The following is a 57671-nucleotide window of genomic DNA, read 5'->3' on the forward strand; positions in this document are numbered from 1 at the left end:
CCACCCGGCGCCGGTGGTCCGCCCTGCTCGACAAGGTCATCGACACCGTCCGCCACGGCCACGTCCGCGCCACCGGCTGATCTCCTCCGCTCCTCCTCCGTTCCTCCACCCCGCCTGCAGCGCCGCAGGGTCCACCTCGTCACCTCGTTCACAGGAAGCCCCGACATGGCCTCTCTGCTCTACCGGCTCGGCCGGTTCGCCGCCCGGCGGGCGCTGCTCGTCGTCCTCGGCTGGGTCGTGCTCATCGCCCTCGCTGGCGTCGGGTACGGCGTCGGCCACGGCGCGCTGTCCGGCGCGATCACCATCCCCGGGACGGCGACCCAGAAGGTCGCCGACCAGCTGGCGAAGGACCTGCCGCAGCTGGCCGGCGGCGCGGGCACCCTCGTCGCGCACACCGACGACGGCCGGCCCTTCACCGACAGCCAGAAGCAGCAGGTCGCCGCGCTGCTGAAGAAGCTCGAGGCGGTGCCCGGCGTCCGCTCCGCCACCGACCCGTTCGCCACCGCCGCGAACGCGGACGCACAGCGCCAGAAGCTCGAGCAGGGCGCGGCGCAGCTCGCCGCCGGCCGCCAGCAGCTCGACGCGGCCAAGGCGCAGGCGCAGGCGCTGGGCAACCCGCCGGCGGTCCTGCAGCAGATCGCGACGCAGGAGCAGAAGCTCGACGACGCCGCGCAGCAGCTGCAGCAGGGCCAGGCGCTCGCCGGCCTCGCCGACGGGCTCGGCACCGTCTCGCGCGACGGCAGCGCCGCCCTCATCCCCGTCACGCTGCAGCAGAACGCCATGGCGGTGGCGCAGTCGACCAAGGACGAGCTGACCCGCATCGTGACGACCGCCGGCATCGGCGGGGTCACCGTCGACATCGGCAACGACCTGTCGCAGAGCGTCCCCAAGGTCGCCGGGCCCGGCGAGGTCATCGGCCTCGTCGTCGCCGCGATCGTCCTGCTCGTCATGCTCGGCACGCTGCTCGGCGCCGCGCTGCCGCTGGTCTCGGCGCTCGTCGGGGTCGGTGTCGGCGTGCTCGCCGCCCTGTCGCTCTCGGGGGCGGTCGACATGATCTCGGTGACCCCGGTGCTCGGGCTCATGCTCGGCCTCGCCGTCGGCATCGACTACTCGCTCTTCATCCTCAACCGCCACCGCCGTCAGCTGCGCACCGGCATGGACCTGCACGAGTCGATCGGCCTGGCCAACGGCACGTCGGGCAACGCGGTCGTCTTCGCCGGCTCGACGGTCCTCATCGCGCTGCTGGCCCTCAACGTCACCGGCATCCCCTTCCTCGGCCTCATGGGCACGGTCGCGGCGTTCTGCGTCCTCGTCGCGATCCTCGTCGCGACCACCCTCACCCCTGCCCTCATCTCGCTGCTGGGCCACCGGGTCCTGCGGCGGCGCGAGCGGGACGGGGTCGGGCGGCACGAGGCGGTCGCGGTCGACCGGCCGATGAGCACCCGGCGCGCGGTCCTGTCGACCGTCGTCGCCGCGGTGGCGCTCGTCGTCGTCGCGATCCCCGCGCTGTCGCTGCGGCTCGGCCTGCCCGACGGCTCGTCGGAGGCGGTCGGCTCCACCCAGTACGACGCCTACAAGACCATCGAGGCGAAGTTCGGGCCCGGCGTGGACGGGCCGCTGCTCGTCGTCGCGACCCTCGCGCAGCCCGCCTCGGACGGGACCCTGGTCGGCGACCAGCTCGCCGTGGGCCAGGCGGTCAAGCAGCTCGAGGGCGTCCAGGCCGTCGCGCCCATCGGGGCGTCATCGGACAGGACCGTGCTCGCCTTCCAGGTCGTGCCCACGCAGGGCCCGAACGGGGAGGTCACCGCCCAGCTCGTCCAGGACCTGCGCGACCTGCGGCCCACGGTCGGCGGGTCGACCGCGACGATCGGCGTCGCCGGCAACGCCAGCGGCAACATCGACGTGTCGGACAAGCTCGCCTCGGCGCTGCCCGTCTACCTCGCGCTCGTCGTCGGCCTCTCCTTCGTCATCATGATCCTCGTCTTCCGGTCGCTGCTCGTCCCGCTGATCGCGACGCTCGGCTTCGTCCTCTCGCTCTTCGGCGCGCTCGGCGGGATCGTGGCGATCTACCAGTGGGGCTGGCTGTCCACGGTCTTCGGCACCCACGACCCGGGCCCGATCCTCAGCTTCCTGCCGACGCTGGAGATCGGGATCCTCTTCGGCCTGGCCATGGACTACCAGCTGTTCCTCGTCTCGGGGATGCGCGAGGCGTGGGCGCACGGCGCCTCGCCCCGGGTCGCCGTACGGCAGGGGTTCCGCGCGGGCCGGACCGTCGTCACGGCGGCGGCGATCATCATGATCTCCGTCTTCTCGGGCTTCATCTTCAGCGACTCCTCGACGATCCGCCCGATCGGCTTCGGGCTCGCCTTCGGCGTCCTGCTCGACGCCTTCGTCGTGCGGATGCTGCTCGTGCCCGGCGTCATGCACCTGCTCGGCGGCGCCGCCTGGTGGCTGCCGCGCTGGCTGGACCGGATCCTGCCGGACGTCGACGTCGAGGGGGCCTCGCTCGAGCGCAGCCATCCGATGCCGGGCGGCGGCCACGGTGCGGCGGCGGACGCGCGCACGTCCGAGCCCGCGGGCTCACCCGCCTGAGCCGGGACGCCGTACGGCGCCGCCGAGGGGGCGGCCGGAAACCCGGTCGCCCGGTGTCGGTGCCCACGGATAGCGTGGCGGGGCCATGCAGGACTTCCCGCCCACCGTCCGGGCCTACCTCGACCACACCGACGACCCGCCCGAGACGCGGAGCGCGCCGGCCTTCCTGCGGTGGCTCGTGCGCCAGCAGCGGGGCCTGGTCGCGCTCGGGTTCGTCGTCGCGCTGGTGTGGATGGTGCCGCAGGCCCTCGGGCCCTGGGTCGTCGGCCACGCCATCGACGCCGGCATCGCCTCCGGCCACCCCGGCGGCGCCACTCGCTGGGTCGTGCTGCTCGCCGTCGTCACCGTGGTCGGGGCCGCGAGCGGGATCTGCTACCACACGATCATCGTGCGGCAGTGGCTCATCGCGCTCTACGGCACGACGTCGCTCGTCACCCGCAAGACCCTCCAGCTCGGGCACGTCTCGGCCCGCCGCACCCCGACGGGGGAGGTGCTGTCGGTCTCCGGCAGCGACGGCGACCAGTTCGGCGCGTTCCTCGAGGTCGCCTCGCGCGCGGTGAGCCAGCTGGTCGCCTACCTCGTCGTGGCGGGCATCGTCCTCGCGACCTCGGTCAAGCTGGGGCTGCTCGTCCTGCTCGCCGCGCCGCTGCTCGTCCTGCTCGGCGCACCGCTGCTGCGGCCGATGCAGCGCTGGCAGGGCGTCGAGCGGACCCGCTCCAGCGAGCTGACGTCGCAGGCCACCGACATCGTCGCCGGCCTGCGCATCCTGCGCGGCATCGGCGGGGAGGAGACCTTCGGCGACGGGTACGCCCGCCAGTCGCAGGGCGTGCGCGAGGCCGGCGTCCAGGCCGGCCGCTGGCAGGCCGGGGTCGAGGCGGTCGGCGTGCTGCTCTCCGGCTCGTTCGTCGTCGCCCTCATGTGGCTCGGCGTCCGCGAGGTCGTCGCCGGCGGGCTCAGCGTCGGGCAGCTGGTCAGCTTCCTCGGTTACGGGCTCTTCCTCATCCAGCCGATGCGCACCTTCGTCGAGTTCGCGCAGAAGTGGACCCGCACCCTCGTCTCGGCCCACAAGGCCGTCGTCGTCCTCGGCCAGCGACCGCCGTGGCAGGAGCCCGAGCACCCGCAGGCGCTCCCGCGGCTCGCCGAGATCGTCGACGAGTCCTCCGGCGCCGTCGTGCGCCCCGGCCGGCTGACCATGGTCGTCAGCGCCGAGCCCGACGAGTCCGCCGCGCTCGCCGACCGGCTGGGGCGCTACCTCGCGCGTGACGACGACGCCCGCGTCGGCGAGGAGCTGCCCGAGGGCCTCAAGGGCCGGGCCGCCCGTGAGGAGCGCCGGCGCCGCGCCGTGGCGCGCGCCGAGCAGGTGCGCCGCGACGAGGAGCTGGCCCGGCGCCGCTGGGGTGTCACCGTCGGCGGGGTCGACCTGTCGCAGGTGCCCCTCGCCCAGGTGCGCGAGCGGATCCTCGTCAGCGACACCTCGCCCTACACCTTCGCCGGGACGCTGCGCCACGCGCTCGACCCGCACGACCGGCTCACCCGCGAGCAGGCCGAGGAGGCCCTCGTCACCGCCGCCGCCGAGGACGTCTTCGACGCCCTGCCCGGCGGCTGGCAGGGCGAGCTCGAGGAGCGCGGCCGCGGGCTGTCCGGCGGTCAGCGCCAGCGGCTCGTGCTCGCCCGGGCGCTCGCGCTCGACCCCGAGGTCCTCGTCCTCGTCGAGCCGACGTCGGCCGTCGACGCGCACACCGAGGCCCGGATCGCCCAGCGCCTCGGGACCCACCGCGCCGGCCGCACGACCGTCGTCATGACCGCCTCGCCGCTGCTGCTGCACCACGCCGACGAGGTGCTCCTGCTCGAGGGCGGCCGGGCCACCGCGCGCGGTCGGCACGCCGACCTCGTCGCGACCAGCGCCGCCTACCGCTCCGTCGTGACCCGCGGGGAGGACGCCGACCTGCCGCCCGCCGCCGACGGGGCGTCGTACGCCGACGCGGGGGCGCCCGACGGCCCCTCACCCCACCTGACCGACCGCCACCAGCCCGAGGGGGTGACCCGATGAGCACCTCGCTGCTGCCGCCCGACCTCGCCCTGGAGTCCGCGCGGACCTGGGCCGGGGAGGCGAGCGGGCCGGCCCTCCCGCCGGAGCTCGTGCCGCCGACCAGCGCCGGTGTCCCCGAGCGGCTGCGGGCGCTGCGTCGCCGCCACGCCCTGCGCGAGCAGCGGGCCCGCGACTTCGTCGCCGCGACGATGAACCCCGCGCGGGGGCTGCCGATCGCGCCCGCCTCCGCCGTGCTCGGCTTCATCGGCGGGCTGCTGCGCCGACGGCGGGTCGGCGTCGCGGTCGTCGTGGCCGGCAACGCCTTCGCCGCGCTGTGCGGTCTGCTCGTCCCGCGGCTGCTGGGCGGGCTCGTCGACACGACGGTCACCGGGGTCCGCGACGGCACCGGCGACGCCGTGCTCGCCACCGCGACCTCGACCGCGCTCGTCCTCGTCGCGCTCGTCCTCGGACAGGCCGCCCTGACCTTCGTCGGGTCCGCCGGAGCCGCCGTCCTGGGCCAGGGGATGCTCGCCGACGCCCGCGAGTACGTCGTGCGGGCGATCCTGCGGCTGCCGCTGTCCAAGGTCGAGAGCGCCTCGTCCGGCGACCTCGTCACCCGCGTCACCCGCGACGTCGGGGCGATGAGCGACAGCGTCCGGTGGGCGCTGCCGCAGTCGCTCGTCGCCGGGACGACGGTCGTGCTCACCCTCGTGGCGATGCTGGCCAACTCGCTCCTGCTGTCGCTGCCCTCGCTCGTGCTCATCGCCGTCGCGCTGGTGCAGATCGTGCGCTACCTGCGCCGGGCGCCGCGGGCCTACCTCACCGAGGGCGGCACCTACTCGCGGATCAACACCACGCTGACCGAGACCGTCGAGGGCGCCCGCACCGTCGAGGCGCTCGGCATCCAGCGCGCCCGGCTGCGCCGCGGTCAGGACGACCTGGCCGTCTCGGGGCAGGCCGAGCGCTACGGCATGACGCTGCGCAACCTCATGTTCGTCGTCATGGATCTGTCGTTCAGCCTCCCGCGCGTCCTCGTCCTCGTCGTCGGCGCGGTCGGCGTCGTCCAGGGGTGGGCGACGCTCGGCCAGGTGACGACGGCGATCCTCTACGTCGAGGCGCTGTGGGGTCCCTTCGACATGCTCGTGCACACCGTCGACCGGGTGCAGGTCGGCGTCGCCTCGACGACCCGCCTGCTCGGCATCGCGACCGTGCCGCCCGACCGCGAGGAGGGCGAGGAGCGCCCCGAGGGGTCGCGGCTGGTGGGGCAGGACCTGCGCTACGCCTACCGCGAGGGCCACGACGTCCTGCACGGCGTCGACGTCGACCTGCGCACCGGCGAGCGGCTGGCGATCGTCGGGCCGAGCGGGTCGGGCAAGTCGACGCTGGGCCGGCTGCTGTCCGGCATCCACGGCCCGCGCACCGGGTCGGTGACCGTCGGCGGGGTCGCGCTCACCTCGCTGCCGCTCGACGTGCTGCGCTCCGAGGTCGCCCTCGTCACCCAGGAGCACCACGTCTTCATCGGGACGCTGCGCGACAACGTCGGCCTGGCCCGGCCCGACGCGAGCGAGACCGAGGTCCGGCGCGCCCTCGAGGCGGTCGGGGCGGCCGCCTGGGTGGACGGCCTCGAGGCCGGTCTCGAGACCAAGGTCGGCTCCGGGGCGCTCGAGCTGACGCCCGCGCGGGCCCAGCAGGTGGCGCTGGCCCGGCTCGTCCTCGCCGACCCGCACACCATCGTCCTCGACGAGGCGACCTCGCTCATCGACCCCCGCACCGCCCGGACCCTCGAAGGGTCGCTGGGCGCGCTGCTCACCGGGCGCACCGTCGTGGCCATCGCGCACCGGCTGCACACCGCCCACGACGCGGACCGGATCGCCGTCGTCATCGACGGGCGGGTCGCCGAGCTCGGCAGCCACGACGAGCTCGTCGCCCGGGACGGCGAGTACGCCGCCCTATGGAGGGCCTGGACGTCCTGACCGCAGGCCGCTGGGCGTCCGGGCGTCCGGCCGTCCGGGTCGTCGACCCGGGCGACCGGACGGCTCACTCGTTGCTGGTCGTGCCCGACGGGGCGACGGTGAGCGGCTCGTCGTTCTTGATCATCGTGAAGAGGGCCTTGGCCTTCTCGGTGTCCCACTTGACGGCGATGCCCGCGTTGGAGGTCTGGTAGCTCTCGGTCGCGATCGGCACGACGAGCGAGAGGGTGTCGCCGCCGTCGACGCCGCGCAGCGCCTGGAGGATGGCGAGCACGTCGGTCGGGCCGGTGTCCTGGCCGACGTACAGGCCCTTGGCGGAGGCGTCGGCGAACGCCTTCTCCTTCCACGGCACGAGGACCGTCGAGGGGGTCAGTGCCTTGTGCATGATCGCCCCGAGGAACTGCCGCTGGCGGTCGGCGCGGCCGATGTCGCCGCGCGGGTCGGAGTGCCGGGCTCGGACGTAGCCGAGCGCGGTCGGCCCGCTGAGGGTCTGGCAGCCCTTCTTGAGGTCGATGGCGGCGTACTGGTCCTTCATGTCGAACGGGACGCAGACCTCGACGCCGCCGAGGCTGTCGACGACGCCGGCGAACCCGGCGAAGCCGATCTCGAGGTAGCCGTCGACGTGGATCCCGGTGTTCTGCTCGATCGTCGCCTCGAGCAGCTTGGGGCCGCCGAAGGCGAAGGAGGCGTTGATCTTGTTGCTCTTGTAGCCCGGGATCGGGACGTAGGAGTCACGCGGGAAGGAGATGAGCGCGGCCTTCCCGCCGCCGTCGGGGACGTGGACCATGATGATCGAGTCGGTCCGCTGGCCGATGTCGCCGCCCTGGGCGTTGAGCTGCTGCTGCTGGGCCTGGGTCAGGCCCTCGCGGCCGTCGGAGCCGACGAGCAGGTAGTTGCGGCCCGCGGTGTCCGTGGGGCGGTCGCCCGCGGGGGCGTCGGCGACGCGCTGGACGTGGTTCCACGCGTTCCACGGGATCCACGCCTCGACCGCGACGTAGGCGAGCAGGAGCAGGACGACGAGCGCGGTGCCGGTCCGCAGCAGCCGCCGGCGGCGCGTACGACGCCCCCCGGGCCGCCCGTCCCCGCCGCGCCCGCCCGGACCACCGGGGCCCGGACCGCCGGGACCGACCGGGCCGTCGGGGCGACGCTCGGGGGCGGGACCGCGCGAGCGGCGCGGGGCCGGGGCGGCGTACCCCTCGTCCTCGGGGAACAGGGTGCCGGCGGGTGCGCGCCGGGCCGCCCGCTGCGGGGAGCGGACCGCCGACCGCGCGCCCCCGCGGCCGGTGCGGCCGTCGCGGGCGTCGCGCGTGTCGACGGTGAAGGCGTCGCCGCCGGCGGGGGCGGCGCCGGCGGCCTGGCGGGTGTCGACCTCGAAGGGCTGGTCGTCCCAGACCTCGTCGTCGGGGGCCCACCGTCCGGTGGGCAGAGGGCGGGCCTCGTCGGGGGACCGGTCGCGGCTGCTCACGATGGTCGGCTCCTCTCGGGGAGATCCCGGCGGTGCACGCGGCGGGCGGGGCGGGTCGGGCGGACGTCACGCCGGGGGTGGACGAGCGTCCCGGCGAACCGCCATGGTGCCACGACCGCCTCGGAAGGTGCGGTGTCCCGGGCCCGCGTGCCGGGTGCGTCCTGCCGCTCGCCCGGCCGGCAGTAGGGTCGCCGACATGGACAAGGTCGTTCCCGACGCCGCCGCGGCCCTGCAGGGGCTGCGCGACGGCGACACCCTCTCCGTCGGCGGCTTCGGCCTGTGCGGCGTGCCCTCCGTGCTCATCCAGGGGGTCCTCGACTCGGGGGCCCGTGACCTGCAGGTCGTCTCCAACAACTGCGGGGTCGACGACTGGGGCCTGGGGGTCCTGCTGCGCGAGAAGCGGATCCGGCGGGTCATCGCGTCGTACGTGGGGGAGAACAAGGAGTTCGAGCGGCAGTACCTCTCGGGCGAGGTCGAGGTCGAGCTGTGCCCGCAGGGCACGCTGGCCGAGCGGCTGCGCGCCGGAGGCTCGGGCATCCCCGCCTTCTTCACCCCGACCGGCGCGGGCACGCAGGTCGCCGAGGGCGGGATGCCCTGGCGGTACGCCGCCGACGGCTCGGTCGCGCTCGCGTCGCCGCCGAAGGAGACCCGCGAGCTGGAGTGGTTCGGACGGACCCGCACCGTCGTCCTCGAGCACGCGATCGTCGCGGACCTCGGGCTCGTGCGGGCCTGGAAGGGCGACCGGCACGGCAACCTCGTCTTCCACGCCTCGGCCCGCAACTTCAACCCGCCGGCCGCCATGGCCGGACGGGTCACGCTGGCCGAGGTCGAGCACCTCGTCGAGCCGGGCGAGCTCGACCCCGACCAGGTGCACCTGCCCGGGATCTACGTCCAGCGCGTGCTCGCCCTGACTCCCGAGCAGGCGGCCGACAAGCGGATCGAGAAGCGCACCGTCACCCCCGACCCGGCCGCCGGGCCCGCCGACCGACAGGAGGCCTGAGCATGGCCCTCACCCGCCAGGAGATGGCCGCCCGCGCGGCCGCCGAGCTGCAGGACGGCGACTACGTCAACCTCGGGATCGGTCTGCCGACGCTCGTGCCCAACTACGTCCCCGACGACGTCGAGATCGTGTTGCAGTCCGAGAACGGGCTGCTCGGCGTCGGGGCCTACCCGCGCGACGACCAGGTCGACCCCGACCTCATCAACGCGGGCAAGGAGACGGTGACGCTGCGCCGCGGCGCCTCGATCTTCGACTCGGCCACGTCGTTCGGGATGATCCGCTCCGGCAAGGTCGACGCCGCGATCCTCGGCGCCATGCAGGTCTCCGCCACCGGCGACATCGCGAACTGGATGATTCCGGGGAAGATGGTGAAGGGGATGGGAGGGGCGATGGACCTCGTGCACGGCGCGAAGAAGGTCATCGTCCTCATGGAGCACGTCGCCCGCGACGGGTCGCACAAGATCGTCGACGAGTGCTCGCTGCCGCTGACCGGTCAGCGCGTCGTGCAGCGGATCATCACCGACCTCGCCGTCCTCGACGTCACCGCCGACGGGCTCGTCCTGCGCGAGCTCGCGCCCGGTGTCACCGAGGACGAGGTCCGCGAGCGGACCGGACCGGCGCTCACCGTCGACCTGGGCTGAGCACCCCTGCGGCGGAACGGCGCTCAGCCGCGGCGGGCGTCGACGGTGACCCGTTCCACCTGCGCGCGGGCCGACTGGTCGGCCGCACCGCCGCGCACGAGGACGACCGAGCCGCCGGCCGCCCACGCGGCGACGGCGTCGGCCAGCACGTCGGCCAGGTCCGTCCCGCGGAGCAGGACCCGGGGGGTCTCGCCCCACTCGGGGCGCGACCGCGCGACCTGCTCCGCGGTGAGCCGGGTCGCTCCCCGCACGAGGGCCTCGTCGTGGGGGCCGAGGTCGTCGAGGGGGGTCAGCAGGTCGCCGTACGTCGCCAGCTCGCGCGCCTCGTCCATCGCCCCCACGGGGGCGCCCGGGTGGGCCCGGGACAGCATCGGCAGCGACACGAGCACCGCGGGGCCGGGTGCCGCCGCGACGACGTCGACGTCGTCGGAGACGACCACGCCGTCGGCGGCCCCGGACGCCGCGACCGGGTCCCCGTCCGGCAGCTCCACGACCGCCCCGACGCTCCACGCGGCCAGCGCCCAGTAGACCGCCCGCCAGTGCGGCGGCAGGGCGAGCAGGACGGTGTCGCCCGCGCCCACGTCGAGCTCGTCCTGCAGGGCGTTGCCCGCCTTGGCCACCCAGTTGGCCAGCACCCGTGCGGATAGCTCGACCCGCTCGCCGCCGCCGGGGCCGTCGGTGTCGTCGTACGTCGTCAGGCGGGGCGCGGTGGCGTCGGCGCGCAGCAGCGCGGCCAGGACGGCGGCGGGGGTGGTGGGGCGGGCGGCGGTCGGCATCCCCGCAGGCTAGGACGGCGCGCCGGGGTCCGGCGGACGCGGGTGGCCGCGCGACGCCGGGGTTACGCTCGCCGCATGCGCGACACCGGTGGCGTGGACCCCCAGTCGGCCTTCCTCCGCGTGGTGCTCGTCGGCCCCTCGCACCCCGTGCGCGGGCTCGGCGCCCGGCACACCGCGCGGCTCGCGCCGGTGCTGCTCGACGCCGGCCACGACGTCACCCTGCTGACCTGGGGCGGGGAGAGCGCCTCGGCCCGCGACCGCATCACCGGCTGGTGGCGCACGAGCCGGCGGCTGCTCGCGGCGGACGCCGTCGTCGTCGTCCACGGCGGGGCCCGGACGGCACCCGCCACGGCCGCCCTGCTGCGCGGCCTGCGGCTGCGGGGCCGCACCCGGCCGGTCCCGCCGGTCGTCCTCGTCGCCGCCGAGCCGCTGCCGCGCCCGGGCCGGTGGGCCGTCGCCCGGGTCACCGGGTCGCTGGTGCGGCTCAGCGACGCGGTCCTCGTCCACGACGACGGCGGCGTCGTCACCGCCCGCGCCCTCGGGGCCGAGCGGGTCTCGGTGACGCCGTGGCCCGCCCTGCTCACCCTGGCCGTCGGCGCCCGGTCGGTCGCCCCGGTCCCCGTCCCGAGCGTCGGCGGCGCCGGCGTCGCGACCCGGGCCCCCGACCCCGTCGACCGGCCCACCGACCCCGCGGTCGGGGACGACGAGCCGGCGCTGCCCGGCGACTGGGCCCGGTACGTCGGCGCGATCGAGGCGCTCGTGGCCCCCCTCCCGTCCGCGATGGCGGGGCCGCCGCCCGGCGCGTCCGACGACGGGCCGGCCCCCGAGCGCGGGCCGCTCGATGCGACGGCCGCCCGCGCCCGGGCCCTGGTCGGGCGCTGGGCCGCCGCGAGAAGGGCCCGGCGCGCCCAGCAGGTGGTCCGCACGCTCGACGCGCGCGACCTGCCCGAGTGGCTGGCCCCGACCGACGTGCTGCTCGACGCCGACGTCGCCGACGACGCGCGGGCCCTGGCCCGCCGGCTCGGCCTGCCCCGCGCGGACCCCATCGCGACCTGGGCCGCTCTCGGCGCCCTCGCCGCCGTCGTGCGCCTGGTCGACGACGGGCGCCGGACCGCCGTGCTCGTCGACGAGGCCGGGGAGGGCTCGGCGTTCAGCCGGCTCGCCCGGGCCGTCGGCTACGCCCCGGTCGATTTCGGGCGGCCCGCGGGGGACGACGCGGGGGACGAGAGGGACGACGAGAGGGAGGACGACGTCGAGCTCGACCTCGACTCGCTCGACGTCCTCGCCCGGCTGCACCCGGACGGCTGCGACGCCGACGACGTCGACGAGACCGTGGGCCGCGCCGCCTGGGCGCTGCGGCACGGCGGGATCCTCGTCGTCACCGTGCCGCTCGCCGTCCCCGGCGTGCCGGGCGGGATGACCCGCGCCGACCTGCGCGGCGTCGTCGCGCGGGCGGGGGAGTCGGGCCTGGCCCTCGTGGGCGACCTCGACGGCCCGCTGGCCTTCCAGGTCGCGGCCGCCGCCCGCGGTGCCGCCGCCCACCCGCGCGCCGAGCGCGCCTACGGCCTGGCCCGCCTCACCTTCCGCCGGGGCTGACCCGGATCGGATCCGCGGCACTCGGCTCGGGTCACGACCCGAGCCGAGCCCGGCGAATCGGATTCGCGGGGCCTGTCGGTGGAGTGGGCGAGACTGGGCAGGTGGGCGGCAGCGGCACGACGACGGGTCTCGAGCGCCACTGGCGCAGCGAGCGGTCGGTGGCGCTCGGGCAGGTGCTGGCCACCTTCCGGCGCGGGCGCGGGGACCCGACGAGCGAGCTCGGGCCGACCGGGCTCGTGCGGGCGTTCCACGCGCCCACGGGGCCGGCGACCCTGGAGCTGCGCTCGCGGCCGGCGCTCGGGCAGGTCGAGGCCCGCGCCTGGGGCGACGGCGCCGAGTGGGCGCTCGAGACCCTGCCGCGGCTGCTCGGCGACGAGGACGACCCCAGCGGGTTCGTCGGGCACCACCCCCCCGTCGCCGACGCCTGGCGCCGGCACGCGCACTGGCGGGTGCCGCGCAGCGGTCTCGTCCTCGACGCCCTCGTCCCGGCGATCATCGAGCAGAAGGTCACCGGCCAGGAGGCCTTCGGCGGCTACCGGCGCCTCGTGCACCGGTTCGGCGCGCCCGCCCCCGGCCCGTACGCCGACCGCGGCCTGCGGGTGCCGCCGACCCCCCGGCAGTGGGCGGCCATCCCGTCGTGGGAGTGGCTCAAGGCCCAGGTCGACCCCAAGCGGTCGGCCACCATCGTGCGCGCGGTCTCCGTGGCGGGCCGGCTCGAGGCGGTCGCCGCGCTGCCGCCGGAGCAGGCGCGGGCCCGGCTGCGGGTCGTCCCCGGGATCGGCGTGTGGACGGCCGCCGAGGTCGCCCAGCGCGCGCTGGGGGACGCCGACGCGGTGAGCTTCGGCGACTACCACGTCGCGAAGAACATCGGCTGGGCCCTCACCGGCTCGGAGGTCGACGACGACGGCCTGGCCGAGCTCCTCGCGCCGTACGCCGGCCACCGCTACCGCGTGCAGCGGCTGCTCGAGCTGGCCGGCGCGTTCCGGCCGCGGCACGGGCCGCGGATGGCCCCGCGCACGCACCTGCCGCGCTGAGCGGCGCCCGTCGCGCTCGGGCGGTCAGCCGGCGGCGAGGCGGTCGCGGACCGCGACGACGACCCCGGCGGGGTCGCGGGACGTCAGCACGCCCTCGAGCCACTCGCCGTGCAGCGCCACGAGCAGCCGTCCGGTGACGAGCCCCAGCCCGACCGGGTCCTGGTCCGTCAGCACGACGCGGGCGACCGTGCCGCCCGGGCCACCGGCACCCGGTCCCACGTCGGCGCCGGCGTCGGGCGCCTCGAGGAGCGCGAGGGTGACCGCCCGGGCCAGCCGCGGCCCCACGGGCTCGGGTCCCGCCGCGGGCAGCCCGACGCGGCGGGCCGCCTCGCTTCCCGGGGCCGCGCCGAGCGCGGAGCGGACCGCCTCCGCCCGGCCCTGGCCGAACCAGTCCTGCGGGCCGGTCCGGACCAGCGCCCCTGCTCCCGGCGCGTCCTCGTCGGTCACGAGTTCCGGCTCGAGCCCGCGCAGCTGAGCAGCGGGGACCGCGGCCACCTTGCCCTTGACGAGGTCGGCCGCCGCCGCGAGCTCGTCGCCGACGGCCCGGGTGGTCACGGCCAGCGGCCGGCCGTCGGCGTCCACCCCACCGCGTAGGTCGTCGGCGACGAGGACGCCGGCGGCGCCGAGGGCGAAGTCGGTCTGCCCCACCCGCCAGGCGCGCCCGGCGGTGTCGCTCAGCACGACCCCGAGCCGGCGCAGCCCCGTCGCGGTGCGCAGGCCGGCGCGCAGGTCGCGAGCGACGGCGTCCGGGTCGTCCGGCAGGAGCAGCAGGTGGTCGACCCCGCCCGTGTTGGACGCGTCGACCCCCGCGGCGGCCATGACGGGCCCCGCGGCGGCCTTGACGACGCGGGTCACGCCGCGGCCGTCGTCGCCCGACGCCCGCTCGGCGACCACCCACGAGGTCTGCGCCGCGACGACGGACTCCTTGCGCGCCAGCCGGCCCGGCTCGTCGGCCGGGTCGAGGTCGTCGAGCCCGACCGCGAGCCCCAGAGCCTTGGAGGCGACCTTGCTCGAGACGACGAGCACGTCTCCCTCGGCCCACCCGGTGCCGGCCCGCTCGACCGCGGCCAGCAGCAGCGCGACGAGGTCGTCGCCGGCGGCCACCTCCGGCACGCCGGTCAGCGGGGTGAGCACGAGGGGGGTCACGACGGCGTACGGCGTCCTGTCGGTCGGGATGGGGTGGGGCTCAGGCGACGGGGCGACGGTCGGCCAGGCGCCGCCCGAGGTCGACGGCGGCGCCGGCGAGGTCGGCCGCCGCCTGCGGGCTGCTCATGAGCAGCGGGCGGCCCTCGACCGTGAGCCGGGAGGAGCCGGCCCCCCGCAGCGTCGTCCGCGCGGCGGACAGGTCGTCCTCGGCCACGAGCCAGCCGTCGAGGAAGTCGGCGTACAGCCCGGCGACCGCGCCGGCCGACGCGTCGACGCCGATGGCGGCGAGGCACGCGTCGGCGTACCCGCGCACGGGGGAGCCGGAGATGATCGGCGAGACGCCCACGACCGGCGCCCGCGAGCCGCGCAGCGCGTCGCGCACCCCGGGCACCCCGAGGACGATCCCGATCGAGACGACCGGGTTGCTCGGCGGCAGGACGACGAGGTCCGCCTCGCGGATCGCCTCGAGCACACCGGGGGCGGGCACCGCGCCCTCCATCCCGGCGACGACGAACTGCTGTGCCGGGACGGCGGCGTGCATCCGCACCCACCACTCCTGGAAGTGCACGGCCCGCCGACCCTGCTCGTCCTCGACGACGACGTGCGTCTCGACGGGTGTGTCGGTCATCGGCAGCAGCGTCACGCCGCGCTCCGGCAGCCCCCACCGCGCGGCCAGCCGGGCGGTGACCTGCGACAGCGTCTGCCCCTGACCCAGCCACAGCGAGCGCGCCACGTGGGTGCCGAGGTCGCGGTCGCCGAGACCGAACCACTGCGGCTGGACGCCGTACGCCGCCAGCTCCTCCTGCAGGTGGTGGCTCTCGCCGGCGCGGCCCCAGCCCTGGCCCTCGTCGACCCCGCCGCCGAGCGTGTAGAGCACGGAGTCGAGGTCGGGGGAGACCCGCAGCCCGAAGAGCGTGATGTCGTCCCCGGTGTTGCCGACGACGGTGACCTGCGACCCCGCGAGCTCGGGGGTGCGGTCGAGGTGGCCGAGCAGACCCCGGAGGAACCGGGCTCCGCCGACGCCTCCGGCCAGGGCGGTGATGCGCATGGGCCGAGTCTGTCAGCCGTGCCCGGGAGCGGCCCCGCGGGGCGGCCGGGGGCGTCCTGAGCCGCCCCTGAGCCGCCTCTGAGCCGCCCTTGAGACGGCGACGGGAGGGTGGGCGGCGTTATCAGACGGCCGAGGTCGTCGGCAAATATCAGACCTGCGCTTGACACGATGACAATGACACGCGTGTAATTCCCTGCATGTCCTTCGCGCATCGGGCCGAAGCCGGACGAAGTGGGCGGCCCGGGGACGACGCGTGGACACCGGTGCAGGCAGACAACGGGTCGAGGAGGAAGCCGTGCACGAGCTGACGTTGGTGGCTCTCAACCAGGAGCCGGAGGAGGAGATCGGCTGGCAGGAGCGCTCGCTCTGCGCCCAGACCGATCCCGAGGCGTTCTTCCCCGAGAAGGGCGGCTCGACCCGCGAGGCCAAGAAGGTCTGCGTGGGGTGCGAGGTCCGGGCCGAGTGCCTCGAGTACGCCCTGGCGAACGACGAGCGCTTCGGCATCTGGGGCGGGCTGTCCGAGCGCGAGCGCCGCAAGCTGAAGAAGCGGGCGGTCTGAGCGCCCCGGCGCTCCCCTCCGCCACGGACCCGTGACGACGACCGCCCCGCCGCCCGTCACCGCCGCGACCCCGCCCCCGGCCCCCTCGGCCGAGCCGTGGGTCGTGGCGGTGCTCGTGCTGCCCGCCGACGTGCCCGGCCGCGGCGAGCGCGGCGCCGCGACCGACCCGGCGGCGGTGGACGACGTCCTCGACGACACCGTCCGCGCGCTCGCCGACCAGACCCGCCCGGTCGACGAGCTGCTCGTCGTCCCCACCGCCTCGGCCCCGCCCGGGGTGGTCGCGCGCGTGCAGGCCCACCCCGGCCTGCGCCGGGCGGTGGAGCTCGTCCGCGTCCTGCCCGCCGGTCCGGCCGGGGAGAGCGGGCTGGAGGCGCTCGCCCGGGCCACCGGCCCCTCCTGCGACACGCCGGCCGAGACCTCGGACGACCCGCAGGCCGCCCCCGACCCGCAGCCCGAGCCGGGGCCCGGCCCCGGGCCACGCCCGGGCGCCCGCCGCTGGCTGTGGCTGCTGCGGCCCGGCGTCGCCCCCGCCCCCGACGCCCTCGAGCGGCTGCTCGGCACCGTCCGCGCGTCCCGCACGGTCGGTCTCGTGGGCCCCAAGCTCGTCGCGTGGGAGGACCCCCGGCTGCTCGTCGAGCTCGGGCAGCAGGTCACCCGGGCCGGACGACGCCTCGACGCCCCGGCCCTCGGCGAGCCCGACCAGGGCCAGTACGACGACCGCGGCGACGTCCTCGCCGTCGCGCTCGAGGGGGCGCTCGTCGCCGCCGACGTCGTCGCCGACGTCGGTGGGGTCGACCCCGACCTCGGCACGGCCGGCGCCGGGCTCGACCTCGGCTGGCGCGCCCAGCTCGCCGGTCACCGGGTCGTCGTGGCCCCCGCCGCGCGCACCCGCGTGGCCCTGCCCGGCCCGGTCCCCGCGCTCGGCGGCACCGCCGGGGTCCCCGCGGTCGGGCAGACGCCGGCCCCCCGCCCGTACGCCGACCCCCTCGACCCGCTCGACCCGGACCCGGGGTCGCCGCCCCACGCCGACCCGGGGACGGGCGCCGACCACGCCGCCGGTCGAGGCGCCGACGCGGACCCCGACCTCGCGGGCGAGCCCGAGGGCGGCTCGGCCGCCACCCCCCGCTGGCTCGTCGCGCACCGCGCCGCCGGCCGGCGCGCCGCGCGTCGCGTCGCGCTGACCCGCTGCGCCTGGTGGATCGCCCCGGTCCTCGCGGTCTGGGTCGCGGTGAGCGGCCTCGCCTCCGCGCTCGCCCTGCTCGTCCTCAAGCGGCCGCTGCACGCGTGGGTCGAGCTCGGCGACCTCGGTGCGCTGGCCCACCCGGTCGCCGGGGCCCGCGCCCGCTGGCGCGGCCGGCACACCCGGCGCGTGCGCCGGGCCGACCTCGCGCCCGTCTTCGTCGGCTCGCGCGCCGCGCTCGGGCACACCTGGGACAAGGTGCAGGAGGCGGTCACCCTCGAGCGGCCGTGGTTCCTGCGCGGCGGCCGCCCGGCGGCGACGAGCGCCGAGACCGGCCCGGTCGCGGAGGAGGCCGAGGACCTCACCGTCACCGCGGCGTCGCTGCCGCAGCGCGTCCTCACCCACCCGGGCACCGTCGTCGCGGTCCTCGCCGCGGCGGTGTCGCTGCTCACCGTCCGCCGGCTCCTCGGGGCCGGGCTGCTCGACGCCGAGGGCTCGGGCCTGTCCGGCGGCGAGCTGACGCCGGTCTCGACGACCGCCACCGGCCTGTGGCACCTGTGGCGCGACGGCTGGCACGGCGCCGGGCTCGGCACCGCCGCCGACGCCGGCCCGGGGGTCGGGCTGCTCGCCGGGCTGACCTGGCTGGCCCAGTGGCTGCCCGGGGTGGACCAGGGGCGCTCACCGGCCTCGGTCACCATCGCGTGGCTGCTCGTCGCCTCGCTGCCGCTGTCGGCCGTGTCCGCCTACCTCGCCGGGCGCGTCGTCACGAGGCGGGCCGGGCTGCGCGCCCTCGTCGCGCTGGCCTGGGCCGCGAGCCCGGTGCTGGCCCAGTCGCTCACCCAGGGGCGCCTCTTCGCCGCGCTCGCCCACGTCCTGCTGCCGCTCGTGCTCGCCGGCCTGCTCGGGGCCGCCTCGACCCGCACGACGTGGACCGCCGTCTTCGCCACCTGCCTCGGCGCCGCCGCGCTCAGCGCGTTCGTCCCCGTCGACCTCGTCGTCGTCGTGGCCGTCGGCCTGGGGCTGGCCCTCGTCGGGCGCGGCCTCACCGCTCGCCTGCGCGGGCTGGTGCTCGCCGTGGTGCCGCTCGCCCTGCTCGGACCCTGGGCGCTGCGCCTCGCGCAGGACCCGCGGCTGCTGCTCAGCGCACCCGGTCTCCTCGACCTCGGGACCGCCCCCGAGGCGGACCCGTGGCTCGTGGCCCTCGGCCGGGTCGCCGGCGGGGTCGGCCTCGTCCACGCCCTGCTGCTGGCCCCGGTGGGCCTGCTCGCGCTCGTGGGGCTCGCGCGCTCCCCGCGCGGGCGCGGTGCGGCCCTCACCGCGCTGGGCGTCCTCGCCGTCCTCGGCACCGCGGCCGCCCTCGCCGCCCCCCGGGTCGTCGTCGGCCCGGCCCTCGGCGACGACGGCGCACCGGTCCCCGCCACCCCGTGGGCGGGCCCCGGGGCCGACCTGCTCCTCGTCGCGCTGCTCGGCGCCGTCCTCGTCGGCTGGCGCGGCCTGCCCCTGCGGCCGCGCGGCTCGTGGCGCGAGGGGCGCCGGCTGCTCGGGCTGGTCGCCGTCACCGTGACGGCCGCGGGCGTCCTCGCCACGATGGCCCTGCAGGTGCGCGACGGGGTCGGCGACGAGCTCGTCGCGGGCTCCGACGCCCGCCCCGCCGTCGCCGTCGACCAGGCCCGCGGGCCCGCCGCGTCGCGGCTGCTCGTCCTCGACCGCGACACCGCCGGCTCGGGGGTGTCCTGGCAGCTGGTGGGCGACGAGCCCGGCAGCCCCCAGCGCGGGCTGGTCACGCCGCTGGCCACCGACCCCGGCGTCGGCGACCTCGTCGGCGCCGTCGCCTCGGGCACCCTCGACTCCTCGTCCGGCGCCGGCCTCGGCGACCGGCTCGCCGACCTCGGGGTCGGCTTCGTCAGCCTGGGCGGCGACTCCGGCCTCACCCTCACCCGCAGCCTCGACGCGGCCGCCGGCCTGGCCCGGCTCGGCAGCGGCGACGGCCGCACCCTGTGGCGGGTGCTGCCGCGCACCTCCGCCGACCGGGCCGCCGGCGCCCCGCTGGCGCCGTCCCGGGTCCGCGTCGACGACGCCTCCGGCCGGCCGCTGCAGGCGCTCCCGGTGACCGGACCGCACGGCGCGGTCGACGTGGACCTGCCCGCCGGGGCGAGCGGACGCCGGCTCGTCCTCGCGGAGTCGCCCGACTGGACCGCCCACGCGACGGTCACCGTCGACGGGCGGCGGCTCGCCGCGCAGCCCGGCTCGGGGACGCCGTCGTACGTGCTCCCCGCGGACGGCGGGCGCCTCGTCGTCGACCTCCCGCCGACCACGGAGGGCTGGTTCCTCGCGCAGCTGGCCCTGCTGGCCGTCGTGCTGTTCCTCGCCGTGCCCTTCGGCACCCGACGCAGCCGGAGGCTGTCGTGAGCCACCGCTTGACCGGACCCGTGCGGGCCGTCCTCCTCGCCGCCGCCACCGCCGGTCTCGTCGTCGGGGCCGCCCGCGTCCCCGGTGTCGTCCAGGTCGCGCCGCCCGCGGGCACCGCCGCCGCGGCGGCCGCCGCCTCCGCCGCCCCGGCGGGGGCCGCGGGCTCCGCCGCGGGGGCGCTGCGCCCCGTCACCTCCGCCACCCTCGTCTGCGCCGGCCCCGAGACCGAGGGGCTGTCCGCCGTCCCCGCCGACGGCGGGGCGACCACCGTCCTCGCCGCCGCCGCCCCGGCGCGCGCCCTCGGCGGGGTGCGGCCGACCGGGAGCGCCGGCACCCTGCGCCTGCGCACGCCGTCGACGACGGCCGCCACGGCCACCGCGCGGGGCAGCCTGCTGCGCACGACGGTCACCGGCGCGACCCCCGTCGAGGTCGTCGCCGGCGGCGCGCTCGCCCCGGGCGTGGCCGCCGTCCAGACCTGGCTGCGCACCGACTCCGACGCCCGCGGGCTCTCCGCGGCGCCCTGCCAGGCCGCCCGGGCCGAGTCGTGGCTCGTCGCCGGCGGCGGGCAGAGCACCCGCCGGGAGCGCCTCGTCCTGGTCAACCCCGGCGCCAACCCCGTCACCGCGGACGTCGAGGTGCTCGGCGCCGCCGGCGTCCTCGCGACCTCCGGTGGCCAGGACGTCGCCGTCCCCCCGCACGGGCGCACCTCGCTGCTGCTCGACGCGCTCGTCGGGGGCGAGGAGTCCCCGGTGGTGCACGTCACCGCGTCCGGCGGCGTCCTCGGCGCCGTCCTCGCCGACAGCTGGGTCGACGGCGCGGTGCCGCGCGGCGGCGACGACGCCGTCCCGTCGGCCGCCCCCAGCACCCAGCAGGTCATCCCGGCCGCGTCGTTCGCGGGGCCGGCGCACCTGCGGATCGCCGTCCCCGGCGACGCCGAGGCGGTCGTTCAGGCGCGCGTGCTCGCCGCCGACGGCCCGCACCCGCTGCCGGTCAGCCCGGTCGTGCGGGTCAAGGGCCACCACGTCCTCGACATCGACCTCGGCTCGCTCCCGTCGGCCACCGACGCCGTCGAGCTGCGCTCGGACCACCCGGTCGTCGCGGGCCTCATGCTCGAGCGGCGCGGCGCGGCCGCCGGCGACCCGTCGGACCTCGCCTGGGTCACCTCGACCGACCCCGTCACCTCGACGGCGGGGGTCCCGCTGTCGGCCGAGCTCGACGGCGTGCTCACGCTCGTCGCCACCGGCGGTCCGGCGCGGGCCACGGTGACCACGGTCGACGCGGCCGGCGCCGCGCGGTCGAGCACGGTCGACGTGCCGGTCGACAGCACCGTCGCCGTCGGGGTCCGCGGGCCCGGCTCGGTGTGGGTCACCCGGGTCTCCGGCACGCTGCGCGCCGGGGTGGCGCTGCGGGTCCAGGACGACCGGGCCCGCAAGGGCCAGGGCCCGCTCTTCACCGCCTTCGGGCTGCCGCCCGCCGCCGTGACGACGACGCAGGTGCCGGTCCGCCGGGTCGGCTGACCCCGCGGGGGGCGCGGTCAGTCCTCCTCGTCACCCAGCTCGGGGTCGAGCTCCTCGGGGCGCACCCCGAGCAGGCCGGCCAGCTGCTCGGTGACGACCTCGGCGACGAGCGCCGCCAGCTCGCGCTGTCCCTGCACGCGGGTCTCGACGGGTCGGCGGTAGACGACCACGCGGGCCGCCTCCGAGCCGGTGGCGGGGAACAGCCGCCCGAGGGGGACCTCCGCGTGCTCCCACGGCGCCGGGTCGGAGGGCGGGACGTCCTCGACCGCGAGCTCCACCGGCGGGAACGGGCCGCTCCAGCGGTCCTCGACCCGGCCGGCGGCGTCGAGGACGAGGTCGTCGAAGCGCTCGGCCCGTGAGGCCATCGCCGGAACGGGGGGCCAGGCCATCGGTCCGCGCACCCCGCGACCGCGCCGGTCGCGGCGGCTGCGCCGCGGTCCGCCGCTCGCCGTCGCCCCCGTGCTGCCCACCGGCCCAGCGTACGGCGTGCCCTCGGCGTCCCGGCCCGCGCGACGCCGTACAGTCCCTCGGGTGGGTGTGACGCGGCAGTGCAGCAGGACGGGGTGCGGTAGCCCCGCGGTGGCGACGCTGACCTACGTCTACCGGGACTCGACCGCCGTCCTCGGCCCGCTGGCGACGTACGCCGAGCCGCACACCTACGACCTGTGCGACGTGCACGCCGAGCGCCTCACCGCCCCGCGCGGGTGGGACGTCGTCCGGCTGTCCGGCGACTACACGCCGCCCCCGCCGAGCACCGACGACCTGCTGGCCCTCGCCGACGCGGTCCGCGAGGCGGGCCGCCCGCGCCGGTCGGCGACCGGCGGGACGTCCGGGACCGGCGCCGGGCCCGCCGCGACGGCGGCCGCCGCCGGCGGCTCCGCCGAGGACCGCTCCGGCGCGGTCGAGGTGCACCGCCGCGGCCACCTGCGGGTGCTGCGCGACGCCCCCTGAGCGGCCCCCGAGCAGTCCCTGAGCGGTCCCCGAGCAGCCCCCGGAGGAGGGCCCCGCACGGCCCTCGGTCGGACGCGTTGTCCGACGTCGATAGGGTCGAGCGCGTGAGCGAGCGCCGGCTGTCCGACTTCATCAAGGCCTACGACGTGCGCGGCGTGGTCCCCGACCAGCTCGACGAGGACGTCGCCCGGGCCATCGGCGCCGCCTTCGCGCAGGTCGTCGCGACCCCGGAGGGGGCGACCGGCGTCGTCGTCGGCCACGACATGCGCCCGAGCTCGCCGGCCCTCAGCCGGGCCTTCGCCGAGGGCGTGGCCGCCCACGGCCTCGACGTCACCCTCATCGGCCTGTGCTCGACCGACGGCCTCTACTACGCCAGCGGCGCCCTCGGGCTGCCCGGGGCGATGTTCACCGCCAGCCACAACCCCGCCCAGTACAACGGGATCAAGCTCTGCCGGGCCGGGGCCCGGCCCGTCGGGCAGGACTCGGGCCTCGGCGAGATCCGCGACCTCGCGCAGTGGTCGCTCGACCGCGGCGACCAGGTGGGCCGCGAGGGCACGGACCGGGTCGGCGAGATCTCCGAGCGCGACCTGCTCGCCGACTACGCCGCCTTCCTGCGCGGCCTCGTCGACCTCTCGACGGTCCGCCCGCTCAAGGTCGTCGTCGACGCCGGCAACGGCATGGGCGGGCACACCGTCCCCGCCGTCCTCGGCACCGGCGCGGGCCTGCCCGAGCTGCCGCTGGACGTCGTCCCGCTCTACTTCGAGCTCGACGGCACCTTCCCCAACCACGAGGCCAACCCGCTCGAGCCGGAGAACCTGCGCGACCTGCAGAAGGCCGTCGTCGAGTACGGCGCCGACCTCGGCCTGGCCTTCGACGGCGACGCCGACCGCTGCTTCGTCGTCGACGAGCGCGGCGAGCCGGTCAGCCCCAGCGCCATCACCGGCCTCGTCGCCGAGCGCGAGATCGCCCGCGCCGTCGCCGACGGCACCCCCGCGGGCGACCTCGCCGTCGTGCACAACGTCATCTCCTCGGCCGCCGTCGCCGAGGTCATCCGCGAGAACGGCGCCCGCCCGGTCCGCACCCGCGTCGGGCACTCCTTCATCAAGGCCGAGATGGCCCGCGAGGGCGCGATCTTCGGCGGCGAGCACTCCGCGCACTACTACTTCCGCGACTTCTGGTTCGCCGACACCGGGATGCTCGCCGCGCTGCACGTCCTCGCCGCCCTCGGCGGCCAGGACGAGCCGCTGTCGCGGCTGACGGCGTCGTACGACCGCTACGCCGCCTCGGGCGAGATCAACTCGACCGTCACCGACCAGGCCGCCGCCACGCAGCGGGTGCGCGACTGGGCGGGGGAGCAGGGCGACGTCACGTACGACGAGCTCGACGGCCTGACCATCCACCACGCCGCCACCTCGGGCGCGCAGGGTGACTCGCCGCTGTGGTGGCTCAACGTCCGCGCGTCGAACACGGAGCCGCTGCTGCGGCTCAACGTCGAGGCCGCCGACCGTGGCACGATGGAGGCCGTCCGCGACGCGGTCCTCTCGGTCGTCCGAGCGGGCTGACCTCCCCGCACGACCCCTCCGCACGACCTCGAGGCAAGGACACCATGAGCACGTCTTCCACCGACTGGCCCCGCTCGATCCTGCGCTGCCCCGCCTGCCGGTCCGAGCTCGTCGACGCCGAGGGCCCCACCGGCCCGGAGCTGGTCTGCACCGACGGGTCCTGCGCCCGGGCCTACCGGGTCGACGACGGCGTCCCGGTGCTGCTCGTCCACGAGGCCCGTCGCCCCCAGGGCTGAGACGGGGGCCGCCGCCGTGCCGCACTTCGACGACTCGCTGGTCGACGACGAGGAGGCCGTCGCGCGGCTCGACTCGCGCGGGACGCTGCGGGCGCTGGCCACCGCGGGCGCCCAGGTGCGCCAGGCCGTCCGCCTGTCCGAGGAGGCCGGCGTGGCCCGGGTCGGCGGCGGCGAGCGGCCCCGGTCGGTCGTCGTCGCGGCGACCGGCGGGTCGGCGGTCGTCGCCGACGTCCTCGAGCTGCTCGCCGAGCCCGGGTCGCCGGTGCCGGTGGCCGTGCGGCGCAACGTGCCGCTGCCCGGCTGGGTCGGCTCGCTCGACCTCGTCGTCGCCGTGTCGCAGTCGGGGCGGGCCCCCGGCCCGCTCGCGCTCGCCGCCGAGGCGGCCCGCCGCGGGGCGTCGCTGCTCACCGTCGGCGCGCCCGACTCGCCGCTCGCCGACGTCGCCGCCCGGGCCCGCGGGGTGCACGTGCCGACCCCGCCCGGTCCCGCGTCGTCGCGGACCGCCCTGTGGGCGCTGCTGACCCCCGTCGTCCTCGCCGCCGACGCCCTCGGGCTCGTCGCGGCCCGCCCGGCCGTGCTGGTCTCCGTCGCCGACCGGCTCGACGCCCAGGCCGAGCTGTTCCGCCCGGGCAGCGACACCTTCGTCAACCCTGCCAAGAGCCTGGCGCTCGAGCTGGCCGACGGGGTCCCGGTCGTCCTCGGCGACGGCGCCCTCACCGGCGTGGCCGCCGCCCGGGCGGCCTCGATGCTGGCCCGCACGGCCCGGGTGCCGGCCACCTGGGGCCAGCTGCCGGACGCGGCCTCGCAGGTCGTCGCCTGCTTCGACGGCCCCTACAGCGACGCGGGGATCTCGCGCGGCGCGGGCCTGGGCGACCTGCGGGTGGACGACATCTTCGCCGACCCCTTCCTCGACGGCCCGCCCATGCCCCGGCTGCGCCTGCTCATGCTGCGCGACACCGCCGCCGAGGAGCGCGGCGGTCCCGACGGCGAGCAGGCGCAGGGCCGCCGGGTCGCCGACGCCGTCGTCCGGCTGGCCGCCGACGCCGGCGTCCGGGTCAGCCAGCACGACACCGAGGCGGGCCACGCCCTCGAGCGGCTGGCCGGCCACGTCGCGCTCGTCGACTTCGCGGCGACGTACCTCTCGCTCGGGCTCGGGACCGACCCCGGCCTGTCACCGCACGTCGCCGACCTGCGCGACCTCACGGGGGAGTGACCGGGAGCGGCGCGTAGCGTCGGGGTCATGCGCATCCCCACCTCCCTCGTCACCGCCGCCTCGCTCGTCGGCGGCTGGCAGGCCGCCCGGCGGACCGGGGTCCGACCGCTCGGCGGTGTCGTCCTCGCCGCCGGCGGCGCCGTCGCAGCCCGCGAGTGGTCGCGGCGCACGACGCCCGCGACGACGGCCGCCCTCGTCGCGACCTACCTGGGCGCCTTCGGCCTCAGCCACCCGCTGGCCAAGCGGATCGGGGCGTGGCCGTCGGTGCTCGTCGTCGCGGCGGTCACCGCCGGGGCGTCGTACGTCGTCGCCGACCGGCGCCCCTGAGCGCGGAGCCCTCAGGCGGGCCGGGACAGCGCGAGCGCGCGGGCGCCCGGCAGGCGCAGCAGGTCCGCGGCCGGCAGCAGCAGCTTGCTCGAGCGCAGCCCGCTGCCGACGACGACGTCGCCGGCCGCCACGACGGCCTCGTCGACGAGCACGGGCCAGCCCTCGGGCAGCCCGACCGGGGTGATCCCGCCGAACTCCATGCCGGTCAGCCCGACCGCGTCGTCGTGGGCGGCGAAGGAGCACTTGCGCGCGTCGAGCTCGGTGCGCACGACCCCGTTGACGTCGGCGCGCGTCGTGGCGAGCACGAGCACGGCGGCGTACGTCGTCGCCCCGCCGCGGCGGCCCGCGACGACGACGCAGTTGGCGCTCGCCCCGGGCGCGACGTCGTAGGCCGCGCAGAAGGCGGCCGTGTCGGCGAGGCCCGCGTCGATGCGCGCGACCCGCGCCCGCGGCACGAGGGCGGCCGCCGACGCGACCGGTGCGGCGACGAGGTCGAGGTGGTCGGCGAGCGGGAGCCAGTCGAGGGTGCCGGCGGCGGAGGGCATGCGGGAACGCTAGCCGCGCACCCCCCGGCCCGCGATCAGGGGTGGCGCAGCAGGCGGTAGCCGTCCGCGACCGCGACGACCCGCCAGCCGGACCGGTCGACGAGGGCGTCGGCGAGGGGCGAGTCGACCGGGAGCACGGCCGCCGTCGCGCCGTACGACGCGAACGCGTCCTGCCAGCCGGGCTGGGTGAAGGCGGCCCGCTGGTAGCGGTCGAGGTAGTCCTGGTTGAACAGCTCGGTGCGGCCGTCGACGACGAGCGAGAGGTCGGGGTGGGCCCAGTCGAGCCAGCCGCCGACGTCGTACCAGTCGTAGACGACGGTCCCCGCGGGCAGCGCGTCGAGGGCGGCGTCGAGCCCGGTCGGGACCCGGGCCGCCCGGTCGCTCGCGGTGAGCAGGGACGCCACGAGGACGACCAGCGCGGTCCCGGCGAGCAGAGCCCCCTCGACCCGCGGGAGGCGGCGGGGGGCGGGCGGGTCAGCGGGCCCGCGCAGGGCCTCGGTGACGAGCGGAGCCAGGAGGACCGCCCCGACGGCGACCGTGCGCAGCGCCAGCAGGCACGCGAGCAGGGCCGCCAGCCACAGGCCGACGCGCACCCACGACCACGAGCGCCGACGGCGCGCCCACACCACCGCGACGGCGGCCAGGGCGAGGACGGGGACCGCCACCGTCGGGGTCCGCAGCGACGGCGCCGCCCACTCGGTCACGTACTGCGCCGTGTCGCCGACCCCCATCGCGGCGGTCAGCGTGCGGTAGCCGACCGGGGTCAGCAGCCCGGCCAGACCGGCGAGCACGGGGACGAGGAGCAGCGGTCGCGCGGACCGCGGGTCGCGACCGGCCGCGCGCTCGTCGAGCAGGACGCCGACGGCGAGGACCGCGCCGACGAGGGGACCGAGGACCCAGAACCCGTGGCAGCACGCCCAGACCCAGGTGAGCCCGACGAGCCACCAGCGCGGTCGGCGGTCGTCGGCGCTCGCCAGCCACGCGCGCACGGTGACGGCGAGCAGCGCGAAGCTGACCAGCTGCGGTCGGGGACCGAGGCTCGGGGCGAGGCCGACGACGGCCACCGTCGTCCCGATGAGCGCCTGCAGCAGCGTGCCCCGCGAGCGGCACAGGGCGAGCACGGCCGCGACGACGAGGACGAGGCCGACCTGGCGCAGGACGACGACCCCGGCCAGGCCGTCCACCCGGGCCGCGAGGGCGAGCAGCACCTCGGGGGCCCACTCGTGCAGCACCCACGGCCGGGTGTTGAACGCGCTCCAGTCGTCCGCGGGCAGGAAGGACCAGGTGCGCAGCAGCTGCTCGCCGGCACGCAGGTGCCAGAACGTGTCCGGGTCGCCGACGGGGCCGTGGACGGCCCAGACGACCAGGGCCGGGACGGCGACGAGCAGGAGCCGCGGCACGACGGTGTCGAGCAGGCGACCGCGTCGGTCGCTCGACCCGGGCGACCCGGCACCGTCGGCAGTGCCCCGGGTCGGCGGGGTGCCGGTCGCGGGTCGCGCGGCCGGGTGGGTGAGGGTCATCGGGGGGCCTCCTTCGACCTCGGGGCCACCCAGGGGGTTCCCAGGGAGCCACTACGCTTCGGCCCATGTCGACCGAGGGTGGGACCAGGGCCATCTACGCCGCGCTCGCGGCCAACCTCGGGATCGCGGTGACGAAGTTCGCCGCGTTCCTCCTCACCGGCAGCAGCTCGATGCTCGCCGAGTCCATCCACTCGGTCGCCGACTCCGGCAACCAGCTGCTGCTCCTGCTCGGCGGGCGCCGGGCGCGGCGGGAGGCCACGCCGCAGCACCCGTTCGGCTACGGCCGCGAGCGCTACTTCTGGGCCTTCGTCGTCTCGATCGTGCTGTTCAGCGTCGGCGGGCTCTTCGCGCTCTACGAGGCGTACCACAAGTGGGAGCACCCCGAGGGGATCAGCGACTGGGTGTGGGTGCCGTTCGTCGTCCTCGTCGTGAGCATCGGCCTCGAGGGCAACTCGTTCCGCACCGCGGTCCAGGAGTCCAACCCGCAGCGCGGGTCGCGCTCCTGGCCGCAGTTCGTCCGCAGCGCCAAGGCCCCCGAGCTGCCGGTCATCCTCCTCGAGGACCTCGCCGCGCTGCTCGGGCTCGTCTTCGCGCTCGTCGGCGTGACGCTGACCGTGGTCACCGGCGACGGGCGCTGGGACGCCGTCGGCACCGGGCTCATCGGCCTGCTGCTCGTCGCGGTCGCCGCCGTGCTCGCGGTCGAGATGAAGTCGCTGCTGCTCGGGGAGGCGGCCTCCCGGGAGAACGTCGCGGCCATCGAGGCCGCCGTCGCCGGGACCGACGGCGTCGACCGGCTCATCCACATGCGCACGCTGCACGTCGGCCCGGAGGAGCTCGTCGTGGCCGCGAAGGTCGCCGTCACCGCCAGCGACAGCGCCGAGCTCGTCGCGTCGACGATCAACCGCGCCGAGCTGCACGCGCGCCAGGCCGTCCCCGGCCTGACCCTGCTGATGTACCTCGAGCCGGACATCGACCACGGGGACGACGAGCCGCGGCCCGCGTGGGACCCCGAGACGCCGCCCGCCCAGGTCCCGCCGCCGGCCGGACCGGCCTAGGTCCCCCCGGCCGGGACGCGGCCTCATGCGCCCGGCTCCGTCGCCGGCTCCGTCGCCGGCTCCGTCGTCGTGCGCTGGGTGACCCCGACGCGGACGGCCGGGTCGGCCACGACGGCCCGCACGACCTGCAGGCGCCCGGTGACCCGGTGCCCGTCGGGGCCCGTGGCGTCGGGGCCGGTGACCCGGACCGGGACGTGGGTGACCCCGCCGGTCGCCGTCACCCTCGCCCGCAGCAGGACCGACCCACCCGTCGCCCCGGTGGGGGCCGAGCCCGGCAGGTCGACGGTGCGCGGGCGCGCGTCGACCCCGGTGAAGCGCAGGACGAGCGTGACCTCCTGGGGCCGGCCGGTGAGGTTGCCGACGACGAGGTCGGTCCCGTCGTCGACCCACTGGTAGCGCTCGCCGCCGCGGCCGGACGTCGCGGACGCGCCGTCGGTCAGGTCGACGACGACGGGGTGCAGCACGGCGTCCCGGCGGGCGGCGAGGGCGCGGGCGCCGTCGCGGGCCAGCAGGGCGTCGTACCGGCTGCGGAGGGGGAAGGCGGTGAGCCGGCCGTCGTCGCTCGTGGCGAGGGGGCCGCCGAGGAGCGTGCGGAGCGCGCTGGTGGGGTCGTCGGCGCCGTAGCCGGCGTGGTCGACCTGGACGGCGCAGAACCCGGCGGCCGCGAGGTCGTCGACGAGGGAGGGGAGGTCGCCCTGGGGGAGGGCGAGCTGCCAGTCGGCCGCCGCCGTCCCGCGCATCGCGCCGTAGCTCCAGCGCAGCGACCGCCCGGTGAGGGTGGGCCGCAGCGGGTCGTAGTCGCCCATCCGCTGCAGGGGACCGTTCTCCGGGTAGCGCATCACCGGCGCCTCGAAGACGGCGCAGCCGGCGGGCAGCGCCGCCTCGAGCCGGTCGGTGTACGACGTCAGCGTGGCCAGGGCCGCCCGCTGGGCGGCCCAGTCGGGCGCCAGGGCGGGGTTGGTCTGGTCCGCGACGCCGACGGCCAGCACGACGGCGCAGGCCACAGCGCCGACGAGGCGACGGCGCCGCAGGAGCGCGGTGAGGCCGAGACCGACGGCGAGCAGCCCCAGCAGCGCGACGAGCAGGGACAGCCGCGACCAGGTGCGCAGCTGCGGGGTGACGAGGAGGGCGACGAGGGAGCCCAGCCCCCCGCGGACGTAGAAGGCGAGCGCGGCCGGCAGCAGGAGGCCGAGCACGGTGACGAGCGGGGCGGCCCGGCGACCGGTCCGGCCGACGGCGGCCCGGGCCAGCAGCACGAGCAGCCCGACGCAGCCGAGCAGCGCGACGACGCCGATGGCCGACGACTCCGACGTGGCCGGCAGGCCGAGCTCCTGGTAGCGGGTGGTCAGCGCGGCGAGCGCGGCGTCGCGGTGGCCGGACCACGGCAGCACGAGGTCGGTCAGCTTGCCGGCGAACTGCTCGCTGTCGCCGACGGTGCGCTCGGCGAGGCCGCCGGTCACCGTCTGCCCGCGGGTGGTCCAGCGGCTGCGCAGCAGCGAGCCGCCGGTCGTGGCGAGCAGCAGCGCGAGGGGGACGGCGGCCCGCAGCAGCGGGCCGAGCCCGGGCCGGCGCAGCCGGCGCACGACGAGCGCGACGAGCAGCAGCAGCGCGGTGAAGGCGGCGTAGTAGACCCCGGTCAGACCGACGGTGACGACGAGCAGCAGCGAGCGGGCGTCCCACCACTGCGCGGCGCGCCGCAGCCGCGGGGTGGGGCGGCGCGGGCTCCGCAGCACCGGGCCGCCGCGGGCGGTCGTGACGACGAGCCACATCCCGAGCGGCACGGCCCAGTAGGCCGCGAGGAAGAGGTGCGCGAAGCGGGTCTGGTGCGCGGGGACGACGGAGAACAGCACGCCCACGACGACCGCCGCCGCCGGGTGCGCCCCCAGCCGCCGCGCCAGCCAGTGCGCGGTGAGGGCGCTCGCCGGGAAGCCGAGGACGAAGTAGAGCGCGGCGACCGTGGTCGGCGAGCCCGACAGCAGCCCGAGCAGGCGCACGAGGACGAGGTGCAGGTCGTCGGCGGTGGCGAAGAAGCCCGCGACCTGTCCGTAGGGCGCCCCGACGTGCGGGTCCAGGCCCCACGCGCCACCGTCGAGCACGGCGCGGACCTGCGACTGGTAGACCAGCGCGTCACCGGAGAGGTCGACCGGGGTGCCCGGGCGCCAGTCCCACAGCCGCAGGGTCGTCGCCGTGACGGCGCAGGAGAGCAGCAGCGTGGCCAGCGGAGCGCCCGCGGCGTGGGTGACCCGCCGCGCCCGCGCGCCGTACCGGGCCCGGCGTCCGTCCGACGCGGCCGCGGCGGCGCCGGTGGCGGCCGGACGCGGCGGCGCCCCCGGGACGACCGGGCGCGCGCGCAGCACGGTCGACGGGGAGCTGGACGCCACGACCGCTCCATCGGCCCCGCGGGGGGTGCGGATGAGGGGAAACGGCGGCGGACCCTGCCGCCCGTCGCGGGCCGGTGACCTGCGGGAACTATGCCGTGCCCCACGGGGTGGGGCACGGCACAGTGCACGGGCGGGGCCTCTGCCCGCCTCGGTCTACGCCGGCAACGGCCGGTGGGCGGTCTCGCGCAGGGCGACCGCGTAGACGACGAGCGAGACGAGGCAGAGCGCGCTGAGGTACCAGGGGAAGAGGGTGCCGTGCCCGGCGTCCTTGAGGGCCGTGCCGACGTACGGCGCCGTGCCGCCGAAAAGCGCGACGGACAGCGAGTACGGGAAGCCGATGCCGCTCGCGCGGACCCGGGCCGGGAAGACCTCGGCGTTCACCGCGGCGGCGATCGAGGTGTACATGGCGAGGAAGACCATCCCCGTGCCCTGGACGAGCAGCAGCCGCCCGGCCCCGTCGTCGAGCAGCGCCAGCCCGGGGACGGTGAGCAGGACGAACGCGGCGGCGAAGGTCAGCAGCAGCGGCCTGCGCCCGACCCGGTCGGACAGCATCCCCATGAGCGGGTTGAGGACCATGAAGAACACCAGCGCGACGGTGCCGACCCACAGCGCCGTCCCCTTGGGCACGCCGGCGTACGTGTTGGCGTAGGTCGGCAGGTAGGTCGTCCACGTGTAGTAGGCGATCGTCCCGGCCACGGTGATCCCGACGATGAGCAGGGACTGGCGCGGGTGGTGGCGCAGCGCGTCGAGCAGCCCGGGGCGTCGCACGCGCCCTGAGCGCAGGTCGTCGGCGTCGGCGAGGGTCTCGCGGGCGCCGCGGCGGATGAGCAGGCCGACGAGGCTGAGCAGCGCGCCGACCGCGAAGGGGACCCGCCAGCCCCACGACGACATGGCGTCGTCGGACAGCGTGGACGCGAGCACCGCGGCGAGGCCGGAGGCGAGCAGCTGCCCGATCGTCGTCGAGACGTACTGGAAGCTGGAGAAGAACCCGCGCCGGTGCGGGGGCGCCGACTCGACGAGAAAGGTCGTCGACGCCGCGAACTCCCCGCCGACCGACAGCCCCTGGACGAGCCGGGCGACGACGAGCAGGACGGGGGACAGGACCCCCACCTGCGCGTACGTCGGCAGCACCGCGACGAGCAGCGACCCCGCACCCATGAGCAGGATGGTCAGCGTGAGGGCGGCCTTGCGCCCCAGCCGGTCGGCGACCGCCCCCATGAGCAGCCCGCCGACCGGGCGCATGAAGAACCCGACCGCGAAGACGGCGAACGCGTCGAGCAGCGAGGTCAGGCCGCCCTCGCCCTTCGGGAAGACCTGGGTCGCGAAGTACGTCGCGAGGAACGAGTAGGCGTACCAGTCGTACCACTCGACGAGGTTGCCGACGCTCGCCGCGGCGAGCTGGCGGGGCGAGGACAGGCGTTCCGGGCTGACCGTGGTGGGGGCGCTCACCGTCTCCACACAACCACAGCCGCCCCACAGCCGCTCGGCGGTGGGCGCGGCGGGGGGTCGGCGACGCCGTACGGGCTCCGGTAAACTGGGGGCAGCCGGCGTGGGTGATGCCCCGCGAGCACGACGCGCCCAGATGGGCTACGCCGGGTCCGACACCTTCGATCACACTGGAAGTGGGTTCCCCATGTCCTTCGACTTCAAGGTGGCCGACCTGAGCCTCGCCGAGGCCGGCCGTCACCAGCTCCGTCTGGCCGAGCACGAGATGCCGGGCCTCATGGCCCTGCGCGAGGAGTACGGCGACTCGCAGCCCCTCAAGGGCGCACGGATCGCCGGCTCGCTGCACATGACCGTGCAGACCGCCGTGCTCATCGAGACGCTCACCGCGCTCGGTGCCGAGGTCCGCTGGGCCTCCTGCAACATCTACTCCACCCAGGACGAGGCCGCCGCGGCCGTCGTCGTCGGCCCGCAGGGCACCCCCGAGGACCCGCAGGGCGTCCCGGTCTTCGCCTGGAAGGGCGAGACGCTCGAGGAGTACTGGTGGTGCACCGACCAGATCCTCACCTGGCCCGGCGCCGAGGGCCCGAACATGATCCTCGACGACGGCGGCGATGCCACGATGCTCGTCCACAAGGGGCGCGAGTGGGAGACCGCCGGCCAGGTGCCGCCGGTCACCGAGGAGGACTCCGAGGAGTTCGGCGTCTTCAAGGAGCTCGTGCGCCGCACGGTCGCCGAGGACGCCACCAAGTGGACGCGCATCTCCGAGGGCATCAAGGGCGTCACCGAGGAGACCACCACGGGCGTCCACCGCCTCTACCAGCTGGCCGAGGCCGGCGAGCTGCTCTTCCCGGCCATCAACGTCAACGACGCGGTGACCAAGAGCAAGTTCGACAACACCTACGGCTGCCGCCACAGCCTCATCGACGGGCTCAACCGCGCCACCGACGTCCTCATCGGCGGCAAGGTCGCGGTCGTCTGCGGCTACGGCGACGTCGGCAAGGGCTGCGCGGAGTCGCTGCGCGGCCAGGGCGCCCGCGTCATCGTCACCGAGATCGACCCGATCTGCGCGCTGCAGGCCGCGATGGAGGGCTTCCAGGTCGCGCGCCTCGAGGACGTCGTCGGCTCCGCCGACATCTTCGTCACGACGACCGGCTGCTACGACGTCATCACCGCGGACCACATGGCCGCGATGAAGAACAAGGCCATCGTCGCCAACATCGGCCACTTCGACAACGAGATCGACATGGCGGGCCTGGCCCGCACGGCCGGCATCACCAAGACGCAGATCAAGCCGCAGGTCCACGAGTGGACCTACAGCGACGGCCACTCGATCATCGTCCTGTCCGAGGGTCGCCTGATGAACCTGGGCAACGCCACCGGGCACCCGAGCTTCGTCATGAGCAACTCGTTCTCGAACCAGACGATCGCGCAGATCGAGCTGTTCACGAAGACCTCGGAGTACGACAAGCAGGTCTACGTGCTGCCCAAGCACCTCGACGAGAAGGTCGCCCGCCTGCACCTCGAGGCCCTGGGTGTCCGGCTCACCGAGCTGACCAAGGGCCAGGCGGAGTACCTCGGCGTCGACGTCGCCGGGCCGTACAAGCCGGACCACTACCGCTACTGAGTCGCTCGGCCCACCCGGGCCGTCGGCGAGGAGCCCGTACGACGCGTGCCGTCCACCCCGTGGGGTGGGCGGCACGCTCGCGTGTCCGGCCAGGACGGGGTGGCCGAACGGTCGATGCGACCTATTCGCCCCTTAGGTACGTTTTGGGTCAGCCTTTCCCCCGTCGTGAGGTCACCTCCCCGTGTCCGCTTCCCTGCTCCCGGCGCCGGTCGCTGCCTCGACCGACCCCCGTGACGTCCCCGCCCCCTCGAGCCCCCTGCACCCCCCGCGCGCCGCGCGGCGGCGCCTCGCCCTGCCGTCGCTGCGCCCGACCCTCGTGGCCCACGTGACCTGGTGGATGGTCGCGGCGACGCTCCTGCTCCTGCACCTGCTCGACGCGCGCGGCGCGGAGGGCTTCGGCGTCGACCTCGACGTCTACCTGCGGGGCGGGTCGGCGATCCGGCACGGCGAGGACCTGTACGCCGTCACGGTGCACGGGCTGCTCTTCACCTACCCGCCCTTCGCCGCGACGGCGTACGCCGTCGTCGCGGGGCTGCCCGCCGGGCTGCTCACCGGTCTCTCCCTCGGGGTGAGCCTGGTCGCCCTGGCCGTCGTCGTCGCCGTCGTCGGGCACCGGCTGGCGCTGCCCGCGACCACGGTCGCGAGCATCGGGGCCGGGCTGGCGGTCAGCGAGCCCGTCTTCCGCACGCTGCTGCTCGGCCAGGTCAACGCGGTCCTGCTGCTCCTCGTCGTCCTCGACCTGCTCGTGCTGCCGCGCGGGCGCCAGGGCCTGCTCGTCGGCCTCGCCGCCGGCGTCAAGCTCGTCCCGGGCGTCTTCGTCCTGTGGTTCCTGCTGAGGCGCGACCGCCGCGGCGCCCTGCTCAGCGGTGCGGGGTTCGTCGCGACGCTCGTCGTCGGGGCTCTGGCCGACCCGGCGGGATCGCGCTGGTACTGGGGCGGCGGTGCCCTCTCGCTGGGCAAGTTCGGCCGCTCCTCCGTCTTCGCCGTCGACAACCAGTCCCTGTCGGCCCTCGTGGACCGCCTGCGCCACGACCCCGGCCTGCCGGCCTCGGTCACCGTCGTCAGCGCGGTGCTGCTCGTCGCGGTCGCCGCGCTCGTGGCCCGGGCGGCGCTCGCCGCCGGCGACGAGGTGGGGGCGCTCCTCGCCCTCGCCCTCGGCGGGCTGCTCGCCTCGCCCGTTTCGTGGACCCACCACTGGGTCTGGTTCGGCCCGGTCGCCCTGTGGCTCGCGGCCCGCCGCCGCCGCTGGGCGGGCGTCACCCTGGGGGCCCTCGGCGTCCTCGTGCTCGTCGGCCCGATGTGGCTGCTCCCGAGCGGCCCGTGGTCGCCCCTGGGTCACGACCTCGCGCAGGGGGTCGTCGGCGGCTGCTACGCCGTCGCCGGCCTGGCGCTGCTCGTCGCGCTGGGGCTGGTGTCCCGGCGCGCGGTGCCCCGCGCACGCGGAGCGGCGCCCTCCCAGGGGGTGGAGGACGCCGCATCGCCAGTCTCGCACATCCGCGCCCCGCGGTCGGGGCGGACGGGGATCCTGCTGCGCGCGCGCCGGGGTCGGCGTGACGGCGGGGTCGCCGCCGTGGAGGCGGCGATCGTCCTGCCGATCCTCTTCGTCGTGCTCTTCGGGATCATCGAGTTCGGCTTCGTCTTCCGCGACGACATCAGCATCACGACGGCCATCCGGTCGGGGACCCGCTACGCCGCCATCGGCAAGACCGGCGACCCCACCTTCCCCGCCGGCGCCGTCACCCAGGTCGCCAACGGCCTCACCGGCGTCGACATGTCGGGCTTCCAGTCCATGTGGGTGTACGACGCCTCGACGTCGACCACCCCGCCGTCGGCCTGCGGCACCTCGACCTGCCTGTCCTACCCGTGGGACAACACGACCCGCACCTTCGGGACGCCGACCGGCAGCTGGAACCCCTGCGCGGCGGCGACGACGACGGGGGGCCGGGTGGCCCTCTACATCGCCGTCAAGCACACCGCCTTCACCGGGCTGGTCCCGGCGTCGCCGACGATCAGCGACAAGGCCGTCTTCGCCTTCGAGCCCGGCGCGTGCTCGTGACCCGGCGCGCCGTGCCCGCCCGGCGCTCCGTGCGGAGCTCCGTACGGCGGCTGCTCGCCTCGCGCCGGCGTCGCGACCGCGGCGTCGTCGCCGTGACGACGGCGATCCTGCTCACCGTCCTCGTCGGCTGCTGCGGCGCGGTCGTCGACGTGGGGCGGTGGTACCTCACCCAGCAGCAGGCCCAGCGGGCCGCCGACGCGGCCGCGTCCGGCGGGGTCGTCTCGCTGCCCGGCGACCCGACGGCGGCGTACGCGACGGCGGCGGCGCTCGCGAGCAGCAACGGGTTCCCCAGCGCTGGGGGCACGACGGTGACGAGCCAGGCCGTCGGCCCTGGCGGCAACCGGCTCAGCGTCACCGTGCGGACCTCGGTGAACAACTTCTTCCTCCCGCTCTTCGGCATCGGGAGGACCAACATCGCGACCACCGCCACGGCGGACTACGTCAAGCCCGTCCAGATGGGCAGCCCCTGCAACGAGTTCGGGAACGACCCCTCGGGCTCGGCCGTGCGCAGCAGCAACTGCAACGCCACCGGCCAGTTCTGGGCCAACATCGGCAGCCCGGCGGGCACCAAGGTGTCCGGTGACGCCTTCACCGACAACTCGTGCAGCAGCTCGACCTCGGACGGCTGCCCGGGCAACGTCAACACCGACTTCAACAGCTCCGGCTACTACTTCACGCTCACCCTCACCAAGCCGGTGACCGACCTGCGCGTCGAGGCCTTCGACCCGGCCTTCGTCGCCGTCGGCGACACCTGCACGCTCAACGGGATCAACGCGAACAACGACACCAAGGCCTCGCCCCCCGCCAGCGGCACGATCTACGCCTCGGGGTCCAGCAACCCCGCCTGCACGGGCGACGTGTCGTTCAACGGGGTGCCGGTCACGACCCAGTACACGCTGCGGCAGGCGACCTCCACGACGGTGGCCCTCGACCCGAGCACCTACGCCCCGATGGCCAACTGCTCGACGACCTTCCCGGGCTACAACGGCGACCTCAGCGGCATCCAGGACCCGGCCTGGGGCAACGGGGACAAGGTCAAGTCCGCGGTCAGGGCGGAGTTCCGGCAGTGGGTCCCCCTGTGCCAGCCGCTCGGGACCACCCCTGCGGGCACGTACTACCTGCAGGTGCAGACCTCCGGGGTCGGCGCGGACAACGCCGGCGGTCACAACCGGTTCTCGCTGCGCGCGTACTCCGGCACCGACACGTCGGCGCAGGACGGCATCAGCATCTCGGTCAGCCAGCGGATGGCCATCTACGCCAACATCCCGGCATCGAAGACGACCTTCTACCTGGCCCGGGTGCCCGCGGCCTCGGCGGGACGGACCCTGAGCATCGCGCTGTTCGACATCGGCGACAGCACGGGGCCCGGCGTCGTGAGCATCCTCGACCCCACGGGTGGCTCACCCAAGGGGTGCACGGGCACCGGCCCGGTCAGCGGGAAGCTGCCCTCGTGCGCGGTCACCTCCAGCAGCTCCTTCAACGGGCGCTGGGAACGCATCTCCGTCCCCATCCCGGCGACGTACACGTGCGACGACACCGACCCGCTGGCCTGCTGGTACCGGCTCAGCTACGACTACGGCACGGGCAACCAGCCGAGCGACACCACGTCGTGGACCGCCTCGGTCGGCGGCAGCCCCGTCCGGCTCATCCAGTAGCGCCCCTCCTCCCGCCTGCGCGCGTCGGCGCCCCGGCGCCGGGGGAGCGGGCGCGGGTGTGTGAGAATCCACGCACGGTTCCGCTCGAGGGGAGGCATGTCGCGGTGATGTCCCGGTGAAGGGTCGCGTGCTCGTCGTCGACGACGACCTGGCGCTCGCGGAGATGCTGAGCATCGTCCTCAAGCAGGAGGGTCTCGACGTCACGCACGTCGCCGACGGCTCGTCGGCGATGGCCGCCTTCCGCGAGTCCCGTCCCGACCTCGTCCTGCTCGACGTCATGCTGCCGGGGATCGACGGCATGGAGGTCTGCCGCCGGATCCGCGCCGAGTCCGGCGTGCCGATCGTCATGCTCACCGCGCGCACCGACACGGTCGACGTCGTCGTCGGGCTCGAGTCGGGCGCCGACGACTACGTCGTCAAGCCGTTCAAGCCGCAGGAGCTCATCGCCCGGCTGCGGGCCCGGCTGCGCCGCGGCGACGAGCCGGAGCCCGAGCGCCTCGACATCGGCGACCTCACCATCGACGTCGCCGGGCACTCCGTACGACGCGCCGGCCGGCCGCTCTCGCTCACGCCCCTCGAGTTCGACCTGCTCGTCGCGCTCGCCCGCAAGCCCTGGCAGGTCTTCACCCGCGAGGTCCTCCTCGAGCAGGTCTGGGGCTACCGCCACGCGGGCGACACCCGGCTGGTCAACGTCCACGTGCAACGGCTGCGCAGCAAGATCGAGCACGACCCGGAGCACCCCGAGATCGTCGTGACGGTGCGCGGGGTCGGCTACAAGGCCGGTCCCGCCTAGCGGGTCGCCGTGGCCGAGCCCGCCGCCCCGCCGGTGACCCGACGCGCCCTGCTCCTGGCCGCGCGGCTGGGCCGCACCCTCCTGCGCGGCGCCCGCCGGCTGCGGCGCACCTGGCGGCGCAGCATGCTCGTGCGCACCGTCACGGTGACGATGGTGCTCGGGCTGGCCGTGCTCTCCGTCGTCGGCAGCTTCCTCTACCAGCGGGTCGCCGACGGCCTCGTCGAGGAGCGCCGCAACGGGGCGACCGCCGAGGTCATCCAGCTGGCCCGCCGGGTCGAGGCGACCTTCGCCACGACCGACCAGACGACGAGCGACGGCCTGCTCACCGTGGCCCAGACGGCCATCCAGAGCATCGCCGGCACCGAGCAGTCGCGGTTCACGATCCTGGCCCGGGACGCGCGCAACACCAACCGCGACATCATCCTGCAGCCGGTCGTGTCCGGCGACGTCGGCCTGTCGTCGGTGCCGGCCGACCTGCGCGACCGCGTCGCCCGCACCCCCGGGATCCAGCAGACGCAGATCATCAGCGTCGAGCTGCCCGGGGACAGCCGGGCCACCCCGGCCTGGGTGATCGCCCAGCAGGTCGACACCGGCCCCACCGGTCTCGGGCCCTACGACCTCTACGTCATCTACCCGATGGCCCGCGAGCAGAACACCCTCGACCTCGTCGGGCGCACCTTCGTCGTCGGCGGCATCGTCCTGATGTTCCTCATCGGCGGGGTCGCCTACGTCGTCACGCGGCTCGTCGTCGCGCCCGTACGACGCGCCGCGGCGGTCGCCGAGCGGCTCGCCTCCGGCGAGCTCGACGAGCGGATGCGGGCCCGCGGCGAGGACGACATCGCCATCCTCGCCCAGTCGTTCAACGAGATGGCCGCCAACATCCAGCAGCAGATCGACCAGCTCGAGAGCCTGTCGCGCTTCCAGCAGCGGTTCGTCTCCGACGTCTCGCACGAGCTGCGCACGCCCCTGACGACCATCCGGATGGCCGGCGACCTCATCCACGACTCCCGGGCCGACTTCGACCCGGCGGTGGCCCGCTCCTCGGAGCTGCTGCACGCCGAGCTCGACCGCTTCGAGGCGCTGCTGACCGACCTGCTCGAGATCAGCCGGTTCGACGCCGGGGCCGCCGTCCTCGACCTCGACCCGACCGACCTGCGCGCGGTCGTCGCCCGGGTCGTCGACTCGTCGGCGAGCCTGGCCGAGCGGCGCGGCAGCCCGGTCGAGGTCGACCAGCCCGACGACCCGTGCCTGGCCGAGGTCGACGCCCGCCGGATCGAGCGGGTGCTGCGCAACCTCGTCGTCAACGCCCTCGAGCACGGCGAGAGCCGCCCGGTCGAGATCCGCATCGCCCAGGACGAGCACGCCGTCGCCGTCGCCGTCCGCGACCACGGCATCGGGCTGCGCCCGGGGGAGGCCGCCATGGTCTTCAACCGCTTCTGGCGCGCCGACCCGGCCCGCGCCCGCACGACGGGCGGCACCGGGCTCGGTCTGGCCATCTCGCTCGAGGACGCCCGGTTGCACGCCGGCTGGCTCCAGGCCTGGGGGGCCCCGGGGGAGGGGTCCTGCTTCCGGCTCACCCTGCCGCGCCGGGCCGGGGCGGTGCTGACCGGCTCCCCGCTGCCGCTCAACCCGCAGGTCCCGCCGCGCGCGCCGCGACGTCGTACCCCCGAGGCCGACGGGTCCGGGGACGGGACCGAGCAGCCGACGGTGCGGCTGCGAGCCGTCTCGCGGGGCCGGCCGTGAACCCGCGGCGCCGCGGCGGCCGGGTCCTGGTCCTCGCGCTCCTCGCGGCCCTGCTGCTCGGCGGCTGCGGCGGGCTGCCCGGCAGCTCCCCCGTCGCCGCCGGGCTGCGCGCCGACACCAAGGTCGACCAGCGCGCCCGGGTCGTCGTCAGCGGCCCGATCAAGGGGGCTCCGCAGACGATCATCGCCCGCGACTTCATCCGCGCCGGCGCCGCCTTCCAGGACACCGACGCCAACCAGCAGGTGGTCGGTCGCACCTTCCTCGCCCCGGACTCGGTGGACCGGTGGAAGCCGACGTCCGCCATCACGGTGTACGACGCCCCGACCAGCCTGACCATCGACCAGCTGCCGTCCGACCAGGTCCGGGTCAGCGTGGCCGCCGTGGCGACCATCGACGCCGCCGGCCGGTACGCCGAGCTGCCCCCCGGCACGACCCGCTCGCTCGTGCTGTCCATGGTCCGGGTCGACGGCGAGTGGCGGATCGAGCTGCCCGCGGCGGGCTTCGGGCTGTGGCTCAACACCGACGACCTCGAGCAGGTCATGGGGCACTACGAGCTGCACTACGTCGTCGCGGGCACCCAGCGGCTGGTCTCCGACGTGCGGTGGTTCCCCAGCGGGTCCGGACTGGCGACCGCGCTGACCCGTGCCCAGCTCGGGCCGGTCCCGGGCTACCTCTCGGGGGTCGCGACCACCGCCTTCCCGGCGAGCGCCCAGCTGGCGGTCGACGCGGTCGACGTCGACCCGCAGGGCAAGGCCACCGTCGTGCTCGCCGACGACCCCGCCGTCGTCGAGCCGGGGCGGCGGCGGGCCCTGTGGGCGCAGCTCGTCGCCACCCTGCTGCAGCCCGGCACCACCGTGATCTCGGTCGCCCTCGAGGTGCAGGGGGTCGGGCCGATCCCCGTCCCCAACGTCGCCGACGAGGTCGCGCAGCTCGACGTGCTCGGCTTCACGACCGAGCCGTCGCTGGCCCTCACCGTCGGCGCCGCGCGCCGCGGCACCGAGGTGACGCTGGTCAACCCGCAGGACGTCGCCGAGGGGGGTGTCGTCCCGGCGGGCCGGCCGCTGCAGGGGGCCCCGGGCCCGACCCGGGTCTCGTCCGCGTACACCGGCCTCGCGCTCTCGCCCGACGGCACCGACCTGGCCGCCGTCGCGCAGGGCCGCGCGGAGCTCGTGCGCTGGCGCGCCGGGGTCCCGCTCACCGCCCCCCCGCTGGGCACGGACCTCACCGACCCGGCCTACGACACCGCCGGACGCCTGTGGGTCGCCGGCTCCGCCCAGGGGCGGACCACCGTGTGGACGCTCACCGGTACCGCCGCCACCCCCGGCGTCGCGACGCCCGTGAGCGCCGGCTGGCTGACGGGACGCCGGGTCCTGTCGCTGCGGATCTCGCCCGACGCCACCCGCGCCGCCGTCGTCAGCACCGCCGCCGACGGCTCCGGCAGCCGCCTCGACGTCAGCGGCGTCCGGAGGGACGGCAGCGGCGTCCCGCTGTCCCTCGCGGCGCCGTACCAGCAGGGGCAGCCGCTCGTCGACCTGCGCACGGCGACCTGGGTGGGGCCGCTCGAGCTGGTGGCGCTCGCCCGGGACCGCGCGGGCGGCCAGCTGCGGCCGTTCGACGTCTCGCTCGGGGCCGGGGTGGGGCTGCGCCGCGTCGCCCGGCTCACCCTGGACCAGCAGCTCGTCCCGCCGGTGCCGGACGCCGTCTCGGTGCAGACCCGCGACGTCGACTCTCCGGCCGCCGCGCTCGTCGTCCTCACCGGCGAGGCGACGTACCTGCGGCTCGGCGGGCGCTGGGAGCTCGCGGCCGGGGTGCGCGACCTCGTCGTCGGGGGGCTCTAGGGACCGTCGGCCCTCAGCGCGCCGGGGCCGCCCGCAGCAGCACGACCGGACCGGAGCGGGCGACGACCCGCCAGCCCAGCCGCTCCTGCAGCGCGGCGAGCAGCGGCGCCTCGTCGGTGAGCAGCGCGGCCTGGGCCCCGCTGCCCGCGACGACCTCGCGCCAGCCCGGCTCGGCCCGCAGCGCCGCCAGCAGCCGGCCGGACGGCACGTCGGCGACCGTCGCGGCAGCCCCCGCGCGCACCCGCGGGCCGAGCCGCGGGTCGGCGAGCACGGGGGTGCCGGGGGGTAGGGCCGTGAGGGCCGGACCCAGCCGGGCGACGGGGTCCTGCGCGGCGGCCGAGGCCGACGTCACCCACGCCGGGACGGCGGCGAGCAGCAGCGCCACGCCCACGACGAGGGCGCCCGGCGCGGCGGACGCGGCCGTCGTCGACGGCGACCGGCCGCCGAGCGCGGTGGCGACGACGACGGCGGCCACGAGCCCGGCCGCCGGGGAGGTGCCGGCCGGCCCGAGGGCGAGCAGGAGGGCCAGCCCGGCGAGGACCGGCGTCGACCGGTCCGGGGTCCGACCCGAGCGCAGCCACGAGCCGATGACGAGGACGAGCGGGACGACGACGAGCAGGACCAGCGGGTCGGTGACCGGTCGCGGGCCGGTGCCGCCCGGCACCGGGCCGGACCACAGCGCGCCGCCCCAGGTCGAGAGGGTCGCCGCACCGTCGCGCGCCCGCAGGAGCAGCGCCCCCGCGGCCACGACCCCGACCAGCAGCGCGCCACCGGTCGCGGCGAGGACCCGGCGCGCCCCGTCCGGCCGGCCGTCGGCCCGCTCGCCGAGGGCGACGGCGAGGCCCAGCACCGGCGCCAGCACCCAGCCCGGGTCGAGGAGGGCCCACAGGGCGACGAGCAGCACGGCGGCCCCGGCCGCGCGCGCTCCGGGCGACCCGGGGTCGCGCGCCGCCCGGCGCCACAGGACGAGGGTCCAGGCGGCGAGGACGAGGCCGAGCAGGCGGGTCCCGGTCGGGACGGCGGCGCACCCGACGAGGGCGACCGCCAGGGCGACCACCCGCCGCAGCGGGTCGGCCGACCCGGCGGTCGCGCGCAGGACGGCGAGCGCGACGAGGGCGACGGCCACCGCGTGGACCAGCCCGAGGGCCCCCGCCCCCGCGCGGGCGACGAGCGCCAGGGGGGCGAGGGAGGTCGACCCGGCTACCGCGACCCACGTCTCCGGCCCGACGGCGGGCAGACCGGCGAGCGCGGCGACGACCAGCACCGCGACGACGGTGACCAGCCGCGGCGACGGTCCCGGGGGGCGGGTCGGGGGTGCCGCGGGGGTCGCGGTCACCGCGCGCCCCGGGCCAGGAGGAGGTAGCCGTCGGCCTCGCGGTCGACCCGCCAGTGCCGCACGTCGAGCAGGGCACCGGCGACCGGCGCGTCGCGGGGCAGGAGGGCGTACGACGCCCCGGAGGAGTCGACGAGCGCCTCCCAGCCCGGCCGGGCCTGGTACGTCGCGACGAAGCGCTGCAGGTGGTCGGCGGAGAACGACTCGGCGCGCAGGTCGACGACGGGCCGCACCTGCGGGGCGGTCCACAGCAGCCAGCCGCTGACGTCGGTCTGGGCCAGGACGACCGTGCCGGCGGGCAGCGCGGCGACGGGGGCGGCCAGCCCCGCCGGGACCACGCGGGGGACGGCCGCGACCACCCGCGCCACGGGCAGGGCGACCAGGGCGGCGACGGTCGCGGCGACGAGCGCCCCGGCGAGGGGGAGGGCGCTCGGGCGCGGGCCGCCGGCCCCGGCGGTCCCCGACGGGGCGAGCAGGTGGTCCGCGAGCACGGGCAGCGCGACGAGCAGCCCGGGGGCGGCGGTGCGGACGGCCGAGACCGCGAGCAGCAGACCGACGGCGAGCAGCAGCAGCTCGCTGCGCCGCAGCCGCCGACCCCGGCGCAGGGCGACGACGGCCAGCGCGGCCACCAGGACGAGCAGGGTGGCCACCGCCGGGTCGGCGAGGGTGCCCGGCTGCCACTCGACGACGAACCGCCGCCCGTTCCCCCCGACGGCGAAGGGGGTGAGGAGCAGGGCCGGGCCGAGGGGCGTGGCGAGGGTGACGAGACCCTGGAGCAGCAGGACGGGGGCCAGGTGCCGGACCCGGGCGCGGCCGTCCCCGACGGTCCCCCCGCCGGTCCCCCCGTCGAGCAGGACGCCGGCGAGGACCGCGGCGGCGGCGACGAGGCCGACCGTCCACAGGCCGTGGGTGGCGGCGAACACCCAGGCCAGCGGCACGAGCCACCAGCGGCGGCGACCGTCCTCGCCGCTGCGGGTCCACCCGTGCACCTGCAGGGCGAGCAGCACGAGACCGAGGGTCTGCGGGCGCTCGGTCATCGCCGGCACGACGAGCAGCGTGCCGACCAGCCCGCCGAGCAGGGCGCGGCGCGGGGCGACCCGGTGCCGCAGGGTCGCCAGCAGGACGACGAGCAGGGCGAGGACGGCGACGACGCGCATCCACGCCACGGCCGGGACCCCGAGGACGCGGACGAGCTCGTACCCGACCACCGAGGGCAGCCACTGGGTGGGGGAGTAGGCGCGGTCGGCCGACGGGGTGAGCGGGTCGGGCAGGCCGAAGCGGCCACCGCCGGCCAGCAGCTCGCCCACCCGCAGGTGCAGCCAGGGGCTGGGGTCGGAGACCGGCCGCAGGACGAGCAGGGCCACCGCGGTCGCGCCGGCGACGCCGGCGGCCAGTCGGGCGGCCGGGGGACGCCACACCCGGGCCGGCCACCGCATGACCGGATCGTCCCGGTTCGGACGAGGGGACGCAACCTCGCGCGGCGCAATGAGCCGATCGGACGAGGCCAGGGTCGTACGGCCGCCGGCAGGGTTGATGCTTTGACCGATTTTGCCGTCTTGGTCCGTTAAGTGAGAATCGTGACTGGCCGCCCGCTTCCTCTCCGACCGCGGGTCCACCTCCACCCCACCACCACTTGCGAAGAAGGAACCTCCCATGCTCAAGGCTCTCGTCCGCGCCCAGCAGGCCGCCGCCCGTCTCCAGACCCGTGAGCGCGGCGCCACCGCCGTCGAGTACGGCCTGATGATCGCGCTCATCGCCGCCGTCATCGTCGGTGTCGTGTTCGCCCTCGGCGGCAACCTCAACAACATCTTCAACACCGTCAACACCAAGGTCTGACGCGGACCCACCGGCCGGCCCGAGCCGGCCGGTGGACCCGCGGCGACGGGCCGGCCCAGGCCGGGAGGTCGCCGGTCCCGTCGCCCGCCAGGTCGGCCCCTCCGTGGGCCGACCTGCGCCGTACGTCCTCCTGCCGCTCGTCCTGCCGTCCACCCTCCCGCCCCCTCTCCCCCAGGCGGTCCCTGTCCCATGAAGGCTCGCGTCCTCGCCCTCGTCGTCGCCGCCCTGCTCGCCATCTGCGGCGTCGGCGCCGTCGTGCTCTACGCCCAAGGCGCCGCGCAGCGCGCCCTGGCCGAGAGCCAGCCCGTCGCCGTCTACGTCACCGACAAGCTCGTGCCCGCGGGCACCACCCTCGGCGACGCCGTCAGCAAGGGCCTCCTGCAGCGCACCTCGGTCCCGCGCACCTCCGCGCCGGCCGGTGCGCTCGCCGAGGTCTCCACGACCAACCGCGCCCTCGTCGCCGTCAACGACATCCAGCCGGGCGAGTTCGTCCTCTCGGCGCGCTTCACGACCACCGCCGTCGGCGAGCAGGCGATCTCCGTCCCGCAGGGCCAGGTCGCCGTCGCCGCGCAGCTGAGCGACCCCGCCAAGGTGGGCTCGTTCGTGCGGCCCGGCTCGCGGATCGTCGTCTTCGACACCTACGCCGCGCCCGCCACGACCGGCGGCGCCGGCGCCAACCCCACCCAGGGCACCAGCACCGGCGGCGGTCAGTCCACCAAGGTGCTGCTGCCGGACGCCCTCGTCATCGCCGTCGGCTCCACCTCCCTGACCCCGGCGGAGGACGGCGCCGCCGCCCCCTCCTCGGGCGCCGACACCGTCCTGGTCACGCTCGCCCTCTCCCCGGACGACGCGGCCCGGCTGGTCCACGCCATCCAGACCGGCAAGCTGTACGCCGGCCTGCGCGGCACGAACGTCGACATCCCCGCCAGCACCGTCGTCTCCGACGGCTCCCTCTTCTCCAAGTAGGCCTGCCATGACCGTTCTGTGGGACACCGACCCCGAAGCCGCCGACCGCTACGCGGTCGCGCTCGGCGAGCACCTCGTGGTGGCCGAGTCCGCCTCCGCCGTCCAGCGGCTGCTCGACGCCGAGCCGCACCTGCTCGTCGTCGCCGGCCCGCACGTGCCGCTCGACGCCGCGTGCCAGCTCGCCTCGGCGCTGCGGCTGACCCGCCCCGCCCTCGGGGTGGTGCTGACCCGCACGCGGGTCGACGTCGCCGTGCTCCAGCAGGCGGTCACCGCCGGGGTGCGCGCCGTCGTCGCCGCCGACGACCTGCCGTCCGTCGCCGACGCCTGCCGCAAGAGCCGCGAGCTGTCCGACCAGCTGGCCGGCATCGCCTCCGGCACCGGTCCGGCCGCCATGGGCCGCGTCGTCACCGTCTTCTCCGCCAAGGGCGGCGTGGGCAAGACGACCTTCTCGACCAACATCGGCGTCCACCTGGCGACGATGGGCTACCGCACCCTCGTGCTCGACCTCGACCTCGGCTTCGGCGACGTCGCCATCAGCCTCCAGCTCGTGCCGCGCCAGACCCTCGAGGACGTCGTCGGCATGGCCGGCAGCCTCGACGAGCCGGCGCTGGCCCAGGTCGTCACGACCCACCCGACCGGTCTCGACGTCCTGTGCGCGCCGCTCACCCCGGGCGGCGCCGACCGGGTGCCCGGCGAGGTGGTCAGCGAGGTGCTGCGCGTCGCGCGGCGCAGCTACGACTTCGTCATCGTCGACACGCCCCCGGCCTTCACCGACCACGTGCTGGCGTCCTTCGACTCCAGCGACGCGGCCGTCCTCATCGCCACGCTCGACATCCCCGCGATCAAGAACCTGCGGCTGACCCTCGACACCCTCGACCTGCTCGGCATGCCCCGCGAGCGGCGCACGGTCGTGCTCAACCGCTCGGACTCCAAGGTGGGCCTGCGCACCTCCGACGTGGCCGCGACCATCAAGCAGGACATCGCCGTCATGGTCCCGGGCAGCGTCGACGTCCCCGCCTCGGTCAACAAGGGCGTGCCGATCCTCCTCGAGGACCCGCGCCACCCGGTCAGCGTCGCGCTGCGCACGCTCACCGAGCGCTACGTGCTCGCGCCCTTCCGCACCGACGCGCGGCCCGGCCCGCGCCAGGCCGAGCCCGCTCCCGAGCGCAGCCACGGCCGTCGGCTGCTCAGCTGGGGGAGCCGAGGGTGAGCCTGGCCGAGCGGCTCGACGCGATCCGCCGGGCCCAGTCCGAGCCCGCGGCGGGCCCGGAGCCCGCGCCCGAGCCGGCCGCGGCCCCCGCCCCGGCACCGGCGCCGGCCAAGCCGGCCGCCACCGGGCCGACCGCCAGCGAGACGCTGCGCTCGGCCCTGCAGGCCAACCCCGTCGCCCACGAGCCGAGCTCGCTCTCGGCCCTGCGACCGCCGCTGCCGGGCCGCGGACCGGACCCGTTCGGCGCGGTCAAGGAGAGCGTCCACGAAGCCCTCCTCGTCCAGCTCGGGCCCACGCTCTACGACCCGCGCCTGGAGCAGGCCGAGCTCGAGAGCCGCGTCCGGCGCACCCTGCAGACCGTGCTGGAGAAGGAGCAGACGCCGCTCACCGCCTCCGAGCGGTCGCGGATCGCCCAGGAGGTCTCGGACGAGATCCTCGGGCACGGGCCGCTGGAGACGCTGCTGCGCGACCCCGACATCTCCGAGATCATGGTCAACGGCGCCGACTGCATCTACGTCGAGCGCGCCGGCCGCCTGGTCCTCAGCGACCGCCGCTTCGTCGACGAGGCCCACCTGCGGCGGGTCATCGACCGGATCGTCGCCCGGGTCGGGCGCCGGGTCGACGAGGGCAGCCCGCTCGTCGACGCCCGCCTGCCCGACGGCTCGCGCGTCAACGCGGTCGTCTCGCCGATCGCGCTCGACGGCTCGATGCTCACCATCCGCAAGTTCGCGACCGACCCCTTCACCGACGCCGACCTCGTCGCCTTCGGCACCTTCACGCCCGAGGTGCGCGACTTCCTCGCCGCCTGCGTCCTCGGCCGGCGCAACATCGTCATCTCCGGCGGCACCGGCTCGGGCAAGACGACGCTGCTCAACGTCATCTCCAGCTTCATCCCCGACGACGAGCGCATCGTCACCATCGAGGACGCCGCGGAGCTGCAGCTGCGCCAGCACCACGTGCTGCGCCTGGAGTCCCGCCCGGCGAACATCGAGGGCCGCGGCCAGATCAGCATCCGCGAGCTCGTCAAGAACTCGCTGCGCATGCGGCCCGACCGCATCGTCGTCGGCGAGGTCCGCGACGGCGCGGCGCTCGACATGCTCCAGGCGATGAACACCGGTCACGACGGGTCGCTCACCACGGTGCACGCCAACACGCCGCGCGACAGCCTCTCGCGCCTGGAGACCATGGTCCTCATGGCCGGCATCGACCTGCCGGTCCGTGCCATCCGCGACCAGGTCGCGGGGGCGCTCGACCTCGTCATCCAGCAGGCCCGCCTCAAGGACGGCACCCGCAAGATCACCGCGATCAGCGAGGTGGTCGGCATCGAGGGCGACGTCATCACCCTGCAGGACCTGTTCACCTTCGACTACAGCGCGGGCCGCGACGAGAACGGCCGGTTCCTCGGCCGGCTCAAGCCGACCGGGCTGCGACCGTCCTTCGCGCAGGACCTCGCCGACCTCGGCATCGTCCTGCCCACCACGCTGTTCTCGCGCGGCCGGGTGCCGGCGTGACGTCGTACCCGCCCCTGCTGCTGGTCGGCGCGGGCGCGCTCTTCGTCGGCGTCTTCGTCTTCGTCGTCGCCCTCGCCGCCCCGACCCTGCGTCGACGCGGCGCCACCCGGGCCATGGCCATCGAGCAGTACATCGGCCTGGCCCAGCGCCAGGACGAGCCCGACGGCCGCGTCGGCGGCCTCGCCGAGGAGATCGTCGCCTTCGGCGAGCGGGTCATGCGCGACCGGGACTCGACCCCCCGGCTCGTCGCCCGGCTGCAGCAGGCCGACCTGCCGCTGCGGCCGGGGGAGTGGTGGGTGCTGCGCGTCGTCGCGGTCGTCGTCGGCGTGGCGGCCGGCCTCGTCCTGCTCGGCGAGCGCGCCCGCCTGCTCGGGCTGCTGCTCGGCCTGCTCGTCGGGCTGCTCGGTCCGGCCCTCGTGCTGCGCGTCCTCGTCCGGCGCCGGGTCAAGGCCTTCGAGCGGCTGCTGCCCGAGGTGCTCATGCTCGTCGCCTCCTCGCTGTCCACCGGGTTCTCGCTGCTCCAGGCCCTCGACGGGGTGGCCCGCGACGCGGCCGAGCCCGCGGCCAAGGAGTTCGGCCGGGCCCTGGCCGAGACCCGCCTCGGCACCGACGTCGAGGTCAGCCTCCAGTCGATGGCCAAGCGCATGGAGAGCCGCAACATGGAGTGGACGGCCATGGCCATCCAGATCCAGCGCACCGTCGGTGGCAACCTCGCCGAGACCCTGCGCACGACGGCGGCCACGCTGCGCGAGCGCGAGATGCTCAAGCGGCAGGTCATCGCCCTCTCGGCCGAGGGCAAGATGTCGGCGTACATCCTCGTCGGCCTGCCCTTCGGCATCTTCCTCTTCCTGCTGCGGGCCAACTACGACTACGTCGCGCTGCTGTGGACCCGCCCCCTCGGCCTGCTCATGCTCGCCGTCGGTGCCGTCTCGCTCGGCATCGGCATCGCGTGGATGCGCTCCATCACCAACCTCAAGGTGTGACCCGTGACCTCCGTGCTGCTGCTCACCCTCGGGGCCCTGCTCATCGCCGCCGGCTTCGCCGTCACCTGGTACGCCACCGGCGGTGAGGCCGTCGGCACCGCCCGCAGCCTGCTGCTCATCGAGCAGACCACACCGGGCTCGCGGGAGGTCGCGCGCAGCGAGCTCCCGGCCCGGGACCGGCTGCTGCTGCCGATCCTCGACGCGCTGCAGTCGATGGCGCGACGGCTCACCCGCGGCGGGGCGACCGCCAAGCTCACCCGGCGCCTCGACCTCGCCGGGAACCCGCAGGGCTGGACCGCGGACCGGGTGCTGGGCGCCAAGGGCCTGGGTCTGCTCCTGCTCGCCGGGGTCGGGCTGCTCGTCGGCGGGGCCACGCTGCGCGGGGTGCTCTACGCCGGTGCCGGTGGCGTCGTCGGGTTCCTGCTGCCCAACCTGCTGCTGTACAACCAGGGCCTCAAGCGCCAGGACGCCCTGGCGATGAGCCTGGCCGAGGCGCTCGACATGCTCACCGTCTGCGTCGAGGCCGGCCTCGGCTTCGACGCCGCCCTCATGCAGGTCGCGCGCGCGGCCGACGGCCCCATCGCCGGCGAGTTCGGCCGCGTCCTCGCCGAGATCCAGATCGGCCGGGGTCGCGCCGCGGCGTTCTCCTCGCTGCGCGAGCGCTCGACCGTCCCGGAGCTGCACTCGTTCATCTCGGCCATCGTCCAGTCCGACCGGCTCGGCCTGCCCGTCGGCGACGTCCTGCGCGAGCAGTCGCACGAGATGCGGCTCGCCCGTCGTCAGCGGGCCGAGGCGTCGGCGCAGAAGCTGCCGGTCAAGATCCTCTTCCCCATGCTGCTGTTCATCTTCCCGGCCCTCTTCATCGTCGTCATCGGGCCCGGTGCGATCCGGATGATCGACGCCTTCAGCGGCGTCGGCTGAGACCCGGCCCCCCACGACACGACACGACACGACGCCCGTACGGAGCTCCGTACGGGCGTCGTCGTGCGCGGGGTGGGACGGGGTCAGGACTTGATGAGCCCCGACCGGATCGCCGCCATGACCGCGCTCGCGCGGTTGTTGGCGCCGAGCTTGTCGTAGAGCTTGGCGATGTGGGTCTTGACCGTCGACTCGCTCATGTAGAGCTGCTTGGCGACCGCCGCCACCGAGTCGCCCGCGGCCAGCCGCTGGAGCACCTCGGTCTCGCGGACGGTGAGGCGCGGGGTGTCGGGGTTGTCGCGGCGGCGCACGGCGGCGGCCAGCCCGGCCGCGGTGAACGAGTCGGGGGCGGTGGCCGCGTGCTTGACCGCCGAGATGACCTCGTCGGCGGAGCCGCTCTTGAGCACGAGGGCCGAGGCCCCGGCATCGAGGGCCTCGAGCAGGGTGTGGTCGTCGTCGTGCATCGTCAGGACGACGATGCCGAGCCGGGGACGCTGCTCGCGGGCCTGGCGCACGAGGTCCAGGCCCGAGCCGTCGCCGAGCGAGACGTCGACGACGAGCACGTCGACGGGCGTGGAGCGCACCAGGGTCATGCCCTCGGACAGGCTCGAGCCCTCGGCGACGACGTCGATCGTGCCGTCCGAGGTGAGCAGGAAGTTGATGCCCTGCCGGACGAGCTCGTGGTCGTCGACGAGCATGACGCGCAGTCGCGCGGAGGCGACGGCCTGGCGGTCGGTGGGGGAGGCGCTCATCATGACGGCTGGGGGACCTTTTCGTTGACGTGGACGGGGGAGGTGTGGGTCTGCGGGGTCCGGAAGACGGCGACGAGGTCGAGGCCGTCGGTGGTGTCGACGGTGACCGTGCCGCCGGCCGCGGTGACCTGGTGGTCGGTGCAGCGTGCGGGGGAGAAGGTCGTCTTCCCGTTGTGGCGCATCCGCAGCGTGGCGTCCGGGGCGACGACGGTGAGGTCGACGTCGACCCCCGTCGCGCCGCCGTCCTTGACGTCGGCGAGGACGTCGAGGAAGAGCTGGTAGAGCGCGGTCTCGACCCGGGCCGGCAGGCGGAAACCGGACTCGTCGAGCCGCAGGCCGACGACGACCTCGGTGGTCGTGCCGAAGGACTGCAGGCGGGAGGTCATCGTCGCCCCGAGGCCGCGCTCGGGGCGGACCGAGACCCGCAGGTCGGAGATGTGCGAGCGCAGGTCGCCGAGGATCCGGCGCAGCTGCCCGCGGGCCTCCGTGAGCATCTCGCCGGCCTTCTCGGGATCGCTGCCCTGGGGGCCGTCGAGGGTGCGGGCGACGAGGTCGAGGCGGAAGCCGAGGGCGACGAGCTCCTGGGCGATGCCGTCGTGCATCTCGCGGGCCAGGCGCTCGCGCTCCTCGAAGCCGGCGCGCTCGCGCAGCGCGGCGAACGACAGAGCGACGCCGATGACCGGGCCGAGCCGCGCCGCCGTGGCCTCGAGCGGCTCGCGGTCCCACGGTGACGACGGTGCGGTGGTCATGACGTCCTGGACGACGACCCCGAGCGCGGAGCCGTCGCTGGCGCGCAGCGGGACGGCGCGGACCTCGCGGTGCTCGCTGGGGTCGTAGACGGTGGCGGGACGACCGCTGCGCCAGGCCTGCCCGACCGCGCCCGGGTCGACCAGGGGGTCGCCCCACGGCACGCGGTCGACCCCGCGCAGGGCGAGCGGCACCGGGTGGTCCTCGGCGCCGCCGATGAGGACGCCGGAGCGGGCCAGCGGGCCGGGGCGGCCGAGGGCGTCGAGCAGCAGCTCGGCCGCGGTGGCCGGGTCGAGGCCGCCCTCGAGGTCGCTCGTCAGCGCGTCGAGCCGGCTGAGCAGGATGGCCGCCTCCTCGGCGGCGGGGTTCGCCGTCGCGCTCTGCTGGGCCTCGCTGGCCACCCGGTTGGTGCGGTGCACCCAGACCGCGCCCGCCGCCGTGACCGCGGCGATGAGGGTCCAGCGCACGTCGAGACCGACGTCGAGCAGGGTGAGCGAGGGCCGCGTCCGGCGGACGGCGAGGCCGGCGAGCACCCAGACCAGGGCGGTGCCGATCACCTCGACCCGGGCGAGGGCGGACGCGGCGCGGGACAGCGGCAGGACGACGAGGGGGAGCGCGGACGGGCCGGCGAGCAGGCCGAGGCCGGCGGCGAGCCCACCGGCGAGGCTCAGGGCGAGCATCGCCTGGCGCCGACGGCCGTCGAGGGCCCCGGGCTCGAGGTCGCGCTGCACGCGTCCGGCGACGACGTCGATGACCAGGACGGCCGCGACCCAGGGCAGCACGGAGACGCCGTCCGTGCCGATCCCCGACACGACGACGACCATGAGGGCCACGAGCCAGCGGTACTGCGTGCCGACGGAGACCCCAGCCAGTCGCTTCGTCCCGATCACTCCTTTCGTCCGATCCGCACCGCGACGCGGTGCGGAGTCGATTGTGTCGTGTTTTGGCGTCATCGGCCCCCCGAACGGCCGAAGCCGCGCCGTCCGTTCGCCGAGCGGTCCCGCGTCGGCGGCCCGTCGGGCTCGGTCGGCGGCCCGTGAGCGCCGGTCGACCGGTCGTCCCCAGCCCGGACGGCGGGCGCCCGTCGTCCACAGGCCGGGCCGCCCGCCGGCCGGTGGCCCGGCCCGGGCCGCACGCTGGGGGGATGAGCCGTTCGTCCGTCGACGGGTCGGGTCCGCGTCCCCTGCTGGGCGCGCTCGCCGCGCTCGACCTCGTCCTGCCCCACCGGTGCGGGGGCTGCGGCGCGGTGCCCCCGCCCGGGCGCCCGCTGTGCCGCGGCTGCGCGGTGCGGCTGCGCGCGCTCGTGCACACGCCGCGGCTGGTCGGCCCGCACCCCCGGCCGACCGGTCTGCCGCCGGTGCACGCCACGGCGCCGTACGCCGGCGTGGTCGCGGCGCTGCTGCGCGCCTGGAAGGACGACGGCCGGCGCGACCTCACCGGGCTGCTCGCGGCCCTGCTGCGACCGGCCCTGGCGGTCGCCCGACCGCCCGGCGCCCTGCTCGTCCCGGTGCCCACCTCCCCGGCGGCCCGGCGGCGGCGGGGCGACGCCCCGCTGCTCGACCTGCTCGGGCGGGCCGCCGGCGCGGAGCCCGGGCCGGTGGACGCGCTGCGGGTCACCCGGCGGGTGGCCGACCAGTCCGCGCTGGGTCGGCGGGACCGGGCGGCCAACCTCGACCACGCGCTGGCGGCCCGATCGCCGGACCTGCTGGCGGGCCGACCGGTGGTGCTCGTCGACGACGTCCTCACGACGGGGGCGACGCTGGCGGAGGCGGCCCGCGCCGTCCGGGCGGCCGGTGGCCACCCGGTCGCCGCGGCGGTCCTCGCCGCGACGCGGCGCCACCGGGTGCCGGACGGGGAGGAGGCGGACCCCTGACGGCGGGGGTCCGACACCGCGACGAGGGCCCGGGAACCCTGGCGGGGTGCGGCTCGCTGGACGGGGTGAGCGAGCCGTCCCGGCCGGGTCGACCACTCTGCGCCAGCCGTCCACGAGGCGCGTGGGTGGTCCCGGCCCCGGTGGCGGAGGGCCGCCCCCGGCAGCCCTTCCGCCGCAGGCGAGGGAGGGCTACGGTCGCTGGAACAGTCCGGTTCGTCCGGGTCGGCGCCGCCGGTCCGGCGGGTCCAGGTCGGAGGTGGTGCCCGGGTCGACAGGGCCTGACCCGCCGCGCCGAGTTCCGACCAGCAAGGAGGACTGTATGGACATCGTCGTCACCGGGCGCCACGCCCAGGTCACGGACCGGTTCCGAGAGCATCTCGAGGAGAAGCTCGCGAAGGTGCCCCAGCTCTTGCCCAAGGTCTCGAGGGTCGACGTCGTCGTCACCCACGAGCAGACGAAGAACGACTCGGAGTGCGTGGAGATCACCTGCCACGCCAAGGGTCCGATGATCCGGGCGGAGGCGTGCCACACCGACAAGTACGCCGCCCTCGACACCGCGCTCGACAAGCTCTACGAGCGGCTGCGCCGCGCCGGTGACCGGCGCCGCGTCTCCCGCGGCCGCCGCGCCCCCGAGTCCGTCGGCCGGGCGACCGGCCGCCTGGCCGCGCCGGGCCCGGAGTCCGACCTCGCCCTGCTCGACGAGACCCCCGTCGACGGTCAGGACGCCCGTTTCGCCGACACCCCGATCGAGGTGCGCGAGAAGGTGCACGCGAGCACGCCGATGACCCTCGAGGAGGCGCTCGCCCGCATGGAGCTCGTCGGCCACGACTTCTTCCTCTTCCACGACTCCGAGACCGACCGCCCGAGCGTCGTCTACCGACGGCGGGGCTGGTCCTACGGCGTCATCCACCTCGAGGTCGCCGAGGACGGCGCCGCGCACGGCGTCGCCGACGCGGTCCTCGCCGGCAGCCGCCCAGCCTGACCCGGGCCGCCCGCCCGGGACCGGGGTCGACCCCCGGTTCCGGGCGCGGGCGCGCCCGAGCGGCGTCGGGGCGCCGTACGGGGTCCGTGGCATGATGCCGCGCATGGGGCCAGTGACGAGTACGGGCGGGCGCGGCGGGTCCGCCCCGTCCGAGCGGGCGACCGCGACCTCCGAGCCGGACCTCACGGTGCCCGGCACCGACTCCATCCGGGTGCTCGTCGCCGACGACCACGTCCTGTTCCGGCGCGGCCTGGAGATGGTGCTGCAGCAGGAGGGCGACATCGACGTCGTCGGCGAGGCGAGCGATGGCGCGGAGGCCATCCAGCGCGCCGAGCAGCTGCTGCCCGACGTCATCCTCATGGACGTGCGGATGCCGCGCACGACGGGCATCGAGGCCTGCCTGGCGATCAAGGAGCGGGTGCCCTCGAGCCGGATCGTCATGCTCACCATCTCCGACGAGGAGAGCGACCTCTTCGAGGCGGTGCGCGCCGGCGCCAACGGCTACCTGCTCAAGGACGTGCCGGGCGAGGAGATCGCCGCCGGGATCCGCGCCGTCCACCACGGGCAGTCGCTCATCTCCCCGTCGATGGCCTCCAAGCTGCTGGCCGAGTTCGCGCTCATCAGCCGCCGCGACGCGGACACGCCGAACCCGCACGCGCCCAAGCTCACCGACCGCGAGGTCGAGGTGCTGCGGCTCGTCGCGCACGGCAAGGCCAACCGCGAGATCGGCACCGAGCTGTTCATCTCGGAGAACACCGTGAAGAACCACGTGCGCAACATCCTCGAGAAGCTGCAGCTGCACACGCGGATGGAGGCGGCGATGTACGCCGTCCGGCAGAACATCATCGACCCGCACCAGCGCTGACCCGCCCGTGGCCGGTCCCGCCTCGCCGCGCCGCCTGACCCTCGGCCAGGCCCGGCGCGCGGCGCTCGCCGCCCAGGGGCTGGCCCGCCCGCGCCCCGCTCCCTGGAGCGCGACGACCCGCGACGTGCAGCGGGTCGTCGACACCGTCGGCGTGGTCCAGATCGACAGCGTCAACGTCCTCGTCCGCAGCCAGTACCTGCCGTTCTTCTCCCGCCTCGGCCCGTACGACGCCGCGCTGGTCGACCGGGCGCGCGACCGCGCCCCCCGTCGGCTGGTCGAGTACTGGGCCCACGAGGCCAGCCTCGTGCCCCCCGCGACGTGGCCGCTGCTGCGCTTCCGGATGGACCGGGCCGCCGAGGACGCGTGGGGCGGCATGGTGCGGGTGGCGCGGGAGCACCCGCACCTCGTCGAGGCGGTCCTCACCGAGGTGGAGGAGCGCGGCCCGCTCACCTCGCGGCAGGTCGAGGCGGCGCTGGCGCACGAGCAGCCCCGCGCCACCGGGCACTGGGGCTGGAACTGGTCGCTGGTCAAGCAGGCGCTCGAGCACCTCTTCTGGGCCGGGCGCATCTCCTCGGCGGGTCGCACCCCTCAGTTCGAGCGCCGGTACGCCGCGCTGCGGCTCGTCGCCCCGCCGGCGGTGCGCGACGCCTGGACCGACCCGGACCGCCGGCCCGACCCCGCGCAGGCCGCGGTCGAGATGGTCCGGATCGCGGCGCGGGCGCACGGGGTGGCCAGCGAGCTGTGCCTGCGCGACTACTTCCGGCTGCGCTCGACCCAGGTGCGCCCCGCGATCGAGCGGCTGGTCGCCGACGGTGAGCTCGAGCCCGTCGAGGTGGTCGGGTGGCGGCGCCCGGCGTGGCGGCACGTCGACGCGCGCCTGCCGCGCCGGGTCGAGGGCCGGGCGCTGCTCAGCCCGTTCGACTCCGCGGTCTGGCAGCGCGACCGGGTCGAGGAGCTCTTCGGCTTCCGCTACCGGATCGGCATCTACACGCCGGCGGCGCAGCGCGAGCACGGCTACTACGTGCTGCCGTTCCTGCACGGCGAGCGGTTCGTCGCCCGCTGCGACCTCAAGGCCGACCGGGCCGCGGGGGTGCTGCGGGTCCGGCAGGTCACGTGGGAGCCCGGAGCCGGGCCGCAGGACCGGGTGGCGCTGGAGCAGGAGCTGGAGGCGATGGCCGACTGGCTCGCGCTGCCCGGCGGACCCCGGCCCGACGAGCAGCCGTGACCGGCCGGCCCGTGCGGCCCGGCCGGCGCGCCGTCGACGACGCCGCGCTCGAGCCCGTGGTCGCGGTGGTCCCCCTGCACCGCCCCGACGCGGACGTCGTCGCGCACGTCCGCTCGCTCGCGGCCCAGGTCGCCGGGCGGGTCGTCGTCGTGGACGACACCGGGCCGCTGACGGACCCCGACGACCACCCCGACGACCACCCCGACGACCACGAGGCGGTGCTCGCCGACCTCGTGGCGCTCGCGCCCCTCGGGGTCGTCGTCGAGCGGCACGGCGCCAACCGGGGGATCGCGGCCGCGCTCGGCACCGGGGTGGCGAGCGCGCGGCGGCGCTGGCCCGGCGCCCGTGCCGTCCTCACCGTGGACCAGGACTCGGGCCTGGCCGCCGACCACGTCGAGCGGCTGCTGGCCGCGGCCGCCGCGGCGCGGGCGGCGGGTCGGCGACCCGGGCTGGTCGGCCCGGCCGCGGTCGAGGGGCTCCCGCCGCGGACGGCCCGCGGGGCCCGCCCCGGGGACGGTTCGGCCGAGGGCTTCGCGCCGGGTCGGGAGCCGGTCCAGTCGGGC

Annotated in this window: 47 protein-coding genes (2 of these 47 running past the window's edge); 34 read left to right on the top strand and 13 right to left on the bottom strand. The window is 76.3% G+C overall.

All coding sequences use genetic code 11. The annotated features are described in order from the left end of the window. The 4 genes from FB458_RS13030 to FB458_RS13045 form a co-directional block, all read left to right on the top strand. Positions 1-80, top strand: the final stretch of a protein-coding gene (locus tag FB458_RS13030) for a TetR/AcrR family transcriptional regulator (RefSeq protein ID WP_170185675.1). It extends 583 nt beyond the left edge of the window; 80 of the gene's 663 nt are visible here — the last part of the coding sequence; its start codon lies beyond the left edge, outside the window; it ends in the stop codon at positions 78-80. A gap of 85 nt (positions 81-165) precedes the next feature. Further along, entirely contained in the window at positions 166-2592 is a 2427-nt protein-coding gene (locus FB458_RS13035) for an MMPL family transporter (protein ID WP_141848870.1), read from the top strand. Between the two features lie 85 nt (positions 2593-2677). Then, positions 2678-4642, top strand: coding sequence for an ABC transporter transmembrane domain-containing protein (locus FB458_RS13040; RefSeq protein WP_141848871.1), 1965 nt, complete (start codon positions 2678-2680; stop codon positions 4640-4642). Next, positions 4639-6594 carry an ABC transporter ATP-binding protein gene (locus FB458_RS13045; protein WP_141848872.1) on the top strand — a complete coding sequence of 652 codons (1956 nt, stop codon included), beginning with the start codon at positions 4639-4641 and terminating at the stop codon, positions 6592-6594. The genes FB458_RS13040 and FB458_RS13045 overlap by 4 nt, the downstream gene beginning before the upstream one ends. Positions 6595-6658: 64 nt before the next feature. On the opposite strand, the gene FB458_RS13050 is transcribed toward FB458_RS13045, so the two are convergent. After that, positions 6659-8056: an LCP family protein gene (locus FB458_RS13050; RefSeq protein WP_246061203.1), complete on the bottom strand. Its 1398-nt coding sequence runs from the start codon at positions 8054-8056 to the stop codon at positions 6659-6661. Between the two features lie 196 nt (positions 8057-8252). Between FB458_RS13050 and FB458_RS13055 the strand changes: the two genes are divergently transcribed. Both FB458_RS13055 and FB458_RS13060 read left to right on the top strand, forming a co-directional pair. After that, positions 8253-9056, top strand: a complete 804-nt coding sequence (locus FB458_RS13055) for a CoA transferase subunit A (protein WP_141848873.1) — start codon at positions 8253-8255, stop codon at positions 9054-9056. Positions 9057-9058: 2 nt separating this feature from the next. Continuing rightward, positions 9059-9697, top strand: a complete 639-nt coding sequence (locus FB458_RS13060) for a CoA transferase subunit B (RefSeq protein ID WP_141848874.1) — start codon at positions 9059-9061, stop codon at positions 9695-9697. 23 nt (positions 9698-9720) lie between these two features. On the opposite strand, the gene FB458_RS13065 is transcribed toward FB458_RS13060, so the two are convergent. Continuing rightward, positions 9721-10473 carry a TIGR03089 family protein gene (locus tag FB458_RS13065; RefSeq protein WP_141848875.1) on the bottom strand — a complete coding sequence of 251 codons (753 nt, stop codon included), beginning with the start codon at positions 10471-10473 and terminating at the stop codon, positions 9721-9723. Between the two features lie 75 nt (positions 10474-10548). Between FB458_RS13065 and FB458_RS13070 the strand changes: the two genes are divergently transcribed. Continuing rightward, the gene (locus FB458_RS13070; protein ID WP_141848876.1) at positions 10549-12069 is read left to right on the top strand and encodes a hypothetical protein; all 1521 of its coding nucleotides are present in this window, start codon (positions 10549-10551) and stop codon (positions 12067-12069) included. 101 nt (positions 12070-12170) lie between these two features. Then, a complete protein-coding gene (locus FB458_RS13075) occupies positions 12171-13103 on the top strand; it encodes a DNA-3-methyladenine glycosylase family protein (protein WP_246061204.1) in 933 nt (310 codons plus the stop codon). A 24-nt stretch (positions 13104-13127) separates the two neighbouring features. Here FB458_RS13075 and cofE read toward each other — a convergent pair whose 3' ends face one another. Both cofE and cofD read right to left on the bottom strand, forming a co-directional pair. Then, a complete protein-coding gene (gene cofE, locus FB458_RS21650) occupies positions 13128-14249 on the bottom strand; it encodes a coenzyme F420-0:L-glutamate ligase (RefSeq protein WP_211356036.1) in 1122 nt (373 codons plus the stop codon). Between the two features lie 40 nt (positions 14250-14289). Further along, positions 14290-15297: a 2-phospho-L-lactate transferase gene (gene cofD / locus FB458_RS13085; RefSeq protein ID WP_141848877.1), complete on the bottom strand. Its 1008-nt coding sequence runs from the start codon at positions 15295-15297 to the stop codon at positions 14290-14292. Between the two features lie 295 nt (positions 15298-15592). Here cofD and FB458_RS13090 point away from each other — a divergent pair, with 295 nt between their 5' ends. From FB458_RS13090 to FB458_RS13100, 3 genes are read left to right on the top strand one after another with little or no spacing between them, the layout of a single operon-like run. Beyond that, positions 15593-15856 carry a WhiB family transcriptional regulator gene (locus FB458_RS13090; RefSeq protein ID WP_141848878.1) on the top strand — a complete coding sequence of 88 codons (264 nt, stop codon included), beginning with the start codon at positions 15593-15595 and terminating at the stop codon, positions 15854-15856. 31 nt (positions 15857-15887) lie between these two features. Then, positions 15888-19445: a glycosyltransferase gene (locus tag FB458_RS13095; RefSeq protein ID WP_141848879.1), complete on the top strand. Its 3558-nt coding sequence runs from the start codon at positions 15888-15890 to the stop codon at positions 19443-19445. Continuing rightward, complete coding sequence (locus FB458_RS13100; RefSeq protein WP_141848880.1) at positions 19442-20962, top strand: DUF5719 family protein; 1521 nt, start codon at positions 19442-19444, stop codon at positions 20960-20962. The genes FB458_RS13095 and FB458_RS13100 overlap by 4 nt, the downstream gene beginning before the upstream one ends. A 17-nt stretch (positions 20963-20979) precedes the next feature. On the opposite strand, the gene FB458_RS13105 is transcribed toward FB458_RS13100, so the two are convergent. After that, positions 20980-21432 (bottom strand): metallopeptidase family protein, encoded by a 453-nt coding sequence (locus FB458_RS13105; RefSeq protein ID WP_246061205.1) that lies wholly within the window; start codon positions 21430-21432, stop codon positions 20980-20982. A gap of 61 nt (positions 21433-21493) precedes the next feature. Between FB458_RS13105 and FB458_RS13110 the strand changes: the two genes are divergently transcribed. The 5 genes from FB458_RS13110 (at position 21494) to FB458_RS13130 (ending at position 25251) form a co-directional block, all read left to right on the top strand. Beyond that, positions 21494-21913: a DUF3499 domain-containing protein gene (locus FB458_RS13110; protein WP_141848881.1), complete on the top strand. Its 420-nt coding sequence runs from the start codon at positions 21494-21496 to the stop codon at positions 21911-21913. A gap of 104 nt (positions 21914-22017) precedes the next feature. Next, positions 22018-23475, top strand: coding sequence for a phosphomannomutase/phosphoglucomutase (locus FB458_RS13115; protein WP_141848882.1), 1458 nt, complete (start codon positions 22018-22020; stop codon positions 23473-23475). Positions 23476-23519: 44 nt separating this feature from the next. Then, positions 23520-23711: a Trm112 family protein gene (locus tag FB458_RS13120; protein WP_141848883.1), complete on the top strand. Its 192-nt coding sequence runs from the start codon at positions 23520-23522 to the stop codon at positions 23709-23711. 16 nt (positions 23712-23727) lie between these two features. Further along, complete coding sequence (locus tag FB458_RS13125; protein ID WP_141848884.1) at positions 23728-24924, top strand: SIS domain-containing protein; 1197 nt, start codon at positions 23728-23730, stop codon at positions 24922-24924. Positions 24925-24951: 27 nt separating this feature from the next. Next, positions 24952-25251: a hypothetical protein gene (locus FB458_RS13130; RefSeq protein ID WP_141848885.1), complete on the top strand. Its 300-nt coding sequence runs from the start codon at positions 24952-24954 to the stop codon at positions 25249-25251. A gap of 11 nt (positions 25252-25262) precedes the next feature. On the opposite strand, the gene FB458_RS13135 is transcribed toward FB458_RS13130, so the two are convergent. Further along, positions 25263-25796 carry a YbaK/EbsC family protein gene (locus FB458_RS13135; RefSeq protein ID WP_141848886.1) on the bottom strand — a complete coding sequence of 178 codons (534 nt, stop codon included), beginning with the start codon at positions 25794-25796 and terminating at the stop codon, positions 25263-25265. A 35-nt stretch (positions 25797-25831) separates the two neighbouring features. After that, entirely contained in the window at positions 25832-27316 is a 1485-nt protein-coding gene (locus tag FB458_RS13140; protein ID WP_141848887.1) for a hypothetical protein, read from the bottom strand. 65 nt (positions 27317-27381) lie between these two features. On the opposite strand from FB458_RS13140, the gene FB458_RS13145 reads away from it, so the two are divergent. Then, on the top strand, positions 27382-28371 hold the full coding sequence (locus FB458_RS13145) for a cation diffusion facilitator family transporter (protein WP_141848888.1): 990 nt from the start codon (positions 27382-27384) through the stop codon (positions 28369-28371). 23 nt (positions 28372-28394) lie between these two features. On the opposite strand, the gene FB458_RS13150 is transcribed toward FB458_RS13145, so the two are convergent. Together FB458_RS13150 and FB458_RS13155 are read right to left on the bottom strand one after the other, a co-directional pair. Then, the gene (locus tag FB458_RS13150; protein ID WP_141848889.1) at positions 28395-30752 is read right to left on the bottom strand and encodes a hypothetical protein; all 2358 of its coding nucleotides are present in this window, start codon (positions 30750-30752) and stop codon (positions 28395-28397) included. A 153-nt stretch (positions 30753-30905) separates the two neighbouring features. Continuing rightward, positions 30906-32201: an MFS transporter gene (locus FB458_RS13155; protein ID WP_246061206.1), complete on the bottom strand. Its 1296-nt coding sequence runs from the start codon at positions 32199-32201 to the stop codon at positions 30906-30908. 184 nt (positions 32202-32385) lie between these two features. Between FB458_RS13155 and ahcY the strand changes: the two genes are divergently transcribed. The 6 genes from ahcY to FB458_RS13185 all read left to right on the top strand — a co-directional run bounded on the left by ahcY (position 32386) and on the right by FB458_RS13185 (position 41907). Continuing rightward, positions 32386-33822, top strand: coding sequence for an adenosylhomocysteinase (gene ahcY, locus FB458_RS13160; protein WP_141848890.1), 1437 nt, complete (start codon positions 32386-32388; stop codon positions 33820-33822). A 181-nt stretch (positions 33823-34003) separates the two neighbouring features. Further along, a complete protein-coding gene (locus FB458_RS13165) occupies positions 34004-35878 on the top strand; it encodes a glycosyltransferase 87 family protein (protein WP_141848891.1) in 1875 nt (624 codons plus the stop codon). Further along, entirely contained in the window at positions 35869-37533 is a 1665-nt protein-coding gene (locus FB458_RS13170) for a pilus assembly protein TadG-related protein (protein WP_170185676.1), read from the top strand. Before FB458_RS13165 ends, FB458_RS13170 begins: the two co-directional genes overlap by 10 nt. A 115-nt stretch (positions 37534-37648) precedes the next feature. Next, positions 37649-38326 (top strand): MtrAB system response regulator MtrA, encoded by a 678-nt coding sequence (gene mtrA / locus FB458_RS13175; protein WP_141848893.1) that lies wholly within the window; start codon positions 37649-37651, stop codon positions 38324-38326. Between the two features lie 9 nt (positions 38327-38335). Beyond that, positions 38336-40069 carry an MtrAB system histidine kinase MtrB gene (mtrB, locus tag FB458_RS13180; RefSeq protein ID WP_246061207.1) on the top strand — a complete coding sequence of 578 codons (1734 nt, stop codon included), beginning with the start codon at positions 38336-38338 and terminating at the stop codon, positions 40067-40069. Continuing rightward, positions 40066-41907, top strand: a complete 1842-nt coding sequence (locus tag FB458_RS13185; protein ID WP_141848894.1) for an LpqB family beta-propeller domain-containing protein — start codon at positions 40066-40068, stop codon at positions 41905-41907. Before mtrB ends, FB458_RS13185 begins: the two co-directional genes overlap by 4 nt. Before the next feature lie 13 nt (positions 41908-41920). On the opposite strand, the gene FB458_RS13190 is transcribed toward FB458_RS13185, so the two are convergent. Continuing rightward, entirely contained in the window at positions 41921-43243 is a 1323-nt protein-coding gene (locus tag FB458_RS13190; RefSeq protein WP_141848895.1) for a hypothetical protein, read from the bottom strand. Beyond that, complete coding sequence (locus FB458_RS13195) at positions 43240-44676, bottom strand: hypothetical protein (RefSeq protein ID WP_141848896.1); 1437 nt, start codon at positions 44674-44676, stop codon at positions 43240-43242. The genes FB458_RS13190 and FB458_RS13195 overlap by 4 nt, the downstream gene beginning before the upstream one ends. A gap of 217 nt (positions 44677-44893) precedes the next feature. Here FB458_RS13195 and FB458_RS13200 point away from each other — a divergent pair, with 217 nt between their 5' ends. The 6 genes from FB458_RS13200 to FB458_RS13225 all read left to right on the top strand — a co-directional run bounded on the left by FB458_RS13200 (position 44894) and on the right by FB458_RS13225 (position 50667). Further along, complete coding sequence (locus tag FB458_RS13200) at positions 44894-45076, top strand: Flp family type IVb pilin (protein WP_141848897.1); 183 nt, start codon at positions 44894-44896, stop codon at positions 45074-45076. Positions 45077-45265: 189 nt separating this feature from the next. Next, complete coding sequence (cpaB, locus tag FB458_RS13205; protein WP_141848898.1) at positions 45266-46042, top strand: Flp pilus assembly protein CpaB; 777 nt, start codon at positions 45266-45268, stop codon at positions 46040-46042. A gap of 7 nt (positions 46043-46049) precedes the next feature. After that, positions 46050-47252 carry a CpaE/TadZ family protein gene (locus tag FB458_RS13210; protein ID WP_141848899.1) on the top strand — a complete coding sequence of 401 codons (1203 nt, stop codon included), beginning with the start codon at positions 46050-46052 and terminating at the stop codon, positions 47250-47252. Continuing rightward, the gene (locus FB458_RS13215) at positions 47249-48763 is read left to right on the top strand and encodes a TadA family conjugal transfer-associated ATPase (RefSeq protein ID WP_141848900.1); all 1515 of its coding nucleotides are present in this window, start codon (positions 47249-47251) and stop codon (positions 48761-48763) included. The genes FB458_RS13210 and FB458_RS13215 overlap by 4 nt, the downstream gene beginning before the upstream one ends. Next, positions 48760-49746: a type II secretion system F family protein gene (locus tag FB458_RS13220; protein WP_246061208.1), complete on the top strand. Its 987-nt coding sequence runs from the start codon at positions 48760-48762 to the stop codon at positions 49744-49746. The genes FB458_RS13215 and FB458_RS13220 overlap by 4 nt, the downstream gene beginning before the upstream one ends. A gap of 3 nt (positions 49747-49749) precedes the next feature. Further along, a complete protein-coding gene (locus FB458_RS13225; RefSeq protein ID WP_141848901.1) occupies positions 49750-50667 on the top strand; it encodes a type II secretion system F family protein in 918 nt (305 codons plus the stop codon). 83 nt (positions 50668-50750) lie between these two features. On the opposite strand, the gene FB458_RS13230 is transcribed toward FB458_RS13225, so the two are convergent. Together FB458_RS13230 and FB458_RS13235 are read right to left on the bottom strand one after the other, a co-directional pair. After that, positions 50751-51416 carry a response regulator transcription factor gene (locus tag FB458_RS13230; RefSeq protein ID WP_141848902.1) on the bottom strand — a complete coding sequence of 222 codons (666 nt, stop codon included), beginning with the start codon at positions 51414-51416 and terminating at the stop codon, positions 50751-50753. After that, positions 51416-53053, bottom strand: a complete 1638-nt coding sequence (locus FB458_RS13235) for a sensor histidine kinase (RefSeq protein WP_141848903.1) — start codon at positions 53051-53053, stop codon at positions 51416-51418. The genes FB458_RS13230 and FB458_RS13235 overlap by 1 nt, the downstream gene beginning before the upstream one ends. 254 nt (positions 53054-53307) lie before the next feature. Here FB458_RS13235 and FB458_RS13240 point away from each other — a divergent pair, with 254 nt between their 5' ends. The 5 genes from FB458_RS13240 to FB458_RS13260 form a co-directional block, all read left to right on the top strand. After that, positions 53308-54036, top strand: coding sequence for a ComF family protein (locus FB458_RS13240; RefSeq protein ID WP_211356038.1), 729 nt, complete (start codon positions 53308-53310; stop codon positions 54034-54036). Between the two features lie 319 nt (positions 54037-54355). Next, positions 54356-55018 (top strand): ribosome hibernation-promoting factor, HPF/YfiA family, encoded by a 663-nt coding sequence (gene hpf, locus FB458_RS13245; RefSeq protein ID WP_141848904.1) that lies wholly within the window; start codon positions 54356-54358, stop codon positions 55016-55018. Between the two features lie 103 nt (positions 55019-55121). Then, positions 55122-55883 carry a response regulator gene (locus FB458_RS13250; RefSeq protein ID WP_211356039.1) on the top strand — a complete coding sequence of 254 codons (762 nt, stop codon included), beginning with the start codon at positions 55122-55124 and terminating at the stop codon, positions 55881-55883. 7 nt (positions 55884-55890) lie between these two features. Further along, positions 55891-57108 (top strand): winged helix-turn-helix domain-containing protein, encoded by a 1218-nt coding sequence (locus FB458_RS13255; RefSeq protein ID WP_246061209.1) that lies wholly within the window; start codon positions 55891-55893, stop codon positions 57106-57108. After that, a protein-coding gene (locus FB458_RS13260; RefSeq protein ID WP_170185677.1) for a glycosyltransferase family protein crosses the window boundary here: on the top strand, positions 57105-57671 show its 5' portion. 429 nt of this gene lie beyond the right edge of the window; only the first 567 of its 996 coding nucleotides appear in the window; its start codon is at positions 57105-57107; its stop codon lies off the right edge, out of view. Before FB458_RS13255 ends, FB458_RS13260 begins: the two co-directional genes overlap by 4 nt.

The sequence above is a fragment of the Lapillicoccus jejuensis genome (genome assembly GCF_006715055.1).
GTDB lineage: Bacteria > Actinomycetota > Actinomycetes > Actinomycetales > Dermatophilaceae > Lapillicoccus > Lapillicoccus jejuensis.

Coding starts and splice junctions, on each gene's coding strand:
- FB458_RS13035 (WP_141848870.1), top strand. CDS start 166: ATGGCCTCTCTGCTCTACCGGCTCGGCCGGTTCGCCGCCCGGCGGGCG.
- FB458_RS13040 (WP_141848871.1), top strand. CDS start 2,678: ATGCAGGACTTCCCGCCCACCGTCCGGGCCTACCTCGACCACACCGAC.
- FB458_RS13045 (WP_141848872.1), top strand. CDS start 4,639: ATGAGCACCTCGCTGCTGCCGCCCGACCTCGCCCTGGAGTCCGCGCGG.
- FB458_RS13055 (WP_141848873.1), top strand. CDS start 8,253: ATGGACAAGGTCGTTCCCGACGCCGCCGCGGCCCTGCAGGGGCTGCGC.
- FB458_RS13060 (WP_141848874.1), top strand. CDS start 9,059: ATGGCCCTCACCCGCCAGGAGATGGCCGCCCGCGCGGCCGCCGAGCTG.
- FB458_RS13065 (WP_141848875.1), bottom strand. CDS start 10,473: ATGCCGACCGCCGCCCGCCCCACCACCCCCGCCGCCGTCCTGGCCGCG.
- FB458_RS13070 (WP_141848876.1), top strand. CDS start 10,549: ATGCGCGACACCGGTGGCGTGGACCCCCAGTCGGCCTTCCTCCGCGTG.
- cofD (WP_141848877.1), bottom strand. CDS start 15,297: ATGCGCATCACCGCCCTGGCCGGAGGCGTCGGCGGAGCCCGGTTCCTC.
- FB458_RS13120 (WP_141848883.1), top strand. CDS start 23,520: ATGAGCACGTCTTCCACCGACTGGCCCCGCTCGATCCTGCGCTGCCCC.
- FB458_RS13130 (WP_141848885.1), top strand. CDS start 24,952: ATGCGCATCCCCACCTCCCTCGTCACCGCCGCCTCGCTCGTCGGCGGC.
- FB458_RS13135 (WP_141848886.1), bottom strand. CDS start 25,796: ATGCCCTCCGCCGCCGGCACCCTCGACTGGCTCCCGCTCGCCGACCAC.
- FB458_RS13140 (WP_141848887.1), bottom strand. CDS start 27,316: ATGACCCTCACCCACCCGGCCGCGCGACCCGCGACCGGCACCCCGCCG.
- FB458_RS13145 (WP_141848888.1), top strand. CDS start 27,382: ATGTCGACCGAGGGTGGGACCAGGGCCATCTACGCCGCGCTCGCGGCC.
- ahcY (WP_141848890.1), top strand. CDS start 32,386: ATGTCCTTCGACTTCAAGGTGGCCGACCTGAGCCTCGCCGAGGCCGGC.
- FB458_RS13195 (WP_141848896.1), bottom strand. CDS start 44,676: ATGCGGTGGCCGGCCCGGGTGTGGCGTCCCCCGGCCGCCCGACTGGCC.
- FB458_RS13200 (WP_141848897.1), top strand. CDS start 44,894: ATGCTCAAGGCTCTCGTCCGCGCCCAGCAGGCCGCCGCCCGTCTCCAG.
- cpaB (WP_141848898.1), top strand. CDS start 45,266: ATGAAGGCTCGCGTCCTCGCCCTCGTCGTCGCCGCCCTGCTCGCCATC.
- FB458_RS13210 (WP_141848899.1), top strand. CDS start 46,050: ATGACCGTTCTGTGGGACACCGACCCCGAAGCCGCCGACCGCTACGCG.
- FB458_RS13230 (WP_141848902.1), bottom strand. CDS start 51,416: ATGAGCGCCTCCCCCACCGACCGCCAGGCCGTCGCCTCCGCGCGACTG.
- FB458_RS13240 (WP_211356038.1), top strand. CDS start 53,308: ATGAGCCGTTCGTCCGTCGACGGGTCGGGTCCGCGTCCCCTGCTGGGC.
- hpf (WP_141848904.1), top strand. CDS start 54,356: ATGGACATCGTCGTCACCGGGCGCCACGCCCAGGTCACGGACCGGTTC.
- FB458_RS13250 (WP_211356039.1), top strand. CDS start 55,122: ATGGGGCCAGTGACGAGTACGGGCGGGCGCGGCGGGTCCGCCCCGTCC.